At 70.8% G+C, this 55529-nt stretch carries 52 protein-coding genes and 1 pseudogene (2 of these 53 only partly in view); 9 read left to right on the top strand and 44 right to left on the bottom strand.

The annotated features are described in order from the left end of the window. The 17 genes from ACO2TI_RS05520 to ACO2TI_RS05440 form a co-directional block, all read right to left on the bottom strand. Positions 1 to 167: the 5' end (the start) of an energy transducer TonB gene (locus tag ACO2TI_RS05520; protein ID WP_423282555.1), read on the bottom strand. The gene continues 472 nt to the left of window position 1, outside the view; 167 of the gene's 639 nt are visible here — the first part of the coding sequence; its start codon is at positions 165 to 167; its stop codon lies off the left edge, out of view. A 7-nt stretch (positions 168 to 174) separates the two neighbouring features. Beyond that, positions 175 to 603, bottom strand: a complete 429-nt coding sequence (locus ACO2TI_RS05515) for an ExbD/TolR family protein (RefSeq protein WP_423282553.1) — start codon at positions 601 to 603, stop codon at positions 175 to 177. A 14-nt stretch (positions 604 to 617) separates the two neighbouring features. After that, entirely contained in the window at positions 618 to 1046 is a 429-nt protein-coding gene (locus tag ACO2TI_RS05510) for an ExbD/TolR family protein (RefSeq protein ID WP_423282551.1), read from the bottom strand. A gap of 23 nt (positions 1047 to 1069) precedes the next feature. Beyond that, positions 1070 to 1891 (bottom strand): MotA/TolQ/ExbB proton channel family protein, encoded by an 822-nt coding sequence (locus tag ACO2TI_RS05505; protein WP_423282549.1) that lies wholly within the window; start codon positions 1889 to 1891, stop codon positions 1070 to 1072. 47 nt (positions 1892 to 1938) lie between these two features. Further along, positions 1939 to 3150: a DUF1624 domain-containing protein gene (locus ACO2TI_RS05500; RefSeq protein ID WP_423282547.1), complete on the bottom strand. Its 1212-nt coding sequence runs from the start codon at positions 3148 to 3150 to the stop codon at positions 1939 to 1941. 313 nt (positions 3151 to 3463) lie between these two features. After that, a complete protein-coding gene (locus tag ACO2TI_RS05495; protein ID WP_423282545.1) occupies positions 3464 to 4252 on the bottom strand; it encodes a cobalt ABC transporter substrate-binding protein in 789 nt (262 codons plus the stop codon). 14 nt (positions 4253 to 4266) lie between these two features. After that, positions 4267 to 6489: a TonB-dependent siderophore receptor gene (locus ACO2TI_RS05490; RefSeq protein WP_423282543.1), complete on the bottom strand. Its 2223-nt coding sequence runs from the start codon at positions 6487 to 6489 to the stop codon at positions 4267 to 4269. A gap of 294 nt (positions 6490 to 6783) precedes the next feature. Next, positions 6784 to 7179 (bottom strand): hypothetical protein, encoded by a 396-nt coding sequence (locus ACO2TI_RS05485; RefSeq protein WP_423282541.1) that lies wholly within the window; start codon positions 7177 to 7179, stop codon positions 6784 to 6786. Positions 7180 to 7252: 73 nt separating this feature from the next. Further along, on the bottom strand, positions 7253 to 10462 hold the full coding sequence (locus ACO2TI_RS05480; protein WP_423282539.1) for an efflux RND transporter permease subunit: 3210 nt from the start codon (positions 10460 to 10462) through the stop codon (positions 7253 to 7255). 12 nt (positions 10463 to 10474) lie between these two features. Next, positions 10475 to 11617: an efflux RND transporter periplasmic adaptor subunit gene (locus tag ACO2TI_RS05475; RefSeq protein ID WP_423282537.1), complete on the bottom strand. Its 1143-nt coding sequence runs from the start codon at positions 11615 to 11617 to the stop codon at positions 10475 to 10477. Then, positions 11614 to 12204 carry a hypothetical protein gene (locus ACO2TI_RS05470; RefSeq protein WP_423282534.1) on the bottom strand — a complete coding sequence of 197 codons (591 nt, stop codon included), beginning with the start codon at positions 12202 to 12204 and terminating at the stop codon, positions 11614 to 11616. Before ACO2TI_RS05470 ends, ACO2TI_RS05475 begins: the two co-directional genes overlap by 4 nt. Further along, the gene (locus ACO2TI_RS05465) at positions 12201 to 13430 is read right to left on the bottom strand and encodes a TolC family protein (RefSeq protein ID WP_423282532.1); all 1230 of its coding nucleotides are present in this window, start codon (positions 13428 to 13430) and stop codon (positions 12201 to 12203) included. Before ACO2TI_RS05465 ends, ACO2TI_RS05470 begins: the two co-directional genes overlap by 4 nt. Before the next feature lie 97 nt (positions 13431 to 13527). Continuing rightward, positions 13528 to 13887, bottom strand: coding sequence for a hypothetical protein (locus ACO2TI_RS05460; RefSeq protein WP_423282530.1), 360 nt, complete (start codon positions 13885 to 13887; stop codon positions 13528 to 13530). A gap of 115 nt (positions 13888 to 14002) precedes the next feature. Next, positions 14003 to 14809, bottom strand: a complete 807-nt coding sequence (locus ACO2TI_RS05455; protein WP_423282528.1) for a ChaN family lipoprotein — start codon at positions 14807 to 14809, stop codon at positions 14003 to 14005. A gap of 37 nt (positions 14810 to 14846) precedes the next feature. Beyond that, on the bottom strand, positions 14847 to 15524 hold the full coding sequence (locus tag ACO2TI_RS05450; RefSeq protein WP_423282526.1) for a hypothetical protein: 678 nt from the start codon (positions 15522 to 15524) through the stop codon (positions 14847 to 14849). A 38-nt stretch (positions 15525 to 15562) separates the two neighbouring features. Then, positions 15563 to 16051, bottom strand: a complete 489-nt coding sequence (locus tag ACO2TI_RS05445; protein WP_423282524.1) for a hypothetical protein — start codon at positions 16049 to 16051, stop codon at positions 15563 to 15565. A gap of 37 nt (positions 16052 to 16088) precedes the next feature. Further along, entirely contained in the window at positions 16089 to 16625 is a 537-nt protein-coding gene (locus ACO2TI_RS05440) for an outer membrane beta-barrel protein (RefSeq protein ID WP_423282522.1), read from the bottom strand. Positions 16626 to 16840: 215 nt separating this feature from the next. On the opposite strand from ACO2TI_RS05440, the gene ACO2TI_RS05435 reads away from it, so the two are divergent. After that, entirely contained in the window at positions 16841 to 18313 is a 1473-nt protein-coding gene (locus ACO2TI_RS05435; RefSeq protein WP_423282520.1) for a Do family serine endopeptidase, read from the top strand. A 120-nt stretch (positions 18314 to 18433) separates the two neighbouring features. Beyond that, positions 18434 to 18760 carry a hypothetical protein gene (locus ACO2TI_RS05430; protein ID WP_423282518.1) on the top strand — a complete coding sequence of 109 codons (327 nt, stop codon included), beginning with the start codon at positions 18434 to 18436 and terminating at the stop codon, positions 18758 to 18760. An 81-nt stretch (positions 18761 to 18841) separates the two neighbouring features. Here ACO2TI_RS05430 and ACO2TI_RS05425 read toward each other — a convergent pair whose 3' ends face one another. The 3 genes from ACO2TI_RS05425 to ACO2TI_RS05415 all read right to left on the bottom strand — a co-directional run bounded on the left by ACO2TI_RS05425 (position 18842) and on the right by ACO2TI_RS05415 (position 23388). Further along, positions 18842 to 20140 (bottom strand): aspartyl/asparaginyl beta-hydroxylase domain-containing protein, encoded by a 1299-nt coding sequence (locus ACO2TI_RS05425; RefSeq protein WP_423282516.1) that lies wholly within the window; start codon positions 20138 to 20140, stop codon positions 18842 to 18844. 512 nt (positions 20141 to 20652) lie between these two features. Continuing rightward, positions 20653 to 22167: a P-loop ATPase, Sll1717 family gene (locus ACO2TI_RS05420; protein WP_423282514.1), complete on the bottom strand. Its 1515-nt coding sequence runs from the start codon at positions 22165 to 22167 to the stop codon at positions 20653 to 20655. Positions 22168 to 22656: 489 nt separating this feature from the next. Next, positions 22657 to 23388 carry a response regulator gene (locus ACO2TI_RS05415; protein ID WP_423282512.1) on the bottom strand — a complete coding sequence of 244 codons (732 nt, stop codon included), beginning with the start codon at positions 23386 to 23388 and terminating at the stop codon, positions 22657 to 22659. A gap of 23 nt (positions 23389 to 23411) precedes the next feature. On the opposite strand from ACO2TI_RS05415, the gene ACO2TI_RS05410 reads away from it, so the two are divergent. Beyond that, positions 23412 to 25487 carry an ATP-binding protein gene (locus ACO2TI_RS05410; protein WP_423282510.1) on the top strand — a complete coding sequence of 692 codons (2076 nt, stop codon included), beginning with the start codon at positions 23412 to 23414 and terminating at the stop codon, positions 25485 to 25487. Between the two features lie 106 nt (positions 25488 to 25593). Here ACO2TI_RS05410 and ACO2TI_RS05405 read toward each other — a convergent pair whose 3' ends face one another. After that, complete coding sequence (locus ACO2TI_RS05405; protein ID WP_423282508.1) at positions 25594 to 26076, bottom strand: MarR family winged helix-turn-helix transcriptional regulator; 483 nt, start codon at positions 26074 to 26076, stop codon at positions 25594 to 25596. A 36-nt stretch (positions 26077 to 26112) separates the two neighbouring features. On the opposite strand from ACO2TI_RS05405, the gene ACO2TI_RS05400 reads away from it, so the two are divergent. Continuing rightward, positions 26113 to 26856 carry a siderophore-interacting protein gene (locus ACO2TI_RS05400; protein WP_423282506.1) on the top strand — a complete coding sequence of 248 codons (744 nt, stop codon included), beginning with the start codon at positions 26113 to 26115 and terminating at the stop codon, positions 26854 to 26856. 18 nt (positions 26857 to 26874) lie between these two features. On the opposite strand, the gene ACO2TI_RS05395 is transcribed toward ACO2TI_RS05400, so the two are convergent. The 14 genes and pseudogenes from ACO2TI_RS05395 to ACO2TI_RS05330 all read right to left on the bottom strand — a co-directional run bounded on the left by ACO2TI_RS05395 (position 26875) and on the right by ACO2TI_RS05330 (position 37952). Beyond that, on the bottom strand, positions 26875 to 27537 hold the full coding sequence (locus tag ACO2TI_RS05395) for a methyl-accepting chemotaxis protein (protein ID WP_423282504.1): 663 nt from the start codon (positions 27535 to 27537) through the stop codon (positions 26875 to 26877). A 138-nt stretch (positions 27538 to 27675) separates the two neighbouring features. After that, the gene (gene maiA, locus ACO2TI_RS05390) at positions 27676 to 28314 is read right to left on the bottom strand and encodes a maleylacetoacetate isomerase (protein ID WP_423282502.1); all 639 of its coding nucleotides are present in this window, start codon (positions 28312 to 28314) and stop codon (positions 27676 to 27678) included. A gap of 4 nt (positions 28315 to 28318) precedes the next feature. Beyond that, entirely contained in the window at positions 28319 to 29035 is a 717-nt protein-coding gene (locus ACO2TI_RS05385) for an ABC transporter ATP-binding protein (protein ID WP_423282500.1), read from the bottom strand. Positions 29036 to 29042: 7 nt separating this feature from the next. Continuing rightward, positions 29043 to 29120: a hypothetical protein gene (locus ACO2TI_RS05380; RefSeq protein ID WP_423283318.1), complete on the bottom strand. Its 78-nt coding sequence runs from the start codon at positions 29118 to 29120 to the stop codon at positions 29043 to 29045. 204 nt (positions 29121 to 29324) lie between these two features. Continuing rightward, positions 29325 to 29723: pseudogene (locus ACO2TI_RS05375) on the bottom strand (ATP-binding cassette domain-containing protein); the annotation flags it as partial. 68 nt (positions 29724 to 29791) lie between these two features. Next, positions 29792 to 30799, bottom strand: a complete 1008-nt coding sequence (locus ACO2TI_RS05370; RefSeq protein WP_423282498.1) for a branched-chain amino acid ABC transporter permease — start codon at positions 30797 to 30799, stop codon at positions 29792 to 29794. Between the two features lie 11 nt (positions 30800 to 30810). Further along, positions 30811 to 31731, bottom strand: coding sequence for a branched-chain amino acid ABC transporter permease (locus tag ACO2TI_RS05365; RefSeq protein ID WP_423282496.1), 921 nt, complete (start codon positions 31729 to 31731; stop codon positions 30811 to 30813). A gap of 108 nt (positions 31732 to 31839) precedes the next feature. After that, positions 31840 to 33000: an ABC transporter substrate-binding protein gene (locus ACO2TI_RS05360; RefSeq protein ID WP_423282494.1), complete on the bottom strand. Its 1161-nt coding sequence runs from the start codon at positions 32998 to 33000 to the stop codon at positions 31840 to 31842. A gap of 70 nt (positions 33001 to 33070) precedes the next feature. Then, positions 33071 to 33388: a non-heme iron oxygenase ferredoxin subunit gene (locus ACO2TI_RS05355; protein WP_423282492.1), complete on the bottom strand. Its 318-nt coding sequence runs from the start codon at positions 33386 to 33388 to the stop codon at positions 33071 to 33073. A 10-nt stretch (positions 33389 to 33398) separates the two neighbouring features. Further along, the gene (locus ACO2TI_RS05350) at positions 33399 to 33881 is read right to left on the bottom strand and encodes an aromatic-ring-hydroxylating dioxygenase subunit beta (protein WP_423282490.1); all 483 of its coding nucleotides are present in this window, start codon (positions 33879 to 33881) and stop codon (positions 33399 to 33401) included. Positions 33882 to 33884: 3 nt separating this feature from the next. Further along, complete coding sequence (locus ACO2TI_RS05345; protein WP_423282488.1) at positions 33885 to 35144, bottom strand: aromatic ring-hydroxylating dioxygenase subunit alpha; 1260 nt, start codon at positions 35142 to 35144, stop codon at positions 33885 to 33887. Positions 35145 to 35177: 33 nt separating this feature from the next. After that, positions 35178 to 35870, bottom strand: a complete 693-nt coding sequence (locus ACO2TI_RS05340) for a fumarylacetoacetate hydrolase family protein (RefSeq protein WP_423282487.1) — start codon at positions 35868 to 35870, stop codon at positions 35178 to 35180. 23 nt (positions 35871 to 35893) lie between these two features. Further along, positions 35894 to 36952: a gentisate 1,2-dioxygenase gene (gene gtdA / locus ACO2TI_RS05335; RefSeq protein ID WP_423282486.1), complete on the bottom strand. Its 1059-nt coding sequence runs from the start codon at positions 36950 to 36952 to the stop codon at positions 35894 to 35896. Between the two features lie 13 nt (positions 36953 to 36965). Further along, entirely contained in the window at positions 36966 to 37952 is a 987-nt protein-coding gene (locus ACO2TI_RS05330) for a 2Fe-2S iron-sulfur cluster-binding protein (protein WP_423282484.1), read from the bottom strand. Positions 37953 to 38056: 104 nt separating this feature from the next. On the opposite strand from ACO2TI_RS05330, the gene ACO2TI_RS05325 reads away from it, so the two are divergent. Further along, a complete protein-coding gene (locus ACO2TI_RS05325) occupies positions 38057 to 38986 on the top strand; it encodes a LysR family transcriptional regulator (protein WP_423282482.1) in 930 nt (309 codons plus the stop codon). Positions 38987 to 39203: 217 nt separating this feature from the next. Here the strand turns inward: ACO2TI_RS05325 and ACO2TI_RS05320 are convergent, their stop codons facing one another. Further along, positions 39204 to 39746, bottom strand: a complete 543-nt coding sequence (locus ACO2TI_RS05320) for an RBBP9/YdeN family alpha/beta hydrolase (protein ID WP_423282481.1) — start codon at positions 39744 to 39746, stop codon at positions 39204 to 39206. A gap of 134 nt (positions 39747 to 39880) precedes the next feature. Here ACO2TI_RS05320 and ACO2TI_RS05315 point away from each other — a divergent pair, with 134 nt between their 5' ends. After that, positions 39881 to 40330, top strand: a complete 450-nt coding sequence (locus tag ACO2TI_RS05315) for an Lrp/AsnC family transcriptional regulator (protein ID WP_423282479.1) — start codon at positions 39881 to 39883, stop codon at positions 40328 to 40330. Between the two features lie 38 nt (positions 40331 to 40368). Here ACO2TI_RS05315 and ACO2TI_RS05310 read toward each other — a convergent pair whose 3' ends face one another. The 7 genes from ACO2TI_RS05310 to ACO2TI_RS05280 all read right to left on the bottom strand — a co-directional run bounded on the left by ACO2TI_RS05310 (position 40369) and on the right by ACO2TI_RS05280 (position 50238). Continuing rightward, complete coding sequence (locus tag ACO2TI_RS05310) at positions 40369 to 41319, bottom strand: alpha/beta hydrolase (RefSeq protein ID WP_423282477.1); 951 nt, start codon at positions 41317 to 41319, stop codon at positions 40369 to 40371. A 20-nt stretch (positions 41320 to 41339) separates the two neighbouring features. Beyond that, on the bottom strand, positions 41340 to 43760 hold the full coding sequence (locus ACO2TI_RS05305) for an efflux RND transporter permease subunit (RefSeq protein WP_423282476.1): 2421 nt from the start codon (positions 43758 to 43760) through the stop codon (positions 41340 to 41342). 7 nt (positions 43761 to 43767) lie between these two features. Continuing rightward, positions 43768 to 44796: a YCF48-related protein gene (locus tag ACO2TI_RS05300; protein ID WP_423282474.1), complete on the bottom strand. Its 1029-nt coding sequence runs from the start codon at positions 44794 to 44796 to the stop codon at positions 43768 to 43770. Then, positions 44793 to 46142 (bottom strand): DUF1329 domain-containing protein, encoded by a 1350-nt coding sequence (locus ACO2TI_RS05295; RefSeq protein ID WP_423282473.1) that lies wholly within the window; start codon positions 46140 to 46142, stop codon positions 44793 to 44795. Before ACO2TI_RS05295 ends, ACO2TI_RS05300 begins: the two co-directional genes overlap by 4 nt. A 25-nt stretch (positions 46143 to 46167) precedes the next feature. After that, on the bottom strand, positions 46168 to 47904 hold the full coding sequence (locus ACO2TI_RS05290; RefSeq protein ID WP_423282471.1) for a DUF1302 domain-containing protein: 1737 nt from the start codon (positions 47902 to 47904) through the stop codon (positions 46168 to 46170). Between the two features lie 71 nt (positions 47905 to 47975). Further along, entirely contained in the window at positions 47976 to 48743 is a 768-nt protein-coding gene (locus ACO2TI_RS05285) for a coniferyl-alcohol dehydrogenase (RefSeq protein ID WP_423282469.1), read from the bottom strand. A gap of 16 nt (positions 48744 to 48759) precedes the next feature. After that, positions 48760 to 50238 (bottom strand): benzaldehyde dehydrogenase, encoded by a 1479-nt coding sequence (locus ACO2TI_RS05280; RefSeq protein WP_423282468.1) that lies wholly within the window; start codon positions 50236 to 50238, stop codon positions 48760 to 48762. A 285-nt stretch (positions 50239 to 50523) separates the two neighbouring features. Between ACO2TI_RS05280 and ACO2TI_RS05275 the strand changes: the two genes are divergently transcribed. The 3 genes from ACO2TI_RS05275 to ACO2TI_RS05265 all read left to right on the top strand — a co-directional run bounded on the left by ACO2TI_RS05275 (position 50524) and on the right by ACO2TI_RS05265 (position 55030). Further along, positions 50524 to 52329 carry a sigma 54-interacting transcriptional regulator gene (locus tag ACO2TI_RS05275; RefSeq protein ID WP_423282466.1) on the top strand — a complete coding sequence of 602 codons (1806 nt, stop codon included), beginning with the start codon at positions 50524 to 50526 and terminating at the stop codon, positions 52327 to 52329. A 187-nt stretch (positions 52330 to 52516) separates the two neighbouring features. After that, positions 52517 to 54055: an FAD-dependent oxidoreductase gene (locus ACO2TI_RS05270; RefSeq protein WP_423282465.1), complete on the top strand. Its 1539-nt coding sequence runs from the start codon at positions 52517 to 52519 to the stop codon at positions 54053 to 54055. An 84-nt stretch (positions 54056 to 54139) separates the two neighbouring features. Beyond that, on the top strand, positions 54140 to 55030 hold the full coding sequence (locus tag ACO2TI_RS05265) for a LysR family transcriptional regulator (protein WP_423282464.1): 891 nt from the start codon (positions 54140 to 54142) through the stop codon (positions 55028 to 55030). A gap of 9 nt (positions 55031 to 55039) precedes the next feature. Here ACO2TI_RS05265 and ACO2TI_RS05260 read toward each other — a convergent pair whose 3' ends face one another. Further along, positions 55040 to 55529, bottom strand: the 3' end of a protein-coding gene (locus ACO2TI_RS05260; protein ID WP_423282463.1) for a D-amino acid dehydrogenase. It continues 791 nt past the right edge of the window; only the last 490 of its 1281 coding nucleotides appear in the window; its start codon lies off the right edge, out of view; the stop codon is at positions 55040 to 55042.

Raw genomic sequence — 55529 nt, 5'->3', positions numbered from 1 at the left:
ACCTCCTGCAGCACGACCGCCTCGAGCGGCTTCTTGATCGCCTTGACCATCTCGTTGCCGAGGCCGGACGCGAGCGCCCAGCCGATCACCACGTGCACGCCGGCGACGACGCCGATGCCGACCGAACGGCCGGAACCCTTGCCCGGCTCGAATGCAGCTTGCTTCATGCCGCGCTCACTCCACGAACTGTTCGCTGCCGATCACGGCGATCTTGGTGAGGCCCAGCCGCTTGGTGCTCGCGAGCACCGCCGCCACGACCTCGTACTTGGCGCGCTTGTGCGGGCGCAGGTGCAGGTCCGGCGCCGCCGGCAGCGCGGCCAGCGCCTGCAGGCGGGACTCCAGCTCGCCCAGGCCCGACAACGGTTCGCCCTGCCAGTACAGCGTGCTGCGCTCGTCGATATCGATCTTCGCGACCTCGGGCTTCACGTCGCTCGCCGGCGGCGCGCCGACCGGCAGGTTCAGGTTCACCGCGTGCAGCTGGATCGGGATCGTGATGATCAGCATGATCAAGAGCACCAGCATCACGTCGATCAGCGGCGTGGTGTTGATGTCGACCATCACCTCGGCGTCGGCGCTCGAGGGGCTGCCTACGTTCATGCCCATCGGGGACTCCTGCGTCAGCCGCCAGCCGGCGGCTCGGTGATGAACGAAACCTTGCCGATGCCCGCCAGCTGGCAGGCATACAGCACGCGGCCCACGCCCTCGTAGTCGCTGCGCGCATCGCCGCGGATGTGCACCTCGGGCTGCGGCTGCATCGTCGAGACCTTCTTCAGCCGCTCGGTCAGCGCGCGCGTGTCGGGCACGCGCGCGTCGTACCAGTAGATCGCGCCGGCGGCGTCGACCGAAAGCACGATGTTGTCGGGCTTGCTCTCGCGCATCTCGATCGTCTGCTTGGGCAGGTCGACCGGCACCGAGGTCGTGACCACCGGGATCGTGATCAGGAAGATGATCAGCATCACCAGCATCACGTCGACCAGCGGCGTGGTGTTGATGGTCGACATGACGACGTCTTCCTCGCCGTCGGCCGCGCCAACGTTCATGGCCATCGCCGGGCTCCTCGCTCGCTGGCTCAGGCGGCCTTGACGGACGCCAGGATCGCCGGGTGCAGCTCGTTGCCGAAGGCACGCACCTCGTCCATCACGCCCTTGTTGCGACGCACCAGCCAGTTGTAGCCCAGCACGGCCGGCACCGCGACCGCGAGGCCGATGGCGGTCATGATCAGCGCTTCGCCGACCGGCCCTGCGACCTTGTCGATCGAAGCCTGGCCCGCGACGCCGATCGCGGTGAGCGCGTGGTAGATGCCCCAGACCGTGCCGAACAGGCCGACGAAGGGCGACACCGAGCCCACCGTCGCGAGCAGCGCGAGGCCGTTCTGCATGCGGCTTTGCACGCGCTCGGTGGCGCGGTGCAGGCTCAGCGTGAGCCACTCGTTGAGATCCACGTGGGCCAGCAGGCCGCCGTGCTTGCGCGTCGCCTCGACGCCGATCTCGGCGATGTAGCGAAACGGGCTGCCGCGCTCGAGCTGCTCGGCACCGTGCGCGATCGTGGGCGCCTCCCACACGCGCTCGACCGCGCGCGCCTGGCGGTTCATGCGCGACTGCTCGAAGAGCTTGGTGATGATCACGTACCAGCTGCCCATGCTCATCGCGACGAGCATCAGCAGCACGGCCTTGGCGACCGCGTCGCTGGTCTTCCACAGGGCTTCGAGGCCATAGGGGTTGTCGGTCGCGGCCGCAGCCTTGGCGGCGCCCAGTCCGGGCGCGGCAACGGCCTGGATCTGCGGCTGGGCCGGCGCCGCCGGTTCGGCGTTTTGCGCCAGGCTGGGCGCGACCGCGGCCACGGCGAAGGAAAGCGTCAGCGCGACGCGGGCGAGAAGGCGCCTGAGGTTCATGGAAGGCTCCGTGGAACTTGATCGGTGAAGGAGGCCGCGAGCCGCGGTCAGAAGTAGCGCACCCACGCGCGCTTGGTGCGGCGCTTGTAGTTCGCGAAGGCGCGGCACGGCAGGTACAGCACCGGGATCAGCGCGGCGGTGACGAGCCACACGACCCAGAACTGGTCGGGCGAGACGCCGAAGCGCGTGCCCTGGTTGGGGCCGAAGACGGCCAGCAGGATCTTGTAGCTGACCAGCAGCAGGTACAGGTGCAGCAGGTAATAGAACATCGGCGCGCCGCCGAACGTGGAGAGCACGCGCGTGGCCGCGTTGTCGCTGAACTCGATCGCCGCGAGCACCAGGCAGCCCGCGCCCAGCGTCATCAGCAGGAAGTCGAGCGAGGGCGGGTACTTGGTGTAGTTGAGAAAGGACATCACGGTGTGGACCGTGTCCGCGCCGGCCACCCACGGCGCGTTCTCGCCGTAGATGTTGAAGCCGCGCAGCACCAGCAGCAGCGCCCAGCACCCGAGGCCCAGGGCCACGAGCCAGCGGCGGCGGCGATGGCCGTCGAGGGCCTGGCCGAACAGCGGCCCCGCGACCCAGCCGAGCAGGATCACGCCGACCCAGGGCAGCGCCGGATAGGTCAATCGCACCTTGACCGCCGCGTCCTCGATCAGCCAGCCGCGATGCAGCATCAGCGTCCAGATCTCGTACAGCGCATGCTCGCGCGGCAGGTTGATGCCGGCCAGCGCGTTGTGGCCGAACACGATCACCAGTCCCACCGCCGCGAGCAGCTTGGGCGAGAGACTGGACGCGAACGCGAGCACCACCATCGCAAAGCCGATCGCCCACATCACCTGGAGGTAGATCACCTTCAGCGGGAAGTCGCCGCTCCACGCAAAGCTCACCAGCGTCAGCTCGAGGCCGATGATCAGCAGGCCGCGCTTGAGCAGGAACTCGCGCGCCGGGCGCGGCGTGAGCCCGGGCGGATGCGCATACAGCCACGCCCCCAGGCCGGTGAGGAAGACGAACACCGGCGCGCAGAAATGCGCCGCCAGGCGCGAGAAGAACACCTGCGGCGGCGTGTTCGCCACGTCCATCGGGTCGGTGACCTGCAGGTGCAGGTACAGCGTCTCGCGCACGTGGTCGAGCAGCATGATCAGCATCACCAGGCCGCGCAGCGCGTCGACCGAAGTGATGCGCGAGCGGTGTGCGGCTGCCGCGGGCGTTTGCGCGAGGACGGCCGCGCCTGGCGATTGGAGGGGAATGGCTGACGACATGGGTCTCCTCAACGGGTCTGTCCGCTGTGATCGCGGATCGTTGTGCATGAGCGGTGCACCACGGACGTGACGGCGAAGGACATGCTCGTCATGACGCATCAAGCGTGCCGGTTCAGCGCGCGAGCGCGGCATTCACCGCAATGTCCCGCCAGTGAGCGATGTTCGAAACGAAATGCCGCGACGGCCGCCGGCGCCGGCATTTCGGTTCGCGGCTCGCTCGCAGCGCGGCTCGCAGGACGCGCTGCGAGCGTGGCCGCCATGGTGCACGTCGCCTGGAAATGGTGAGCGCGAGTCATGGCGACCTCTGCGAGCCTCAGTGCTTGACCGGCGGCAGGCCGCGCTCGGCGCGCACCGAAGCCGGCAGCGTCTCTTCGGTGACCGGCAGCGGCGCCAGTCCCTTGTCGAGCGTGAACGACAAGGACGTGTTGTAGCCCTCGAGCTGGTAGGCCTCGACCTTGCCGTCGATGTTGCGTTCGCCCGCGGCGTCGTCGACGAAGTACAGGCCGATCGCATAGGTGCCGCGCCACGGCAGCGACACCGCGAACTTGCCTTCGACGTCGCTCGTCACCGTGCGCACCCAGCCGGCCGGCGTGGCGATCTTGACCTTCTGGCCGGCCAGCGGCTCACCCAGGTAGACCACCTGGAACTGCTGCTTGCCGTCCTGCTTGACGCCGGTGGGCACGATGTCCAGCGTCAGCACCGGCTTGCGCGCCGAGAAGTCACCGATCCAGCGCGTGGCCGGCGTCCACCAGGTGCGCAGCGCCTTGCCGTCGCGCTGCGTGTCGAACATCGGGTACTGCTTGTCGACCGCGACCAGGCTGTCGCCCGGCGCGAGCCTGGTGCCCTTGGGCAGCTCGAAGCGATCGCGCTGCTTGAGCAGCGCGATCGGCTGTTCGCCGCGCGCGCTGATCCTGCTTGCCTGCAGCTGCACGAATCGGTCGAGACCGCCGGGCGAGACCTCGTGCATGTTCGCGTCGAGCTCGCCGTAGCGGGCCACGACGCCACCGGGGCCGCGCTCGAACCAGACCTGGTGAGACTGCGCGGCCAGCGGCGCGAGCCACGCCGTGAATCCCAGCGCGATGGCGGTGAAGCTTCTCTTCATCGTCGGTCCCCTCGTCAGAAGCGGTACAGCGCCGTGACCATGATCTTGCGCTCGGTGCCGGGGAACACCCACAGGTCGCTGTACGAGCTGGCGTAGTACTCCTTGTCGAACAGGTTCTCGATGTCCACCGACAGCTTGAGGTGCTTGGTCACGTCGTAGGCGCCGACCAGCTTGACGGTGGTGTACGAGGGCAGCTTGAAGTCGTTGGCGACGTCGACCGAGCCGAGCCGCTCGCCGACATAGCTCAGCCCGCCGCCGATGCTGGCGCGGCCGTCGGCCACCGGCAGCGAATAGATCGCGAACAGGCTGGCGCTGTTGCGCGGCACGTTCGGGAAGCGTCGGCCCTCGGCCATGCCGGTGCCCGCGGCTGCATCGGTGCTCTTGGTGACCTTGGAGTCGGTGTAGGCGTAGGCCGCGGTCAGGCGCAGGTTGGGCGCGATCTCTCCGGAGAAGTCGAGCTCGACGCCCTTGCTCTCGACTTCGCCGACGGCGATCGAGAACACCGTGTCGACCGGGTCGAAGGTCAGCACGTTCTCCTTGCGGATCTTGTAGAGCGCGATCGTGCCGCTGAACTTGCCGTCGGCGCTGTCGTACTTGGCGCCGGTCTCGACGGAGCGGCTCTCCTCGGGTGGGAAGGCCTCGCCGGTGCGACTGATGCCGCTGTTGGGACGGAAGCCCTTGGCCGCGCTGGCGTACAGCGACACCGTGCTGGTGGGCTGGTAGACCAGGCCGACGCGCGGGCTGTTGGCGCTGAGTTCCTGCGCGGTGGCCGCGTTCGGCGTGACGTTGCGGTTGAGCACGACCTGGCGGTACTGGTCGTGGCGCGTGCCGATGAGCGCCTTCCACTGCGGCGTGAACTCGATCTGGTCCTGCAGGTAGGCGGCGGTGGAGTACTGGCGCTCGACCGTGTTCTGGATCGTGGCCAGCGGCGCCGGCTGAGCGACGCCGTAGACCGGCGCGAAGATGTCGATCGAGTACGGGAACGCCGCGGAGCGGCCGCGCTGCTGCACGCGCGTGTCCTCGAAGCGGTAGCCGTCGACGCCGAACAGCAGGTTGTGCTTGATGCCGCCGGTGGCGACCTTGCCGAGCACCTCGAAGCGGCCCGAGATGTCGGTCGCGTCGTAGTCGCGCTGGCGCTGCTGGCGGTCAAGCGTGCGGCCGTCGTTGACCGGGTTCCAGCGCCAGGCCTCGGTGGCCAGGCCTTCGAGCGAGCTGTCGCGGTAGCTGACGCCCGTCTGCAGCGACCAGTCGTCGTTGAAGTAGTGCTGCACGAAGACCTGGTGGCCGAGCGACTTGATCGTGATCGGACCGTCGCCCGGCTCGCCGAGGAAGCGCGACACCGGCACGACGCCGAGCTGGTTGTTGACCGCGACCACGCCGCGGTCGAGCGGTGCCTTCTGCTCGAGCGCCTCGATCTCGTACGACAGCGTCGTGTCGTCGGTGATCATCCACAGCACCGAGGGCGCAACCAGCGTGTGCTTCTTCTCGACCGTGTCGCGGAAGCTGTCGCCGTCCTCGTGCGCGACGTTGAGCCGGTAGGCGACGCGCTCGCCGATCGGGCCGGTGAGGTCGGCCGCGGTGCGCCAGGTCGAGAAGCTGCCGGCGCCGAGCTCGACCGAGTAGGCCGGCTGGAACAGCGGCTTCTTGGTCGTGATGTTGACCGTGCCGCCGGGCTCGCCGCGGCCGTACAGTGCCGACGACGGGCCCTTGAGGATCTCGACCGAGGCGGTGTTCGCGCCGTCGCGCAGCCCGTTGTAGCCGCGGCTCGAGTTGAAGCCGTTGACCATGTAGTCGGAGCCGAAGTCGGGGCTGCCGGTGAAGCCGCGCATCGCGTAGCTGTCCCACATGCCGCCGAAGTTGTTGGCCTTGGAGATGCCGCTGCCGAACTCGAGCGCGCCGGCGAGATCGGTCACGCCGGCGTCTTGCAGCACCTCGGCGTTGATCACGCGCACGCTCATCGGCAGGTCCTTGATCAGCGCGTCGTTCTTCGTCGCGCCGGTCGCCGAGAGGTTGCGGTAGGGCTGCTTGCTGCCCTTGACCGACACGGTGCCCAGCGAGGTCGCCGAGCTCGATGCTGCAGCGGTGGGCGCGGGCGCGGTCTGCGCGGCTGCGGATGCCGCGCTCTCGGGTGCCGCGGCGGCAGCGGGCTCGGCCTGCTGTGCCCAGGCAAGTGAGCTGCAAAGCAGGCTGGCGGCCGCCGGGATCAGGGCCTGGCGAAATCGTTGGGTCGTGAACATGGCGTGCTGCGTGTGGGGTGAAGTGGAAGGGCGAGGTGGCGAAAGCCTTCGTATCGGTGCCAAGAATCCACCAGGCATCGGCATGGGGTCTTGTACGAATCGAGTCGGTGTTGACACGGTGATGACATCCGCGCAACACGCGGCAAGGCCGCGCCGCGCCTCGCACGAACGGTCGTGCGCGGACGAGCTCATCCGCGCGAGGCCTTCCGGCTCGCGGATCACGGGTGCGGCCCGCAGGGCGCGCGAACGAGGCGCCGGCGCAGGCTCTTCGGGCCCGCGCCGAAGGCGCGGCGGTCAGGGCATCGCGAAGCGCACCGAGACGACCTGCTTCTGCGGCGTCGTCAGCACGACGACCGCGCGGTCACCCGAGGCGAGCTGCAGGCCCGCGGCCACCAGCTCGTTGGCCTTGCCGGGCTGCAGCACCCCCTCGAGCTTCTGGCCGCCGCGCAGCACGGTGAGCTTGCCGCTGAAGCCGGCCGCGGCCAGCGGCTCGCCGTGGTCTTCGATGTAGACGGTCGCGCCCGCCGCGCTGCCGGCGAGCTCGAAGCTCAGGTCGTTGGCCGACTTGACGATGCCGCCGTGCTTGGCCGCGCCGTCGCCGTGCGCCTGCGCGACGCCGGCGAGGCAAGAGACCAGTGCGAGACCCAGCAGGGCGCGCGCGGCGAGGGGCTTGAAGTGACTGAAATTCATCTCGAGTTCTCCGTTGATGGCATGCGGCGCGAACGCAGCACGGTTCTCCCTGTTGTTGGATCGGTGCACGGGTTCAGAAGGCTTCGTCGCCGCCGCCTTGCAGCAGGCGCTCCGTCGCGGCGCGTCCGACCAGCGCATAAGCAAGAGGCGTGAGCAGCGTGTCGAGCAGCGTCGAGCTGATCAGCCCGCCGAAGATCACCACCGCCACCGGATGCAGGATCTCCTTGCCCGGCGCCTGCGGCGACAGCAGCAATGGCGTCAGCGCGAAGGCCGCCACCAGCGCGGTCATCAGCACCGGCGTCAGGCGCTCGAGCGAGCCGCGCACGATCATGGCCTCGCCGAACACCTCGCCCTCGAAGCGGCACAGGTTGACGTAGTGGCTGATCTTGAGGATGCCGTTGCGCGTCGCGATGCCGGCCAGCGTGATGAAGCCCACCATCGACGCCACCGACAGGCTCACGCCGGCGATCCACATCGCGACCACCGAGCCGATCAGCGCGAGCGGGATGTTGGCCATGATCAGGCCGGCCAGCACCGCCGAGCGGTAGCGCGAATAGAGCACCAGGAACATCAGCGCCAGCGAGACCAGCGACAGTCCCGCGATCAGGCGCGCGGCCTGCTCCTGGGCCTGGAACTGGCCCTCGAGGCTGACGAAGTAGCCCGGGGGCAGCTTCTCGGCGGCGATCGCGGCGCGGATGTCGGCCACGATGCGGCCCATGTCCGAGCCGTCGGTGTTGGCGTAGACGACGATGCGCCGGCGCGAGTTCTCGCGGCCGATCTGGTTCGGCCCGTCGGTCTCTTCCACCGAGGCGATGGCCGAAACCGGCAGCCGGCCCGCGGGCGTGTCGATCAGCGTGTTGGCGAGGTCGCGCGGGCTGCGGCGCGCATCGGGCAGGCGCAGCACCAGGTCGTAGCGGCGCTGCCCCTCGACGATCTGCGCGCTGTGCGAGCCGTCGCTGAGCGTTTGCAGCAGGCGCACCGCCTCGCCCGGCGCGAGGCCGGCCTGCGCGGCCTTGCGATGGTCGAGCCGCACGGTGATCTGCGGCACCAGCACCTGCTTCTCGACCGTCAGGTCGACCAGGCCGTGGATGCCCGCGAGCCGGCCGCGCATCTGCTCGGCCAGGCCGCGCAGCGCGTCGACGTCGTCGCCGTAGATCTTGAGCGCGATCTGCGCGCGCACGCCCGACAGCAGGTGGTCGAGCCGGTGCGCGATCGGCTGGCCGATCGCCACCTGCGCCGGCAGCACCTCGAGGCGCTTGCGGATGTCGGCCATCACCGCCTCGCGGCCGCGCTCAGAAGGTTGGAGCGCGACCTCGATCTCCGACGAGTGCACGCCCTCGGCATGCTCGTCGAGCTCGGCGCGGCCGGTGCGCCGCCCGACGTGCACGACCTCGGGCACCTGCGCGATCAGCTGCTCGGCCGCGCTGCCGATGCGGTTGGCCTCCTCGAGCGAGGTGCCGGGGTTCATCAGCATGCCCAGCACCAGCGCGCCCTCATTGAATGGCGGCAGGAAGGCGCGCGGAAAGAACGGCACGCTGGCCGCCGCCGCGACGACCGTCAGCGCGGCCGCCGCGATCAGCTGCCTGGCGCGCGGGAACGACCAGCGCAGCAGCTTCTCGTCCCAGCGCTTGAGCCAGGCGACGAGCGGGCTGTCGCCGTGGTCGAGCTGCTTCATGCGCGGCAGCAGGTAGCTGCCCAGCACCGGCGTGACCGTCATCGACACCGCCATCGACGCCAGGATCGAGACGATGTAGGCCACGCCCAGCGGCGAGAACAGCCGTCCCTCGATGCCCGGCAGCGCGAACAGCGGCACGAACACCAGCACCACGATCACGGTCGCATAGACGATGCCCGAGCGCACCTCGACGCTGGCGCGCCGCACGATCTCCAGCACCGGCAGCGGCTCGGCGGCGCTGCGGTTCTGCTTGAGCCGTCGCAGGATGTTCTCGACATCGACCACCGCGTCGTCGACCAGCTCGCCGATCGCGATCGCGAGGCCGCCCATCGTCATCACGTTGATCGACTGGCCGAGCAGGCGAAAGACCAGAAAGGCCGCCGCCAGCGACAGCGGGATCGCGATCAGCGAGATCAGCGTCGTGCGTGCGGAGAGCAGGAAGGCGAACAGCACGATCGCCACCATCACCGCGCCGTCGCGCAGCGCCTCGAAGACGTTGCCGATCGACGCCTCGATGAACTCCGACTGCCGAAACAGCACCTCGGGTGCGCCCATGCCGGCGGGCAGGCCCTGGCGCAGCTCGGCGAGCGCCGCGTCGACCGCGCGCGTGACGCGCACGGTGTCGGCATCGGGCTGCTTCTGCACGTTGACGATCACCGCCGGGTGGCCGCCGAAGCTGGCGTCGCCGCGCTTCATCGCCGGCGCATGGCGCACCTCGGCGACCTGCTCCAGCAGCACCGGGCGGCCGTCCTTCCAGGCGACGGCGATGCCACGCAAGTCCTCGACATGGCGCGTGCGCGCGAGGTGGCGGATCAGGAACTCGCGGCCGTTGAGGTCGATGAAGCCGCCGCCGGCATTGGAGGCATAGCCCGACAGCGCCGCCTCGATCTGCGACAGCGTGACGCCGACCTGGGCCATGCGCTGCGTGTCGGGCTCGACGCGCAGCGTGCGCACCTCGCCGCCGATCGGGATCACCTGCGAGACGCCGGGCACCGCGAGCAGGCGCGGTCTTAAGACGTAGTCCGCGTACTCCCGCACCTCCATCGGTGTCACTGTCCGCCCCTCGCCCGCCGGGTACGGCGGTCGGTCCCCCGAGGGGACCGCAGCCGCCTTGGGGCGGCCCGGCGGCGGCTGCGTGACGGTCTTCCCGCTGGCGGCCTTTCCCGCCTCGAGCGGCAGCGCGATCAGCATGATCTCGCCCATGATCGACGAGACCGGCCCCATCACCGGCGCGATGCCGGGTGGCAGCTGTTCGCGCACCAGCGCCAGGCGCTCGGAGACCAGTTGGCGGTTGCGGTAGACGTCGGTGCCCCAGTCGAACTCGGCATAGACGATCGACAGGCCCACGCCCGAGGTCGAGCGCACGCGCGTGACGCCGGGCATGCCGTTCAGGCCGGTCTCGATCGGGAAGGTGACGAACTGCTCCACCTCTTCGGGCGCCATGCCGCCGGCCTCAGTCAGCACGGTGACCAGCGGCTTGTCCAGCGCCGGAAACACGTCGACCGGCGTGCGCGACGCGGTCACCGCGCCCCACACCAGCAGCAGCACCGCGAAGGCGAGCACGAACAGGCGGTTCGCGAGGCTGGCGCGAACGATGCGATCAAACATCGGTGCGCCTCCTCAGCGGATCTGCGCGAGCAGCGCAGCGCCTTGCACGACGACGCGGTTGCCCTCGCCGAGGCCTTGCGTGACGACGACGCGGGTGGCGTCCAGCGCCCTCGCCTGCACCGGCTGCGCGACATAGCGCTCGGCGCCCGCCTTGATCCACACCACCGGCTCGTTGGCCGTGTTGCGCACCAGCGCCTCGGCCGGCAGCACGAAGCCCCTGACCTTGTCGGACAGCGCGGCAATCACGGTCACCGGCTGGCCGACGGCCAGCGGCAGCGGCGCATCGGCCGCGGCGCGCGCGCGAAAACTCAGCGGGATCATGCCGTCGCGCAGGCTGCGCGACGCGCCGAGCCATTGCAGCGACAGCTGCGGCAGCCCCTGCAACTGCGCCGACGCCACGCGCCCCGGCAGCGCCGCGTCCGCGGTCACCGCCTCGACGACGACGCGCGCCGGATCGACGACCTCGAACAGCGTCGTGCCCGCTGCGACGACCTGGCCGTGCGCCGCTTCGGCGCGCGCGATCACGCCATCGAGCGGCGCGCGCAGCGCCTCGCGCGCGTCGAGGCTGCCGGCGATGCTGTGCTCGCGCGCGGCCAGGCTCTCGGCCTCGGCGCGCGCCGCCTCGATCTCCTTGCGCGGCACGCTGCCCTCCAGGCCCGACAGGCGCTGCACGCGCTGCTCGGCGAGCTGGCGCGCGGCGCGCAGCTCCGCCAGCTGCGCGCGCTGGCCGGCCTGCGCATAGGGCTCGGCCTGGAAGCGCACCCAGGCCAGCACCTCGCCGCGCCGCACCGCCTGGCCGGCCACCGGCAGGCCGCGCGGTCCGGGCTCGATGCGCCCGCCTTGCGCCGGCTGCACCAGCCCGCCGGCGGCCGGGTCCATCAGCACGCGACCGGCGAGCTCGACACTGGCGGCCGCTTCGGTCGGCGACGGCATCACGGTGCGTATGCCCATGCGCCGCTGGGCGGCCATCGGCACGCTGACGCTGCCGTCGGGCAGTCGGCCGAGGCCGTTGCGTACGTTGACGGTCGGCGCATCGAGGTGTTCGCCGTTGGGGCCGTGCGCCCCCGGCGAGGCCACGCTCGACATGACATGCGAAGCCAGCGCCAGCAGCCCGAAGGCGCGGCCCAGCGACAAGCGGCAGGCGATCGGCTTCATGCCCGGCCTCCCGTGCGTTGCGCCGAGCGGCGGCGCCAGCCGAACCACGCGACGCCGCCGACGAACAGCGCCGACGCCGCGAGCGGCCAGGCCGACGCGACCCCCAGGCCGCCGTGAACGGCGTCGCCGTGCTCATGGGCGGCCACCTCGAGCGAGCCCTCGAGCAGGTCGGCGTCGCCGCCGGCGGCGATCGTGAACATCAGCGCATGCTTGCCGGCACCGTGCAGCGCGGCGAGCAGGGCCGCATCGGTGACGCGGTAGCTGCCGCTGGCCGCGTCGAACGCGGCGGCGGCCTTGGCCGCGCCGCTTTCGACCTCGAGCGTCGCGGCAACGACCGGCTCGTTGCTCGCGTAGCGGCCGAGGTCGATCACCAGCGCGTCGTCGTGCAGCCGCGCGACAAGCTCGAACGCCTCGGAGAAGCTCTCCAGGCGCGGCGTGCTGTCGGCCGCGGCGGCAGCGCCGGAAGGCGCGTCGAGATGCTCGCCATTCGGGCCGTGCGCGCCGGGGCCGGCCACGGCCGCGCAGGCAGCGGCCAGCAGCGAGGCGGCCAGGCCGCGCCGCGCCGCAAGAAGAATCGTTGAGGTCATGGAAGCAGTCCCAGAGCTTGGTGAAGTCGGGCGCGGGCGAGGCCCAGCGCGGCTTGTTGCTGGTTCAGTGCGGCGGCGGCCTGCGCCTGCGCGCTGCGTGCACGCAGCAGCGCGGGCAGGTCCTGCTCGCCGGCTCGAAAGGCCGCCTCGACGAGGCCGAGCCGCTCGGCGAGCAGCGCCTGGCGCTCGCGCGCGGCGGCAAGCTGCGCCTGCGCGGCCCGCAGCGCGGCGGCGGCCGCAGCGCGGTCACCGGCGAGCTGCTGTCGCAACAGCATCGCCTCGACGCGCGCCGCGTTGCGCTGGCCCATCGCCTCGGCCTTCAGCGGCTCGTTGCGCGCGTCGTTGCCGAAGCTCCAGCGCAGCGACACCGCGACCGTGCGCTCGAGTGCCGCACCGCGTTCGCCGCGCTCCTGGCGCAAGCCGATGCCGAGTTCGGGCGCCTCGCGCGACGAACGGCGCGCCACCTCGAGCGCGCGCTCGCTGCGCTGCGCGGCCAACTCGGCGATGCGCAGTGCCGGATGCGCGTCCTCGTCGACGGCCGCGCTGCCGCGCTCGGCCTCGGCGGGATCGGGCAGCGCCTCGAGCCCGGTCAGCGCGCGCCATTGCGCGCGCAGCGCGGCGAGCCGGGCGCGCGTCTCCTCGACCTGGGCATCGGCGCTCAGCGCCTCGGCGCGCGCGTCGAGCAGATCCGAGCGCGCGAGTTCGCCAGCGGCCAGGCGCCGCGCGACGTCGGCGGCCAGCGACTCGAGCGAGCGCGCCTGCGCCTCGGCCTGCGCGAGCTGGGCCTGGGCCGCGACGGCTTCCCAGGCGCGCTCGCGCACCTCGCCGGCCAGCTTGAGCCGGTCGGCCGCTTCGGTGGCCTCGGCCCACGCCAGTTCGGCATCGGCGGCCGCGAGGTGGGCGTCGCGCTGGCCCGGCAGCCAGATCGGCAGCGCGACGCCGGCCTCGTGCTCGACCGCACCGCCGTCGGCATGGAAGCGGTCGCTGCGCGTCGACAACTCGAGCGCCGGCGCGCCCGCCAGCCAGCTGCGCGCCGCCACGCCGCTGGCCTGCGCCTGCCGCACGCGGTCCTGCGACGCAAGCGAGGATTGCCGGTGCCGCCACGCGGCATCGACCGCCTGCGCGAGCGACGGCGCAGGCGGGGGAGCGTCCTGCGCCAGTGCGGCGCAGCACGACAGGCAGACCACGGTCATCACCGCGGCCCACCGCTTGGGAAATCTCGACAAGGGAAACCTCGAACCGTCACGGCGGGCGGCCCATCGCCGCACGCCAGGTGGCTGACAGCCGCAGTCACGCGATCAGCGTGGCTGCGGCGCTTGGGCGTCAGCTCAGGCGGCGGGGAGGTCGTTCGGGCAGTTCGAGAAAGGCCGTGCTCGGCTGCGCATCGGTGCGCGGCACCAGCGGCGCCCTGGCCGGTGCGGGCAGGGCCGCGGCCGGCAGCACGGCGATCAGCGCCGGGCAGTGCAGCGTGCAGTCGACCTGCAGGTGCTGGTTGGACTGCGGCCCGGCGTGCTCATGCACGCTGCCGTCGTCGTGATGGTGGTGCGCCTGCTGCTGCCAGTGCATCACCGCATGCTCGCCGTCCTGCTCGGGCGCCACGCCGCCTTGCCACGTGCCGGGCAGCGCCACGCCGTGGTGGAACACGGCGAGCAGGAGCAGCATCCGGAGCAAGTAGCGCAGCATGGCTTCGGCGTCGCGATCGATGGGGGTCTGGCGGAGGGGACGGTCCGAGTATCCATGACGCAGCGCCACGGTCTTGGACGAACTTGTCGGCCAGGCGCGTCGCTCGCGGCATGCGTCACAGCCCCGCGCACGGGTCGGCGCGCTCGCGCTTCGGCAGCGCGACCTCGCGGTCGAAGGCCCCGGCCGGCGCCGGCTCCTCGACGAACCCGATGCTCGCCACGCCGGCCAGGCCGTCGAGCCAGCGCGGCACGCCGAGGTCGCGGCGCACATGGCCGTTGCCGGCCAGCAGCACGACGCCCCGGTGAGCATGCGCGCGCAGCGCGGCGGCCATCCAGATGTCGCGCGCGACCTGCGCCCGCACCATGGCGGGCAGCATCGCGGCCGGCAGCTTGCCGCAGTGGCCGGCGTCGATCTCGCGCGATTGCGCGGCTTCGAGTTCGCGCGGCAGCGGCGCGTCGAGCCGGTACTCGGCGACCAGCGCGGCATCGAACACCGCGCCGAAACCCTCGCGCATCGCGCGGGCCGCGTCGGCGCGCGAGACGTTCGCGGCGATCAGCGGCAAGCGATGGCGCAGCGCGAGCGCGATCGCCGGGCGGTACTGCGGCCAGTCCCAGCGCGCCTGCGGCGACGCGGCGGCGGCGATCACGCAGTCGGCGTCGGCGCAGCTTGCCATCGCGCGGTCGAGGTCGGCCTGGCGCTCGCGGTCGAACTGCTCCATCGCGATCGCCGGGCGCCAGCCGGCGGCAACGCGGCGCTCGAGCAGCGCGTTGCGCCACTGCAGGCCGGTGGCGTTGTCGTGCACCTCGCCGAGCAGCAGCACCGGGTGATCGGCGAGCGGGTCGGCCAGGCGCTCGGGCGACGGCGCGATCGCGCAGCCCGCGAGCGTCGCGCACAGCGCCATCACGCGGACAGCTCGTCGCATCGATGTCACCTCGTCATGGCCTCCATGCCCGCCATCATCACCGTTTTGCAGCCAACGGCCGTCGTTCGACATCACCCGTCGCGTGCAGGCCTGCCGCATCGCGGTCGCGCGCATCGACAAAGGCCGCAAAGTCGTCGCGCGGCGCGGCATCGAAGGTGATGCGCAGGCCGGCGCCCTCGCGCCGCAGGTGCGCACGCTGGCCGCCCAGCACCGTGACGCGCGTGCCGAAGCCTTCGAAGCGCAGGCCGCCACGCAGCGCGGTCGCGTCGATGCCGTCATGCCGCAGGTCGACGCGCCAGGCGCCGGACTGCTGCGGCACGAAGCGGCCCAGCGCGGTCTCGATCGCGCTGCGATGCGCATCGGCATCGTCGTCGACGCGCAGCGCGAGGCTGCCGGCATCGAGCGCGAACGCGCGCCGCGTGTCGTCGAGCGCGCTGACGCGCAGCGTGCTGGCGGCGTCGAGCCGCAGCGCGGTGCTGCCGATCCAGACCTCGGCGCGCGCGTAGCCGTCGGTGACCAGCGTGTCGCCGGCGGCAACCGGCAGGTTGGGCCGCGCGGGCTCGCGCACGCCGTCGGCCGCCTGCAGCGTCGTGCGCCCGGCGAGCCACGACACGCGCCCGGCGACCGCGGGCGGCGCAGCGCCGGCGTGCAGCGCGCCGCTCAAGCCCCACGCCGCCAGCAGCGCCAGGCCGCGAAGCGCGCATCGTCTGTCCATGCCGGCCATCCGCTGTGGGGTTGCGCGTGGCGGCTTGGTCAGCCGCGCTGCAGCACGCCGTCGCCGCGCAGGCGCACGCGCTCGCCGCTGCGCAGGCCCGCGAGGTCGCGGTAGTCGAACTCGCGGTGCTCGCCGTCGTCGAAGCGCACGAACACGCGCCAGTAGCGGCTGCTGGCCGCGGCGGCCTGGTTGCGCTCGATCGTGTCGCCGGCGACCGCGCCGCCGAACACGCCCAGGATCGTCATCGCCGCACGCCCGCCGCCACGGCCGAACTGGTTGCCGACGGCGCCGCCGACCAGCGCGCCGAGCACGCCGCCGCCGCCGGTCGGCTGCGCACTGGTCTCGACCTCCTCGATGCGCGTCACGGTGCCCAGGCGGTCCCAGGCCGGCGCCTGGGCCATCATCGGCGGCTCGTCGACGACGCGCGTGACGCGCGTCACCGGCACCGCGCAGCCGGCGGCGAGCAGCGCCGAAGCGGCGGCCGCCAGCGCGGCGGCGCGCAGACCCTCGCGGACGAACAGGTCCATCGCGTTCTCCTTGGTTCGGTCAGCGCGTCGCGATCGGTCAGAAGCCGATCTTCATGCCGATGGTCGGCATGCCGACCGTGGGCTTGCCGTCGAAGGCGTTGCTGAAGCGGTAGTAGTCGTAGCCGGCGCTCAGCGAGACCTTCTGCGTCAGCGCGTAGTCGACGCCCACGCCCAGCTTCAGCGCCGGGCTGTGGTCGTCGCCGCGGCTGGTGTCGAAATGGCCCTCGGCGACGCCGACGCTGCCGCGCAGCGACCACTGCGGCGCGATCGGGTACTTGCCCACGGCGTCGAGGTAGGCGCCGCGCAGGTCGGCCTTGCCGTTGGCGTTGTCGATGTGGCCGGCGTCGAACCAGCCGCCTTCGATCGCGAAGTTGGGCGTGAGCTCGTAGCCGCCGTAGATCTTGCCGCCGACGCCGCTGCCCGAGCCGTCGATGCCGGCGACGGCGTCGCCGCCGTAGTGCGGCGAGCCGAGCGCCGCGCCGGCGTACAGGCCTTCGGCGTGGGCTGCGATGGTGCCGCCGGCGATCAGCGCGGCGGCGGCGGCAAGACTCCTCAGCGAGTTGCGGGTGTTCATGGTCCGGTTCCTTTCGTTCGAGTTCATCGAAGCGGCGCCGCATGCATCGCGGCGCCTGGAACCACTGTCGAGCGCCGCATCGCCGCCGACATTGCAGGCGCGCGAGGCCGTGTGACAGATGCAATGTCGGCTGCAACGCGGCATTCAAGTCGCGCACCCACAGTGCGCCGCAGGGGCCGCTGCACGGCCCCGACGACGCAAAAGGAGCATCGATCATGACGACCTACGTTCCCCTGCAGCGCAGCGTGCTCGCGGTCGCGGCCGCGGTGGCCTTGACCTCCGGCGGCACGCTGTGGTGGCAGCACGCACATGCCTACGCCCCGCCGCCGGCCGCCGCCGCGCCCGCGCCGCTCGCCGCGCCCGGCGGCCCCAACGGCTCGGTCGACATGGCCTCGATCGTCGATCGCTACGGCCCGGCGGTCGTCAACATCAGCGTCAGCGGCGAACGCAAGGTCAGCACCGACGGCGATGACGAAGAAGACGAAGGCGGCGGCGAGCTGCGCGACTTCCTGCGCCAGTTCCAGCGCCGCTTCGGCGGCATGCCGCCCTCGCTGCGCCTGCCGGTGCGCGGCGAGGGCTCGGGCTTCATCGTGCGCGACGACGGCGTGATCCTGACCAACGCGCACGTCGTGGCCGACGCGCAGGAGGTGCTGGTCAAGCTGACCGACCGGCGCGAGTTCCGCGCCAAGGTGGTGGGCAGCGACCGCGTCACCGACATCGCGGTGCTCAAGATCGACGCGAAGCATCTGCCGACCGTGCGGCTCGCGTCAGGCACGCCGCCGCGCGTGGGCGAATGGGTGATGGCGATCGGCTCGCCGTTCGGCTTTGAGAACACGGTCACCGCCGGCGTGGTCAGCGCCACCGGCCGCTCGCTGCCCGGCGACGGCTTCGTGCCCTTCATCCAGACCGACGTCGCGGTCAACCCGGGCAACTCGGGCGGGCCGCTGCTGAACATGCGCGGCGAGGTGATCGGCATCAACTCGCAGATCTACTCGCGCTCGGGCGGCTACCAGGGCATCTCGTTCGCGATCCCGGTCGACGTGGCCCAGCACGTCGAGCAGCAGCTGCTCGCGCACGGCAAGGTGCAGCACGCGCGGCTGGGCGTGACGGTGCAGGACGTGAACCAGGCGCTGGCCGAGTCGTTCCGCCTGCCCAAGCCGGCCGGTGCGCTGGTCGCCGAGGTCAACAAGGGCAGCGCCGGCGACAAGGCCGGCCTGCGCAGCGGCGACGTGGTGCTGGCCGTCGACGGCAAGCCGGTGAGCGTGTCAGGCGACCTGCCGGCGGCGATCGGCCTCGCACAGCCCGGCGACACCGTCAAGCTCGACGTCTGGCGCGACGGCGCGCACCGCGACGTGAGCGTGCGGCTCGGCGCGGCCAACGACAAGCAGGTCGCGCAAGCCGACGAGCGCCCTTCCGCCGAAGGCGGCCGGCTCGGCCTCGCGCTGCGCCCGCTGTCGCCCGGCGAGCGACGCGAACTCAGCGTGCCGCAGGGCCTGCTGGTCGAAGGCGTCAGCGGCGCGGCCGAACGCGCCGGCGTGCAGCCCGGCGACGTGCTGCTGGCGATCGACGGCAAGCCGGTGGCCAACGTCGGCGAGGCGCGCACCGCGGCGAGCACCTCGCGCTCGGCAGCGGCGCTGCTGGTGCTGCGCGACGGCGAGCGGATCTATGTGCCGCTGAGACTGGGCTAAGCCGCGCTGCGCCAAGCCGGACCGGCGCAGCCCGAACCGGCACCGGCCGTGGCCGTGGCCGAGAATGCGCCTTGGGTCTCCATCACCGGAAGTCACGTGTACGACGAGAACCAGACATTCGTGCCCGACTCTTTCGTCGAGCTCTACCAGGACGAACGCCAGCGCCTGACGATCGGCAAGCAGGCGCTGGCCTCGCTGTACGAGTTCAGCGAGGACATGGCCAACCTCCTCGTCGAGCAGTGCCAGACCCTCCATCACCGCGACGGGATCGACGAAGACCAGATCCTGTCGCGCTGCTTCAACGGCCTCGTGGCGGCGCCCACGAGCCTGCCGGCCGCGCAGGCGCAATGGATCGTGCGGCGCACGGCCGAGCTGCTGCAGTGGCACTGGGACTCGCGCCAGGCGGTCTATGAGCGGGCCGTGGAGCAACGGGCCCCGCAGCGCTGAGGCGCGGGCGCGAGCGTTCCCGGTCTCACGAGCAAGCGAACCTGTCCGGGTTACCAGGCCGGCACGTGCCGAACCCCGGCTTCAGAGGGCGAGCTCGTCGATGGCCTCGATGACATGGCGCACCGCCTCCTTCTCACTCTGAGTGAGGTGGGGGTTCCAGCAGTCCATCAACAGGATCAAGCGCGGCTGGTCCGAACGGTTCCAGGCCTCGTGTTCATAGGTGTCGTCGAAGAGGATCGGTTCGCCCTCGCGCCAGTGGTGCTCGATCCCGGCCACGTTGAGTGCGCAATCAGGCGGAACGACGAGCGGCAGGTGGAACACGAGCCGCACGTTCGTCACGCCGTAGTGAGGCAGGATCGATGACTGCGGGCGGATCAGCGAGAAGCAGATCTCCGGTGCCTGGCGCGGTATGCGGCACAGCTCGATCGACTCGAGCAGCGCGCTGGTGCGCGGGCTGCGTTCGTGGTTCGCGTCGTAGCGGACCCCATGGTTGTAGAAGAAGAACGCGTCCCAGGCAGGGTTCTCTGCCGCGCCGCCAATGGACCCCGGCGCCTTCTGGCCTGGCTTGAGGCCGAGGAAGCTCTCGAAGTCGCGGTCCTCGCGCAGCAGTTCGACGGCTTCGTCGCGGATGTCCTGCCACGCGTCACGCAGTGTCGCGGCCCACGGTTGCAGCATCGGGTCGTGGTAGGGCCCTGGCGGCAGATCGGGAAACCAGAAGAACTTGGGACGCTGGCGGGCGTCGGGCGGGGTCGCATCCCATTCGCGCAGATACCCGGTCAGCGCGCGTTCGAAGCGGCGCAGCGAGTCGGCGCCGTGTCGTTCGCGAACTTCAGCGAATGCCGCGAACAGCCGCTCGCGCTTGTCGCGCCGGTAGGCTTCGATGTTGCGGCGCACAGCCTGCTGCCACTGCGGCTCGGTCGTCTCGTGGCTGGTCCAGCGACCCTGGGCGTTCGCTTCGGCGAAGAGGCGGGTGCGTGCCCGCAATGCCGCGTGCGCATCGCCCAGAACATCGCAAACCTCGGCGAGCATCAACCATGCTTCCAGGAAACGGGGCTGGCGACCCAGGGCGGCTTCGAGCGCCGCACGCGCCGCCGCCGGGTCTCCACGGGCAACCTGCACTCGCGCGACCGCGAAGCCCAAATTGCCATCGGAGTCATCGGCCCGCGGGGTGAGAAGAAGTTGCAGGGCACCATCGAGGTCCCCGCGTTCGGCCATGTAGTCGGCGACCGTCAAGCGTGCCGGCGTGCAATCACGGTGCTCGGCGAGCAGGCCGCGCAGCAGCATCTCCGCCTGCAGCACCTCGCCGCGCAGTGCATGTTCTCTGGCGCGCGTCCAGCGTGGATCGCTTGCCCAAATGGCCTGGCGATTTGTCGAGTTCATTCCGTTGGGTTGCTCGGCTGCGTGAGTGCTCGCTCGTCAAAGCTCATGTCGAGTCATGACGAATGCGCCGCATGCGATCGTTGATCGCGTTTTCGACGTCACGCTCGATCATCTTCTCACGGCTTGCGGGCGTCTCGACATTCGCAGGGCTGACCGATGGGAGTCATGCCGCCGTTCCAGCCGGAAGGGTCAACAGGCTCCACTCGAATTCCCTTGAACGCCAGGCCTGTCGTCCGGGTGGCGGACTTCTGCTTCAGACTGGGTGCTGCCGGTCAGGATCGGCAGTTGCGCGGCGGCCGAGGCTGAAACCAGTCGCACGCGGGTCAACCGGGCGGACGACCGCTGCACCCTCCTGACCGGTCACTGGTCCAATGCGGCGCGCGTGACGGCCCGCGAACGATTCCTTCTGCTCAAGACGACAGGCCGAACCCGACCCAAAGATGCCGGTCAAATTCAGTCGTAACGTCGTCCGCGAGCCATCGCGCGCTCGCCGCTACGCGAAGAGAACTTCCTTACTCTTCAGGATCTGGCGTCTGATCCGGGGCAAAGGCCTTGCCTTGACGAATGTCGAGCCCATCACGGTAAAGCATTGGTACCTTCCAGGTCGACCTAACACCCTCTAGAAATCCAATCTCGATGAGTTGGCGAATCGCCGCCTGCAGTTCTTCCTCCTTTACTCCAAGAGTAGAGGCTAGAGTTTCGAGGTTGTGCTCGGACTTCGATTTCCGGAAACGTTCAATGAGCCGCGCAGTATCCGCCGCGCTCTCTGCTAGTAGGGTGTCCTCTACTCTTTGTATGCTCAATCGCTCGTGTGCGCCCCTTAGCGAATCCGGCGTGATCAAAGGGCCATCTAGAGTCATGACCGTTGGACTACGTGATTCCGCGCGAATCTGTTCTTCGCGCGCCAAGTTGGCTAGGTCAATCAAGTTCCGGGGAGGCTTGACGTCGTTGCCGTCGCGGATCCTGGACATGATCCAGTTCCATGATGTTGGTTTGCGTTCGGCTTGATCGACCTTGCCTGGGAACAAGCGATAGAAAAGCTCCTCGTCCGCGAGGTCGATCGCTCCGATTGCCGCAACGAACTCCTTGTTATCCCGAATGCGAATCGCAAGTAGATTCAACAGATCGGCTTCACCCCAAACGATCTCCCGCTTTCTAGCGTTGATGTGGGTTAGGTTCACAAAGCCGCCACCCACAATCTTGCGGAACAAGTCCCGTCGGACGAACAGTTTCAGGCGCAGTTTGTCGAATTCGAGCAAATCCAGGTACGTCCGCAGGAGTGCGCGAAGCGCTGGTACTTCGACAGCTGGGAAGCCCTGAAATGCCTCGTCGAGTCGGTCGAGCGCAAGCCAAACAGAGAAGCCGAAGTCCGTAAGACACGAGTTCAGCAACCTAAGTGCCTCCTCGTGCGGGACCTCCTTTGGCGTCCTCGATGCGTCACCTGCCCCGAACTCCACTCGTGGTGTAACGATGGGAACGCCTGTTTCGGACAACGTCATCTCAACCTCGGCAGCCTTTGGGGTGAGAACGCGTTGTATGGAATTGATGAGCTTGCTGAATATCGTCTCGGGCTTATCGTCTCTCGATCGAAGTCCAGTTTCCGTCAGGAGGACGTGCAACGATTTGAAGTTCTTAGAATAGCCCTCGCCGGCGATCTCGATGGCCCAGTTCCCAACGAGAGACAGGATGTAGGCCTTCCAGACGCTAACGTACTGCCCCTCTGTCAAGACTTGCTGCTGGACCAGCTTTTGGAAGATTGGGTTTCCAGCCGGGTTGAATGCAGCAAGCACTTCGACCCCCTTCAATTCGGCAATATGACCGAACCGTTTTTGAAGGATGCGGTAGACAGCTGTCTTCCCCGTTCCCTTGTCTCCTGCGATGACATCTGCCTCGTCCCGAATTAGGGCGTGGAAGGCCTCGTTCTCAACAAAGTACTTCTCCAGCGACTTATCGAACTCGGCCACTGAACTGCCAAGGTCCAGCATTCGGAGTGCATCCTTGACTTGAAGAGGAGTGTGCTCGGGCATGCGTTTTCCCTTCGAAGAGCAAATTGGAGTGTAGTGCGGAGGCTACCTCTCGAGCCAACTCCAAGCTCCAGGTTACCAACGTCTGCTTATGGCCGGATCCTGGAGGCCACGAACGGCTGCTTCATGGACGCGCAGTGAGTTGAGCCGATGCTTGGCCGTCGGGCAGGTTCGGAGAACCGCGAACGGCAGCTGAGGGTCGAATCCGCCGATTCGCTCCGGTGACGAGCGGTCATTGGGTCGGTCCTGACCACGACTGCCTGGGCCTACGACCGCTGCGCGTCGCATAGCAGACCGTCGCTGGGTTCATGGTCGTCAGGACCGGTGACTGCTTGCTGGCGGTCAGCACGCGCTCTGGATGCGCCATCGAAGGGCTGCAACCGCTGCATCGCAGTCACCCGACGCGCTGCCCCCGACTGCCCTCACAAACTCGGGAAGACCTCAACACCCATCTTGCGAACGTCAGTCGCATCCGCCGGATAAGGACCGCCCTCAGTACAACGTCTCCACCTCGCAAGCAAACCGATACCCTGCCCCGCGCTCCGTCACCAGCAGCGCCGGCTGCCCCGGATCGGCCTCGAGCTTCAGCCGCAAGCGCCTCACCTGCACGTCAACCGTGCGGTCATAGACTTCCGCCTCATGCAGGCGCGACATCGACAGCAGTTGGTCCCGCGACAGCACGCGCTGCGGCGCGCGGCACAGGGCCACGAGCAGGCTGAACTCGCCGTTGGACAGCTCCACGTCAGCCCCGTCGGGCGAGCGCAGGCGGCGCGTGCGCAGGTTCAGCTCCCAGCCCGCAAAGCGGAACGCGCGGCGCGCGTTGTCGCGCTCCGGCAGCGTGGCCTGCACCTGATACCGCCGCAGCACCGCGCGCACGCGCGCCAGCAGCTCGCGCGGGCTGAAGGGCTTGGTGACGTAGTCGTCGGCGCCGAGCTCGAGGCCCATCACGCGGTCGGCCTCTTCGTTGCGGCCGGTGAGCAGGATGATGGGCACGGTGGCGCGCTCGCGCACGCCGCGTGCGAGCTGCATGCCGTCTTCGCCGGGCAGCTTGAGGTCGAGGATCACCAGGTCGATCGCCTCGCGGTCGATCGTCGCGAACAGGTCGCGGCCCGAGGCCAGCGCGGTGACGCGCATCTCGTTGTCGGCCAGGTAGTCGCTCACGAGTTCGCGCATCGACTCGTCGTCGTCGACGATCAGGACATGAGTCTGGGCCGTCGCATTCATGGCCGCGATGGTACGGTGGGCACGTGAACGAAGCGTCGCCAAACCCGGCCGCGCCGGCACGCTCGCCATGGGTCTGGACCCTGCTGGCCTGGCTGGCCGGCGCGCTGCTGGCCGCGGGCGTCCTGTGGCACCACCGCACGCAGACGCTGGCCGCGCAGTCGCGCGAGGTGACCCTGCTGGCCACCGCGCTGGCCGACGCGATCGAGCGCGGCCTGCAGGGCGCCGAAGGCGGGCTGCGCGCGCTGGCCGCGCAGCGCAGCCGGTATGCCGCCGAGGCCGACGACAGCGCGGCGCTGCGCCGCGGCGCCGACCTGATCCACCTGGTGCGCACGCTGTGGATCTTTGACGCCGAGGGCCAGGCGCGCGCCGGCTCCGACCTCACGCCGGCGCCGGACTTCCGCACCTTTGCGCCGGCGCTGGCGCGGCTGGCGCCCGACGGCGCCGCGGTGAGCCGGCCCTATGCCGACCCGGTGACGCGCGAAAACCTGGTCGCGCTGGCCGTGCCCGCAGCGGCGCCGCACCAGGGCCGCGCGGCCGCCGGCTGGATCGTCGGCGCGGTCGGCGAGCCGCAGCTGCTGGGCGCGTTCAACGCGCGCATGCTGGACGCGCACGACCGCGTGGGCATCTACCGCGACGACGGCGTGCGGCTCGCGCAGGTCCACATCGACGAGCCGGTGGGCGACGAAGCCGCGATGGCGCTGCGCCTCGCGCGCGACGCCGGCGCCGCAGCGCGCTCGGCGCTCGACGACGGCGAGCGCCTCGTCGCGCAGCGCCGGCTCGCGCGCTACGGCATCACGGTGCGCGTCTCGCGCGACCGCGCGAGCGCGCTGGCCGACTGGCGCAGCGCCGCCACCGTGGCCGGCGCGACGCTGGCGCTGCTGCTCGCGGTGATGCTCGGCGCGCTGGCGCTGGCGCAGCGCGCCGAGCAACGGCGCGCGCAGGCGCAGCAGGCCTTGCAGGCGCGGCTGGCGCGCGCCGGCCGGCTGGAGGCGCTGGGCACGCTGGCCGGCGGCGTGGCGCACGACTTCAACAACGTGCTGGGCGCGATCGTCGGCTTCGGCGAGCTGGCGCAGGAGGCCGCCGAGCCCGGCAGCCGCCAGCGCAAGCACCTCGACAAGCTGATGCACGCCGCCGAACGCGGCAGTGCGCTGGTCGAGCGCATCCTCGCGTTCAGCCGCGGCGGCGCGCAGGCCGCGGTGGCCTTCGAGCTCGAGCCGCTGGTGCGCGAGGCGCTGCAGGCCAGCGGCGCGTCGCTGGGGCATGCGCTGCACTTCGAGCTCGACGCGCGCGACAGTGGCCTGCGCGTGCGCGGCGACCCGACCCAGCTCTACGAGGCGCTGATGAACCTGTGCCGCAACGCCGCGCAGGCCTCGCCGCCGCAGGGCCGCGTCCAGGTCACGATCGCGCGCCGCGCGCTGCCCGCCGACACGGTGCTCTCGCACGGCAGGCTGGCAGCCGGCCGCTACGCGACGGTGGCCGTGGCCGACCAGGGGCCCGGCGTGCCGGCCGACGCCATGGAGCACCTGTTCGAGCCCTTCTTCACCACCCGCTCGCGCGAAGGCGGCACCGGCCTCGGCCTCGCGATGGTGCACGGCATCGCCGGCGAGGCGGACGGCGGCATCGACGTGCAGAACCTGCCCGAAGGCGGCGCCTGCTTCACGCTCTACCTGCCCGAGACAACGCAGCCGCTCGCGGCCGCCGAGCCCGCGCCGCACGCGCTGCCGCGCGGCCAGGGCCAGCGCATCGCCGTGATCGACGACGAACCGGCGCTCGCGCAGCTGGCGCTCGAATCGCTGGAAGCGCTGGGCTACCGCGTCGAGACCTTTACCGACCCGCTGGCCGCGCTCGACGCGCTGCGCGCCGCGCAGCCGCCCTTCGATGCCGTGGTGACCGACGAGGTCATGCCGGGCCTGAGCGGCACGCAGCTGATCGAGACGCTGCGCCGCGAGCAGCCGTCGCTGCCGGTGCTGCTGCTCAGCGGCTACGGCGGCGCGATGCTGGCCGCGCGCGCGGCAGCGGCCGGTGCGGCGAGCGTGCTGTCCAAGCCGGCGCGGCGCGCGGAGCTGGCGGCGGCGCTGCGGGCGGCGTTGCCGGCCTGATTTCGCTCCCTCGCCCCGCCGGCGGGGAGAGGGCGGGGGTGAGGGGTGCGCCCTGCCCTCACCCCCAACCCTCTCCCGCAAGCGGGAGAGGGAGCTCCTGGCGCCGTCACCCCACCTGCTCGAGCTGCGCCAGCACCTTGCCCAGCAGCGCGACGAGCTGCTCGCGCTCCGTCGCGCTGAGTCCTGCGACCGCCGCCGCCGAAAGCCGCCGGCCCTGCCGCTGCAGCGCCTGGTGCACCGCCGCGCCGTCGGCGGTGAGCTGCAGATGCACCGCGCGGCGATCGTTCTCGTCAACCGTGGCTTCGAGCAGCCCGCGCTCGCGCAGGCTGCCGACCAGGCGCGCGAGCTGGCCCTTGTCGCGCCCGGAGTGCGCGGCCAGCTCGCTTTGCGTTGCGCCCGGATGGCGCGCAAAGAAGCCGAGCAGCTTGCCTTCCATGTGCGTGAGGTCGTGCGGCCCGTCGCGCAGCACGCGGTACTGGCGCGCGCGCCAGGCGTGCATCACCGCGTGCACGGCCTCCAGCACGTCGTCCGGCGCGGCCGCGGCCGGGCCGGCACCCACATGTTTGACATGGTCAACTGATTTGCGCATGATGGATGACATTATCAACCAATTGACGATCGACCCATGCAAGCTCCCGAATCCGGCCGCCGCGTGCTGCGCGTGCGCCACGAGCTCGTGCGCCGCGACGTGACGGTGGCCGCCGTGCAGCCGCTCGGCCCGCACTTCACGAGCATCACCTTCGCCGGCGAGGCGCTCGGCGGCTTCGTCTCCGCCTCGTTCGACGACCACGTCAAGTTCGTGTTCCAGGGCGCCGATGGCGAGCCGGTGCTGCGCGACTACACGCCGCGCCGCTTCGACCGCGAGCGCCGCGAGCTGACGATCGAGTTCGTCCTCCACGACTCGCACGGCCAAGACGGCGCCTCCGAATGGGCGCGCAACGCACGCGCGGGCCAGCGCGCCGTGATCGCCGGCCCGCGCGGTTCGATGATCGTGCCGACCGACTACGACTGGCACCTGCTGGCCGGCGACGCCAGCGCGCTGCCGGCGATCCACCGCCGCCTCGAGGAACTGCCGGCATCGACGCGCGCGATCGTGCTGATGCAGGTGGCCGACGTGGCCGACCGTCGCGCGATCGCCAGCCGCGCCGGGCTCGAGGTGCAATGGGTCGCCAGCCCCGACGAATGGATCGCCACGCTGCGTGCGCTGCCGCTGCCCGAGGGCTCAGGCTACGTGTGGTGTGCCGCCGAGGCCTCGATGATCGCCAAGGCGCGCGAGATCGTGCTGGTCGACAAGGGTCACCCGCGCGAGGACGCCAAGCTCGCCGCGTACTGGAAGCAAGGCGCCGCGGATTACCACGAGGACCATTGACCTCACCGGGTCAGGCGCTCACGCCACCGACGTTCTCATCGCCTCGCGCACCAGCTCGTCGATGCGCGTGGTGATCTGCGACATCTCCGACGCCACGACCGCGAACTCGCGCCCCGAGGCATTGCTGCGCGAGGCCACGATCTGCGCGTTGAAGGCGACGATGCGCGCCTGCTTGGCGATCGACTCGATGTCGCTCATCACGCCGCGCAGCTGCTTGCGGGCCAGCCCGGCCTGGCGTCGCGCCAGGTCTTCGTAGACCTGGGTGATGCGGTTGAGCATCGCCAGCAGCGGCGTTGCGCTGTCCACGAGCTCGTCGAGGCAGCGCTTTGCGTAGCGGTGACCGCCCGCGATGCCCTCGTGCGTGCGCTGCGCGAGGTCGATGAAGCCGCGGATCACGGCGTCGCCGCCTTCGTCGCCGAAGTAGGCTTCGTGCAGCTCGTCGCAGAAGACCCCCGGCAGCTCGTCCGTGCCGTCGACCAGCGCGCGATGCGCCTGGCAAAACGTCGCCAGCGCGTCCTTCGACAGCTGCAGCGCGCCGTCGCGGCCCTGCGCGGCCAGCACCGCGTAGAGCACGACGCGCTGCGAGGTGAAGCGCCGGCGGCCCGAGAGATTGATCAGCGTGCCGAAGGCTTCGCCGCTGAGCGCTGCGCGCGCGCTCGATGCCCTGCCCGTGTGCAACATGGGATCGCTTTCATGAGCTTGTTCACGGCCGCGCGCACCACGAAAGGGATCGCGCGGCCCCGAGGCTCGTTTGTGCAGAAATCATGCCGCAGCGGCCGGTCTCGGATCACGCCTCTGGCGGAACCGGCCTGCCGGGCCTCAGGACGCGTCGGGCTGCACGGCCGGCGCGGCGCGCTGGAAGGCCTCGATCCGCGCGCAGGCGGCGTCGATCGCCATCAGCCGCGGCCAGCGCGCGAGCTCCACCTTGAAGCGCCGCGCGCTCTCGATCTGCGGCACGAGGTAGACGTCGGCCAGCGTCGGCTGGTGGCCGAACGCGAATTCGCCGCCGCGGCCGTGCGCCTTGACCAGGGCCTCGAAGGCGTCGAAGCCGGCGGCGATCCAGGTGCCGCACCAGTCGTTGATCGCGGCCTCGTCGGCGCCGAAGCGGTGGCGCAGCGCCTCGAGGATGCGGCGGTTGTTGACCGGGTGGATGTCGCAGCCGACGATGGCCGCGAGCGCGCGCACCTGCGCGCGTTCGTCTGGGCCGGGCGGCAGCAGCGGCGGGTCGGGATAGCGCTCCTCGAGCCACTCGATGATGGCCGGCGACTGCGTCAGCACGCGCCCGCCGAACTCCAGCGCCGGCACCAGCTGCTGCGGGTTGATCGCCTTGAACTCGGCGCGCAGGTGCTCTTCGCGGCGCAGGTCGATCGCGACCTGCTCGTAGGCCAGGCGCTTGAGATTGAGCGCGATGCGCAGGCGGTGCGAGGTGCCGCTGCGAAAGAAGCCGTAGAGCTGCATGGCGTCAGACTCCCAGGTATTGGTGGATGATGGCCGGCTGGGCGCGCAGGGCCTGCGAGTCGCCCTGCCAGACCACGCGGCCCTTCTCGATCACGACGTGCCGGTCGGCCAGATTCAACAACCGGTTCACGTTCTTGTCGATCACGATCTGCGCCAGGCCCTCGCGCTTGAGTTCGGCCAGCGTGCGCCAGATCTCGTCGCGCACCACCGGCGCGAGGCCCTCGGTGGCCTCGTCGAGCACGATCAGCCTGGGGTTGGTCATCAGCGCGCGGCCGATCGCCAGCATCTGCTGCTCGCCGCCCGAGAGCTGCCAGCCGAGGTTGGTTCGGCGCTCCTTCAGGCGCGGGAAGAAGCCGTAGACGCGTTCGAGCGTCCAGGCGCGCGCGCCCTTGCCTTCATTGACGCGCGAGGTCGCGACCAGGTTCTCCTCGACCGTGAGCTCGGTGAAGATCTGCCGCCCCTCGGGCACGATCGCGAGCCCCTGGCGCGCGATGCGGTGCGGGGGCTGGCCCTGCGTCGCGCAGCCGTCGACGAGGATCTCGCCGCCCAGGCAGGGCAGCATGCCGAACAGGCACTTGATCGTCGTCGAGCGGCCCATGCCGTTGCGCCCGAGCAGGGTCACGACCTCGCCGGGCCGCACGTCGAAGGAGATGTCGAACAGCACCTGCGCGCGGCCGTAGCCGGCCTGCAGGCCGCGCACCGAAAGATAGGGTGGGTTCATGCGCGCCTCAAACGCTCTCTTCGCCGAGGTAGACGGCGCGCACCTCGGGATGCTCGCGCACCTCGGCGGGCGTGCCGGTGAACATCACGCGGCCGTAGACCAGCACCGTGATGCGGTCGGCCAGCGCGAACACGGCGTCCATGTCGTGCTCGACGAGCACGATGGTGTAGCGGCCCTTCAAGCCGCGCAGCAGCGCGGTCACGGCGGCCGACTCCTGCACGCTCATGCCGGCCATCGGCTCGTCGAGCAGCAGGAGCTTGGGCTGCGCGGCCAGCGTCATCGCCAGCTCGAGCTGGCGGCGCTGTCCGTAGGCGAGCTCGCCGGCCGCCACCGCGGCCTGCGCGGCCAGGCCCGCGGCGGCCACGGCCTCCTCGGCGGCGCGGCGCGCAGGCGCATCGGCCAGCATCGGCTGCCAGAAGCCGAAGGCGTGACGGCGCGCCGCCAGCGCGGCGAGCACGGCGTTCTCGAGCACCGTGAACTCCTCAAAGATCGAGGTGATCTGGTAGGAGCGCAGCAGGCCGTCGCGCGAGCGGCGATGCACCGGCTGCGCGGTCACGTCACGGCCGTCGAAGTCGATGCGGCCTTGCTGCGAATGCAGCTCGCCGCTGAGCTGGTTGATCAGCGTCGTCTTGCCGGCGCCGTTGGGGCCGATCACCGCGTGCAGTTCGCCCGGGCGGATGTCGAGGCTGACGTGGTCGGTGACCAGCAACGCGCCGTAGCGCATCACGAGGTCCTGGGTGCGAAGCGCGGCGGCCATCACGCGCCTCCTTGCTGAAGCGCGGCCTCGGGGGCCGCAGCGCGAGGCTCGCGGCGCGCCGCGGGTGCGAGCTTCTCGAGCAGGCCGACGATGCCGCGCCGCCCGACCAGGGCCATCACCACGATCAGCGGCCCGAAGATCGCCATCCAGTGATCGGTCCAGCCCTTGAGCACTTCCTCGAGGCCGAGGAAGACCAGCGCACCGAGTAGCGGGCCGAACACCGTGCCCATGCCGCCGAGCACCACCATCACGATCAGCTCGCCGGAGACCGTCCACGACATCGTGCTCGGCGAGGCGTAGGCGTTCAGGTTGGCGAGCAGCAGGCCGGCCAGGCCGCACACCACGCCCGAGATCACGAAGGCCGCGAGCTGCACGCGCCGCGGCTGCAGGCCGATCGCCTGCACGCGGCGCGCGTTCTGGCGCGCGCCGCGCAGCGCCATGCCGAAGGGCGCGACGCGCAGCCGCGCCATCCACCACGTGAGCAGCACCAGCACCGCGAGCGCGGCGCCGTAGAGCGTCGTCGTCGAGCCGAGGTCCAGGCCGGCGAAGCGGCTGGTCGCCGACACCGCGAGCCCGTCGTCGCCGCCGTACTGCTTGAGGCTCACGAACAGGAAGTAGCCCATCTGCGCGAAGGCCAGCGTGATCATGATGAAGGACATGCCCGAGGTGCGCAGGCTGATCGCCCCGACCGCCAGCGCCACCAGCGCGCAGGCACCGACGCACCAGGCCAGGTGCACCCAGCCGCTGTCGACGCCGTGGAAGGCCGGCAGCGCGACCGCATAGCTGCCCAGGCCCATGAACAGCGCGTGGCCGAAGCTCACGAGCCCGCCGTAGCCGAGCGCGAGGTTGAGCGCCGAGGCCGCGATCGCGTAGATCAGGATGCGCGCGAAGAACGAGGTCCAGAACGGCTGGCCGATCGCCTGCGCGATGAAGGGCACGGCGGCCAGCGCGAGCAGCACGGCCAGCGGCACGGCCGTCGCCGGCCGCCATGGATGGAGCTTGGACATGGCGGACTCCCTCAGCCGCGACGGACCGGGAACAGGCCCTGCGGTCGCAGCGCGAGCACCAGGGCCATCAGCAGGTAGACGCTCATCGAGGCCAGCGCGGGCCCGGCGGCATCGGCGATCGAACGCTCGGCGATCTGGCGCAGCAGCAGCGGCAGCATCACGCGGCCGAAGGTGTCGACCAGGCCGACGATGATGGCGCCGTAGAGCGCGCCCTTCACCGAGCCGATGCCGCCGATCACGATCACCACGAGGGTCGTGATCAGCACCGGCTCGCCCATGCCCGACTGCACCGACAGCACCGGCCCCGCCATCGCGCCGGCCACGCCAGCCAGCATTGCGCCGACGCCGAACAGCATCGCGTTGAGCAGGCCGATGTTGACGCCCAGCGCCGCAACCAGCTGCGGGTTCTGCGCGCCGGCGCGGATCAGCATGCCCACCCGCGTCTTGTGGATCAGCAAGTAGGAACCCACCGCGACCACGAGGCCGGCGACGATGATCGCGAAGCGGTACGAGGGGTAGTTGAAGCCGAACAGGCTGACGGTGCCGCTGAGCACTTCGGGCACCTGCACGAACAGCGGCTGCGGCCCCCAGACGATGCGCACCAGCTCGTTGAAGAACATCACCAGGCCGAAGGTCGCGAGCACGTGGTCGAGGTGGTCGCGCCGGTACAGGCGCGAGACGATGCTCACCTCGAGCAGCAGGCCGATCGCCAGCGCCGCGGCCATCGCGCCCAGGATGCTGAGCGCGAACGAGCCGGTCGCCGCGTAGGCCAGCGCGCCCGCGTAGGCGCCCAGCATGTACAGCGAGCCGTGCGCCAGGTTCACGAAGCTCATGATCCCGAACACCAGGGTCAGGCCGGCGGCCAGCAGGAACAGCAGCACGCCGTACTGCAGGCCGTTGAGCAGCTGTGCGAGCAGCAGTGTCGCGCTCATGGCAGCCCCTCGTCCGACGGGTACGTCGGCCGATCCCCCGAGGGGATGCGGGCCGGCTTGGGAGCGGCCCGGCGCTCGGCCCGCGCGAAGTACCTCATGACGTACTCCTCAGGGCAGATTGCACTGCGCCGCGTACGGATCGGCGTGCGACGCCAGCGGCGTGCCGATCAGCCTGGTCGCGAGCTTGCCGCCGTCGCGAACGGTCTCGAAGGCGTAGTAGTTCTGCACCGGCATGTTGTTCTTGCCGAAGCGAAACGGCCCGCGCACCGACTTGAACTCGCCGCCGGCCGCCTTGACCGCCGCGGCGAGCTTCTTCGCGTCGCCGCCGGACTTGCGCAGCGCCGCGTCGAGCAGCTGGGCGGCGTCGTAGCCGGTGGCGGCGTAGAGGCTGGGCGTGCGCTTGTACTTGGCCTCGAAGGCGGCGACGAACTTCCTGTTCTCCGGCGTGTCGAGCGCGGCGTCGTACATCGCGCCGCTGACGGTGCCGACCGCCGATTCGCGCAGCGAGGGCAGCGTGGTGCCGTCGACCGTGAACACCGAGTACAGCGGCAGCTTGCCCATCAGGCCCGCCTGGCTCATCTGCTTGACGAAGTTGATGCCCATGCCGCCCGGGTAGAACACGAACACCGCTTCGGGCGAGGCGGCCTGCAGCTGCGCGATCTCGGCCGAGTAGTCGGGCTGGTTGACCTGGGTGTAGACCTCGTCGATGACCTGGCCCTTGTAGAAGCGCTTGAAGCCGGCCAGCATGTCCTTGCCGGCCTGGTAGTTGGGCGCCATCAGGTACACGCGCTTGAGGCCGCGGTCCTGCGCGAACTTGCCCATCGCCTCGGCCGCGCCGTCGTTCTGCCACGCGAGCGAGAACACGTTGGCCTTGCACTGCGCGCCGGCGATCGGCGACGGCCCGGCGTTGGTGGCGAGCGCGACCACGCCCGACTCGGCCAGGCGCGGCAGGCTGCCCATCAGCACGTTCGAGAACGAGAGCCCGACGATCGCGTCGGCCTTGTCCTTGTCGATCAGCTTGCGCACGATCTGCTGGCCGATCTCGGGCTTGAGCTGGTCGTCTTCCTTCAAGAGCGTCAGCGGCTGGCCGCCGAGCTTGCCGCCGAGCTGCTCGACGGCGAGCGAGAAGCCGTCGACCTGGTCCTGTCCTACGAGCGCCTGCGGACCCGAGAGCGGGGCCATCAGGCCGACGGTGACGGCTTGGGCGGCGAGCGCCGAACCTGCCAGAGCGGTGCCGAGCGCGGCGGCGCGCCATGCGTTGAACTTCATGCTTGTCTCCTTGTGTGGATGCGAGCCTGCGTGGCTCGCGGTGGCCGTGCGTGGCGGCCAGGAAAAGATGTCAGTCGATCTGCAGGAAGACGCGCTGGCCTTCGATCCTCACCGGGTAGCTGCGCAGCGACTCGGTGACCGGGTCGCAGGTCGGGCGGCCGTTGCGCACGTCGAACTTGCCCTGGTGCAGCGGGCACTCGATCTCGTGGCCGTCGAGAAAACCGTCGCACAGCCGCGCCTGGCCGTGGGTGCAGACGTTGTCGGTCGCGAAGATGTCGTCGCCGACGGTGTAGATGGCAATGTCGCGGCCGGCCACGACGACGCCCTTGACGTCGTCGCTCGGCAGTTCGTCGACCGCGATGGCGTCGACCCAGTTGTCTTGGCTCATCGTGCGGCCCTCAGATGGGATAGATGATGGAGTTGGGGATCATTTCGCTGTCGTAGATGCATTCGCGCGACGCGAACTTGAGCCCTTGCGGTGTGCTCACGACCACGTCGAGGTAGCGGCCGACGTTGAACACCGTCGACGCCTCCGACAGCTTGGTGCGCACGACCGCGTAGTTCGCCTCGCACTCGAAGCGCCCCGGCTCGGCCTTGCGGATCACCGGCGCGCCGACGACGTGGCGCTGGTAGTACGGGTCGTGGAAGAGCGTTTCCTTGATGCCGTAGACGCGGTCCTTCAGCATGCCCTTGCTGGTGAACGACAGCGTCGCGAGCGGGAAGCCGCGCTCGTGGTTCTCGCGCGGCTGCAGGCGGTAGACGCAGTCGTCGGTGAAGAACTCGGGCCACAGGTCCCAGTGGCCCGAGTCGACGGCGCTCGCGTAGTCGGCGTAGAGCTGGGTCAGCGCGAGCCAGTCTTCGAAGCGGATGTTCGCGGCCATCGCTCAGTCCTCCATGACCTTGCGCCAGTACTCGTACATGCCGCGGATCAGCGTCTCCGTCACCATGTGCTCGGTGTCCTCGACCTCGCGGCCGCCCAGCTCGGCGAGCGTGCGATGGAAGGGCTTGCTCTCGAAAGCCTGTTGCGAGAACTCGATCACCTCGCCGTCGTCGGCCGAGACGAAGCCGGCCGGGCCGAACAGGTTGGCCTGGCGCAGGCGGCGCTGCGTCATCTCGTCGCTGTCGTCTTCGAAGCCGAAGTGGGTCCAGACGAAATCGAAGCTGCCATGGCCGTTGGGCTGGATGTGGCGCGTCGAGACGCTGTTGACCTGCTGCTGCAGGATCACGCTCGGGAAGATGGTGGTCATCACCGCGGTGGGGCCGTTCCACCAGGGCTCGGGCACGATGTCGAGGAAGCTCGCGTCATGGAGCTGCATCGTCTCCTTGAAGCTGGAGACCTGGGTCACCTGCTCGGCCTTGCCGCCACTGCCGCGCGTGGAAATCATCGCGGCGTGGCGGTGGCGCTCGTCCATGCGCAGCTGCGACTTGTTGTCGGCGCGCCAGAGCCCGAAGGTCACGAACCAGGTGTGCAAGAGGCCCGGGTGGTACGGGTCCTTGATGTTCTCCTGCATCAGCTTCCAGTTGCCCGGAATGCGCTGGCGGTTGTAGCCGAGGATCTTGAGCTGGCGGCCGTTGAACAGGCGATCGAAGTAGCCGAGGATCGTCGGACCCAGGTAGTCCTCGAGCGACTCGACCTCGTGGTCGAACGACGCGAACACGACGCCGCCGCGCGTGGCGACCTTCAGCTTCGTGAGCCCGTGGTCCGAGGTCTTGAAGTCCGCTGGCATGCCGCCGTGGACCTGGCCGTCCTGCTTGACGCCGCGCCGAAACGGCACGCCCTGCAGGTCACCCTTGAGCGTGTAGCTCCACTGGTGGTACGGGCAGACGAAGTCCTTGCGGTTGCCGTGGCGCTCGCGACAGAAGCGCATGCCGCGGTGCGCGCAGACGTTCTCGATCACGTTGATCGAGCCGTCGGCGTCACGCACCATGATCACCGAGCGCTCGCCGACCACGGTGCGCTTGAAGTCGCCGGCGTTCGGCACCTCGGCCTCGAGGCCGACGTAGCACCAGTGGCCCCGGTAGAAGAAGCGCTCCAGCTCGCGACGGTAGATCTCGTCGTCGGTGTAGGTGAGGAAGGGGATGCGCGAAGTGCCTTCGCTTTCCCACTGCGGCTTGATCGGGAACACGGTCGAGGGCTGGGTCATGCTGGTCTCCTTGCTCGTTGCGCGCCAATCGGGTCAGCCGACGCGCACCTCGATCTCGCCCAGTCCGGCGATCGCGCCGCGCATCACGTCACCGGCGACCACCGCGTTCACGCCCTCGGGCGTGCCGGTCATGACCAGGTCGCCCGGCGCCAGCGCGTCGAACTGCGACAGCACCGCGATCGACTCGGCCACCGACCAGATCAGCTTGGCGATGTCGGACGACTGGCGCGGCTGGCCGTTGACCGTCAGCGTGATCGCCGCGGCGGCCGGATGGCCCACCTCCTGCACGCGGTGCAGCGCGCCGATCGGCGCCGACTGCGCGAAGGACTTGCCGAACTCCCACGGCCGGCCCTTGTCGCGCGCCTCGAGCTGCAGGTCGCGGCGCGTCATGTCCAGGCCCACGGCGTAGCCGTAGACGTGCTCGAGCGCCTTGTCCACCGCGATGTCACGCCCGCCCTTGCCGATCGCGACCACCAGCTCGATCTCGTGGTGGTAGTTCTTCGTCTGCGGCGGGTACGGCACGCGCACCGGATCGGCCGCATCGACGACCGCCGCGGCCGGCTTCATGAAGAAGAACGGCGGCTCGCGGTCCGGGTCCTTGCCCATCTCGCGCGCATGCGCGGCGTAGTTGCGGCCGACGCAGAACACGCGGTTGACCGGAAAGCGCTCTTCGCGGCCGGCGACGGCGAGCGTGAACAGCGGGGGAGCCTCGACGGCGAGCTTCATGGTTCTTCCTTCGATCGATGGGTTCAAAGACGCTCGTCGCGCCACAGGCCGAGCGCCTGCTGCACCGGGCGGTCGGAGAAGCTGAACAGCAGGCTGTCGCGGTCGGCGCGCAGCTGCAGGGCGTGCCACGAGGGCACGACGAAGATGTCGTTCTCCTGGAAGCGCCAGGTCTGCCCGCCGACCTTCGCCTCGCCTTCGCCTTCGAGGCACACGACCACCGTGCCGTCGGTGCAGCGATAAGGCCGGGTCTCGAAGCCGCGCGGCAGCCACTGCGCGAACGCGCCGATCGTGGGCATCGGCGAGGCGCCGGTGGCCGGGTTCACGTAGCGCAGCTTGTGGCCGTGGTGCGCATCGGGCGTGCCGCCGGCAATGGCCTTCAGCGAGGCACGCGTGCGCTCGAACGGGTAGACGAACACGCGCGTCGGCTCGGCGGGCCGCGGCTGGTAGTCGACCGGCACCATGTTGGCGCCGTAGCGTGCCAGCGCGTCGCCCTCGGGTCGCTGCGTGACCTGCGAGTGCTGCTCGCTCTTCTCGGCGAAGCCGGCATCGAGGAAGCGCACGATGGGGATGTCGAGCCCGTCGAGCCAGACCACCGGCTGGTCGCCGAGGTTGCCGTGGTCGTGCCAGGTCCAGGCCGGCGTGATGATGAAGTCGCCGCGGCGCATCGTCGTGCGCTCGCCGTCGACCGCGGTGTAGGCGCCCTCGCCGTCGAGCACCAGGCGCAGCGCCGACTGGCTGTGGCGGTGCGCGGGCGCGACCTCGCCGGGCAGGATCAGCTGCAGGCCGGCGTAGAGCGACTGCGTGATGCTCGACTGCCCGCGCAAGGCCGGGTTCTCGAGGATCAGCACGCGGCGCTCGGCCTCCTCGGCGGTGATCAGGCGGCCGGCTTCGATGACCTGCTCGCGCAGCTCGGCATAGCGCCACAGCGCGGCCTGCACCGGCGAGCGCGGCTGCGTCGGCACCAGCGCGCCCAGCACCTCCCACAGCGGCGTCATGTGGCGCGTGCCGATGCGCTCGTAGTAGTTGGCGCGCTGGGCTGCGCGTTCGCGCAGCGCGTCGGGCGGCAGGTTGGCGGCGTGCATGTTCTCGTGCTCCTCAGGTGCCCTGCGTGTAGAACGCGTCGGCGTAGATGCGCTCGGGCGCGATGCCCTTCTTGCGCGCGACCAGCGTGGTCGCCTCCACCATCGGCGGCGAGCCGCACAGGTAGGCGCGCCAGCCGGCCAGGTCGCCGAGGTCCTGCTCGATCGCATCGGTGACCAGGCCGCAGCGCTGCGTCGCTGCATCGCCGCCCGAGCTGACGACGACGTTGAGCTTCAGCCCCGGGTGGTCGCGCGCGAGCTCTTCGAGCCATGCGAGGCCGTAGACATCGCGCGGCGTGCGCACGCCGAAGTACAGGTGGATGGGATTGCGCATGCCGCCCGCCACCGCGGCGCGCAGGATCGAGAGCACCGGCGCCAGCCCGGTGCCGCCAGCCACGCACAGCATCGGCCCCTCGTGCTTGCGGCGCAGGTAGGCCGAACCCAGCGGGCCGCTGACGCGCACCGCGTCGCCGGGCTTGAGATCGCGCGCGATGTAGCCGGTGACGCGGCCGTCGGGCACCAGGCGCACGTGGAACTCGAGCAGGCCGTCGTCGCAAAGGCCGGCCATCGAGTAAGGCCGCACGTGCTCGGGCGTGAACTGCAGCTGCGCGTACTGGCCGGGCGAAAAGTCCAGCGGCTTGGCCGGCTTGAGCAGCAGCCTCTTGATGTCGTGCGTCAGGTCCTCGACCGCGACCACCGTGGCCTTCACGATGCGCGCCGGGTGGACGACGATCTCGTCCGGCTCGGGAATCTCGATCGTGCAGGGCTCGGTGACATAGGTCTGGCAGGCCAGGACGACGCCGTCGCGCGCGTCGAGCGGACGCTGCTGCTCCTTGCTGCCTTCGAGCACCTCGCCTTCGATGACCTTGCAGCGGCAGGTGCCGCAGCGCCCGGCCATGCACGAGTAGGACATCGGCACCTGCGCGGCCTGCAACGCCTCGAGCAGCGTCGCGCCGGGCTCGACCCGGATGACGCGGTTCAGGGGTTGGACGAGGACTTCCATGTCGCAGGCTTCTTTCGATGGCCTGCATCTTGGCGAGCGATCGATGCTCAGCCAATAGAATTACCTGAATAACGAACATCACTGCCGGTGATGAGGAGACGCTTGTGGAGCTCGGCGACATCGACCTGAACCAGCTCGTGCTGTTTCATCACCTGATGGTCGAGCGGCGCGTCTCCAAGGTGGCCGACGTGCTGGGCCTCACCCAGCCGGCGGTGAGCAACTCGCTGGCCCGGCTGCGCAAGCTGTTCGGCGACGAGCTGTTCATCCGCACGCCCTCGGGCATGGTGCCCACGCCGTTCGCCGAGCAGCTGGCCGAGCCGGTGGGCTATGCGCTGGCGATGATCCACAGCGGCCTGAACCAGCGCGCGCTGTTCGACCCGGCCCAGGTGAAGCGCTCGATGACGATCGGCATGACCGACATCGGCGAGATCGTCTTCCTGCCGCGGCTGGTCGAGCGCCTGAGCCGCGAGGCGCCGGGCATCACGCTCAGCACCGTGCGCAACACCGCCGTCAACCTGCGCGACGACATGGAGGCCGGCCGCGTCGACCTCGCGATCGGCCTCTTGCCGCAGCTCAAGGCCGGCTTCTTCCAGCGCCGGCTGTTCAGGCAGCGCTACGTGTGCCTCTTTCGCCGCGGCCACGCGCTCGACAAGAAGAAGCTGTCGATCGCGGACATCCGCGCCGCCGAGCACCTGGTGGTGGTGGCCGCCGGCACCGGCCACGGCAAGGTCGACGAGCTGCTGCGCCGCTCGGGCGTGGAGCGCATGGTGCGTCTCACGGTGCCGCACTTCGTCGGCGTGGGCCACATCCTGCAGGGCACCGACCTGGTCGCGACGGTGCCCGAACGGCTGGCCGCGCAGCTGGCCGGGCCGTTCGGCCTGGCCTGGCTGCCGCATCCGGTCAAGCTGCCGGATGTCGCGATCAACGTGTTCTGGCACGCCAAGGCGCACCGCTCGCCGGCGAACCAGTGGCTGCGCGGCGTGGTGTGCGAGCTGTTCGCGGACGACGCCCCGGCGGGCGGCAGACAGGCATGACAGGCAAGGGCGCGGGCGCTCAGGCGGCTGCGCTTCGGTGCTTGCCCTCGCTGCGCGAGGGTGCCCTGCGCTCCTCGGTCTCGTGGCCCGCCGCTCAACTCGCTTCGTTCGCTACGCTCACTGCGCTCGAACAATCGCGACGCGCCCCACGCCGGGGACCGCCTGCCGCGAGCGCGCTGCCCAGCCCAAACCAGGCCTCAAACAGACCGGCGAGCGTTCAACTCCCCACGTGGCGGCGCAATTGATCGAGCAGCGCCCTACCCTGCGGCCAATCGCCCAGGCCGCTGGCGGCATTGACGTGGCCCGCGGGCCCGATCTCGACCAGCCGGCTGCCCCAGGCCTGCGCGCAGCCGCGCGCGTGGTCGACGCTGCCGTAGGGGTCGTCACTGCTGGCGACCACGATGCTCGGGAACGCGAAGCGCTGCATCGGCAGCGGCGCGAAGCCGGTCGCCTCGGCCGGAAACGACGCACCGCTCGGGTCGGGCACCGCGACCAGCAGCGCAGCGCGGATGCGGCGAGCCGTTTGCGCCGCCCAGTGCGCGACCTGCAGGCACGCCAGGCTGTGCGCGACCAGTACCGTGTGCGGTCCGCTGCGCTGCACCGCGGCGTCGAGCGCCGCGACCCACTCGGTGCGGTCCGGGCGGTCCCAGTCGCGCGCCTGCACGCGCTGCATCGAGGCATCGCCGGCTTCCCACCGCGTCTGCCAGTGCGCGGGGCCGGAGTTGCCGATGCCGGGAAGGATGAGGATCGTCGGGCTCATGTTCGTCGCGTGCCGTGTCGAGGTTCGAGGTGCAGGCGACGTTATCGAGCGAGGCCGCGCCTGCGAATGGCAAGCCATCGAAAATGCCGACCCGGCGCCGATGAGTCATCGGCGCGCCCATGGCGAAGGACGCGATGAACCTCGACCGCAAGGACTTCCAGATCCTCGACGCGCTCCAGCAGGACGCCCGCCAGAGCCTGGCCGCTTTAGGCAAGCGCATCGGCCTGTCGCAGCCGGCGATGAGCGAGCGCGTGCGCAAGCTCGAGGCGGCCGGCGTGATCGAGGGCTACGGCGCGCGCATCAGCCTGCGCTCGCTCGGGCTCGGCCTGCAGGCCATCATCCGCGTGCGCACCACCCACGCCCACATCAAGAGCTACCTGAAGCTGTTCGAGGAGATGCCCGAGGTCCTGGAGGCCGACCGCGTCTCTGGCGAGGACTGCTTCGTCGTGCGCTGCGCGTTCGCCGAGCCGCTCGACCTCGAGCGCGTGGTGGACGCGCTCGCGGTGAACGGCTCGGTGACGACCTCGCTGGTGCTGTCGACAGCGGTGCGCAAGCGCGTGCCGATGCCGGGGCAGCGCGGCTGAGATGGCGCGCACGGCCTTGCGGGGAATGTGCAGCGCGGCTACTTGTCCCGCGTCGACGCCATCGCCCGCAGGAACTGCCCCAGCTGCTGCTGCGCCAGCCGCGCCGCGTCGACGCTGCCGGCCATGCTGATGAAGCCGTGCGCGAGCCCGTGGTACTCGACCACGATGGCCGGCGTGCCGGCTTCGAGCAGGCGCGTGCCGTAGGCGATCACCTCGTCGCGCAGCGGGTCGTGCCGGGCCACGAGCAACAACGCGGGCGGCAGGTCGGCCAGGCTCTCGGCCAGGATGGGCGCGCCGCGCAGGTCCGGCGCGCGCCCGCTCGGGCCGAAGTAGTGGCGCGTGAAGTAGTCCATGCTGCGGGCGGTCAGCGTCGGGCCCGCGGCGTAGGTGCTGCGCGAGTCGTAAGGCCCGTCGCGGCCGGCCGCGGTGGCCGGGTAGACCAGGGCCTGCCGCGCGATGCGCGGTGCGCCGCGCTCGCGCGCGAGCAGCGTCATCGCCGCGGCCAGCGTGCCGCCGGCGCTGTCGCCGGCGACCGCGAGGCGGTTCGCGTCGGCGCCGAGTTCGCCGGCATGCTGCGCGGCCCACGCGAGCGCGGTCCATGCATCGTCGACCGCGGCCGGGAACGGATGCTCGGGCGCGAGCCGGTAGTCCACCGAGACGATCACGGCCGCGCTGTCCTCGCACAGCCGGCGGCAGACGCGGTCATAGCCGTCGAGGTCGCCCAGCACGAAGCCGCCGCCGTGGTAGTAGACGACCAGCGGATGCGGACCCTGGCCTCGCGGCGTGTAGATGCGCAGGCCGAGCGTGCCGTCCGCGTCGGGCCGCTCGATGCGCCGGTCGGCGACCGCCACGTCGGCCGGCGGCACGTCGGCCGCGGCGAGGATCTGGCGGTACAGGCCGCGGCACGCGGCGGGCGGCAGGTCGCACAGGTCGGGAACGCCGGCGGCCTGCGATTGCGCCACCAGCGCGGCGAGTTGCTTGTCGAGCATGCGAACGCTCCGTGAGGTGTTCAGGCGGGCTGCGCCTGCGGTTCGGGGGAAGACGCGGCCGGCGCGGGCCGCAGCAGGAACACCGCGAGCGCCGGCAGCAGCACCAGCGCGCCGGCCATGTTCCAGAGGAACATGAAGGCCAGCAGGATGCCCATGTCGGCCTGGAACTTGATCGGCGAGAGCGCCCAGGTGCCGACCGCCAGCGCGAGCGTGATGCCGGTCAGCAGCACCACGCGGCCGGTGAACTTGAGCGCGTGGTGATACGCCGCCGACAGCGTGGCGCCGGCGCGCAGCTGCGCGAGCATCACGCTGAGCACGTAGAGCGCGTAGTCGACGCCGATGCCCACGCCGAGCGCGATCACCGGCAGCGTCGCGACCTTGACGCCCATGTCCAGCGCCACCATCAGCGCCTCGCACAGGATCGAGGTCAGCACCAGCGGCAGCACCGCGACCAGCACCGCGCGCCACGAGCGGAAGGTCACCCAGCACAGCAGCAGCACCGCGCCGTAGACCCACAGCAGCATCTCTCGCATGGCCTGCTGCACGACGATGTTGGTCGCCGCGGCGATGCCGGCGCTGCCGGCGGCGAGCATGAAGCGCTCGTCGCCGCGCGGCTGGGCGGCGATGAAACGCTCGACCTCGTCGACCACGCTGGTCAAGGTCTCGGCGCGGTGGTCCTTCAGGTAGACGTAGAGCGAGAGGAACGAGCAGCCCTGGTTGAACAGCTCGCGCGGCGCGCGCGTCTGCACGCCGCCCAGCGCGCTGTCGTTGGGGATCAGCTCGTACCACTTCAGGTTGCCCTCGTTGTAGCCCACCATCGCGAGCTTGGAGAGCGCGGCCATCGACTGCGTGGACTCCACGCCCGGCAGCTGCTGCAGCCGCCACGACAGCTGGTCGACCTTGGCCAGCGTCGCGTAGCGCGTGCACTGGTCTTCGGGCGTGGCCACCATCACGACCAGGATGTCGGAGCCGGCGGCGTAGTGGCTCACGATGTAGTCGTTGTCGCGGTTGTAGCGCGAGTCGGCACGCAGCTCGGGCGCGCCGGGGTCGAGGTCGCCGATCTGCAGGTGCCGGCTCACCGCATAGCCGCCGAGCGCGAGCAGCAGCGCCGCGCCGATCGCCGCCAGCGCCGGGCCGCGCTGCGTGAAGCGGTCGAGCCGGCGCCACAGCCGCGGCTGGGCGCCGCCGCCTTCGGTCGCCTCCAGGCGCAGGCTGCGCTGCGCGGCCGCGGGGCTCACGCCGACGTAGCTCAAGAGCACCGGCAGCAGCACGAGGTTGGTGAACACCAGCGCCGCGACGCCGATGCTGGCCACCACCGCGAGATCCTGGATCGCCGGGATGCGGATCAGCGCCAGCACCGCAAAGCCCACCGCGTCGCACAGCAGCGCCGTGAGGCCGGCGACGAACAGGCGTCGGAAGGTGTAGCGCGCGGCCACGACGCGATGCGTGCCGCGGCCGATGTCCTGCATGATGCCGTTCATCTTCTGCGCGCCGTGGCTCATGCCGATCGCGAACACGAGGAACGGCACCAGCACCGAGTACGGATCGAGCGCGTAGCCGGCCAGTGCCAGCAGGCCGAACTGCCACACCACGGCCACCAGCGAGCAGGCCACCACCAGCAGCATGCTGCGCGCGCAGCGCGTGTAGCCATAGAGCACCGCCGCGCAGATCAGCAGCGCGAGGCCGAAGAACAGCAGCACCTGCTGCAGCCCTTCGATCAGGTCGCCGGCGACCTTGGCGAAGCCGGTGACGTGGATGCGGATCGCATCGCCCTCGTACCTGGCGCGCAAGGCCTCGACCTGGCGCGACAGCGCGCCGTAGTCGAGCGCCTCGCCGGTGCGCGGGTCGCGTTCGAGCAGCGGCACGAAGACGATGCTGGACTTGAAGTCGGCCGCGACGAGCTGGCCGATCTCGCCCGAGCGCTCGACGTTGGCGCGCACCTCGGCCAGCGCGGCGGCACTGCCGTCGTAGCTGTCGCCCATCACGGTGTTGCCGTCCAGGCCGTCCTCGGTCACCGCGACCCAGCGCGTGTTCGCGGTCCACAGCGATTTCATGAACGGCCGGTCCACGCCCGGCAGCAGGAAGACCTCGTCGCTGATCTTCTGCAGCACCTCGAGGTAGTGCGCATCGAAGATGTCGCCCTTCGTGTGCTCGACGGCGATGCGCATCGCGTTGCCCTGGCCGGCCAGGTCGGCCTTGTGGGCCAGGTAGTTGGCGATGTAGGGGTGCGCCGACGGCAGGCTCTTCTCGAAGCTGGCGTTGAGCTGCAGCCGCGTCGCCTGCCAGCCCAGCAGCAGCGTGAGCACGAGGCACAGCGCCAGCACCCAGGGGCGGTGGTTGAAGAAGGCGCGCTCGGCCCAGGTGCCGGAGCGATGGTCGAAGTGAGCCAGGTCGGCGACCACGGGCTGGTCGTCGAGCGTGGCGGTGGAGGCGGTGTTCATCGTCGGATCAGCGCGCGGCAAGGCGCGTCATGCCGCGCAGGCTGGCCAGCACGAGGTCCGTGCTGGTGCCGGAGGCGGGTGCAAAGCCGGTGGCGGGCAAGGACTCGGTGGCGGCGCGGCGCTCGAAGCTGCGGCCGTCGTCGCGGCTTTCGAAGCGCTCGCCGGTCTGCGCCAGCAGCACGAGCGTGCCGTCGGGAAGCTCGCCACCGGCCGCAAGGCTCGCGGCGCCGAGGGCGAGCTTGTCCCAGTGCGCGCCCTGGTCGCTCGAGCGCACGGCGTTGCCGCGCAGGCCGTACGCGATCAGCGTGCCCGAGCGCGCGGCCAGCAGGCCGAAGAAGCTGCCCTTGTAGGGCACCTCGAGCGCTCGGAAGGCCGTGCCGGCGTCGTCGGACCTCAGCAGCAGGCCTTGCTCGCCTGCCACGTAGACCGCGCCGCCGACGATGCGCACGCCGTACAGGTGCAGGCTCTTCGGATTGGGCAGGCGCGTGGCGATCGGCTGCCAGCTCGCGCCACCGTCGCGCGTGGCGAACGCGAGGTTGTAGGCGCCGACCGCGAAGCCGCTGCGGCCGTCGGGCGCGAAGTCGAGGTCGAAGAAGGGCTTGTCCGGCCCTTCTTCGAGCATGCGCTGCGCGAGCCGCGCGTTGCCGGCCTCGCGCAGCGACGCGGCGAGCCGCTCGGCGGCGCGCATGCCGTCGAGCTGCAGCGCCCAGCTCGCGCCGCCGTCGGCCGTCTTCAGGATCACGCCGAGGTGGCCGGCGGCCCAGCCGTTGCGCGCATCGACGAAGCGCACGGCGGTCAGCGTGCTGCGCACCGGCACCTGCGCCTGGCGCCAGTGCGCGCCGTCGTCGTCCGACAGCAGCACGATGCCGCGCTCGCCCACGGCCACCAGCCGCGAGCCCGCGCGCGTGACGGCGAGCATCGCCGCGCCGAGTGCCCTGGGCGTCTGCAGCGCAGGTTCGGCGAGCACGGCCGGCGGCTGTGCGGTCGCTGCCGCGACCCACAGTGCCAGGCCGGCGAGCATGGCTGCGCGGATCACCGCGCGCCCTCGTTAGCCAGCTCTTCGGGGCTGAAGAACGAGCGCGAGATCGGCGCCACCGGCTTGTATTGCGCCGGCAGCTCGTTCGAGGCCATGTTGAGGTAGTAGGCGCCGGTCTGCAGGTCGTAGCCGCCCCACAGCATGTTGCCCACCAGCGCCGGGATGTCGGGCGCGAGCAGGGTCAGCGTGAAGTTGGTGCGCCAGAGCTCGCCCTTGGCGTCCCAGCCGTCGAACAGCACGATCTGCCAGCTGTCCTCGTCGATGTAGTACTTGCGCTTGGGCACGACGTGGCGCTTGCCGGCGGCGAGCGTGGCCTCCACCTCCCACACGCGGTGCAGCTCCCAGCGCACCTGCGCCGGGTTCAGCGTGTTGGGCGTCACCAGGTCGGCGACCTTGGCCGCCGCCGCGCGGTTGTTGTTGTAGGGGATGTAGAGCTCCTTCTTGCCGACGAGCTTGAGCTCGTGCTTGTCGATCGGGCCGAACAGCATGAAGGCCTCGTCGAACAGGCCGATGCCCGAGGTCACCGAATCGGGCGTGTCGTAGGCCACCGAGGGCGCCTTGCGCACGCGGCGCTGGCCCACCAGGTACTGCCACAGCCCGCGCGGCAGCGAGGCGTTGAGCGGGTCGTGCGCGAGGATGGCCTCGCCGGCCTTGGAGCCGGGCTCGGTGACGGCGAACTTGCCGAGCGAGTAGTAGCCGTCGAACTTCTCGAGGCTGCCCTCGGGGTCGTAGTACTGCTTGCGAAAGGTCTGCACGCCGCCCGAGGCCATCGCGCGGCGCCCGTCGGCGGTGACCACCCACACGCGCACCGGCGCTTGCACGTAGGTGCCGGTCCAGGCGAGGCGGTGGTTCTGGAACACCTCGTAGCCGTCCTTGGGGATCGGGAAGGGAATGCCGCCGTAGGCGTTCTCGCTGCCGTGGCCGCCGTCGGCCAGCCTGGCGCGCGTGGCGTTTTTGAAGGTGTTGTCGTAGACCCATTGCGGCGCGGCGGCCGTGCGGTGCGTCGGGTAGACGTCGATGCGGAAGTCGGGGTACTTCTTCATCAGCGCCTTCACGCCGTCGCTCAGCTTGGCGGCGTGCTGGTCCATGTTCTTGGCGCTGATCGACAGCACCGGCTTCTCGGCGGCGAACAGGTCGGGGCGCGGATCGCCGGGCTTGTAGCCGGCCGGCGCCTTGGTGGCGCCGCCGTCCCACGCGGGGATCGTGCCGTCCTTGTTGCCGGCCCGTTCGGCGCCCAGCGGCGTGAGCGTGGTCTTGAGCGCGGCCGCCTCGTCGGCGGACACGGCGGCTTGCGCGAACGGTGCGGCGGCGATCAGCAAGGCCGGCAGGATGTGCTTGTGATGCATGGCGAAGACTCCGTGGGGGATGCGTTCAGAACGTGCGCGACGCGGTGAAGCTCACGTAGGCGCGGTCCTTGAGCGACTGGCCGAACGTGAGCTGGCGCGGCGATCCGGCGCCCGCGACGAGCGTCTCGGTGAAGGTCTTGGCCTTGCCGAAGTAGTCGGTGTAGGTCAGGCCGAAATTCCAGGCGTTGAGGTATTTGCCCTTGACGCCGATGCTGTAGTCGCCGGCATCGGAGGCGCCGCCCGCGTAGTTGAAGATCGCGGACGAGCGCCCGCCGAAGTTGACGCCCAGGCCGATCGGCAGCGAGAGGTCGAGACCCGGCAGCACCTGGAAGTACTGCGGCTCGAACAGCATGCGAAACGCCCACGCGCCCTTGGTCGTGTTCGGGTCCAGCCCGCCCAGGCCGGCGCTGCTGCCGTCGGGGCCGATCGCGAAGATGTCCTTCGTGACCTTGAGGCGGCGGTTGTAGGCCAGCTCGCCGAGCACCGCGCCGCCGCCCCACAGCGCGCCGGGCTGCAGCACGTAGATGCCCGAGAGCTGCAGGTGCGCGGTGCGGCCGACCGCGAAGCACGGCTCGCTGTCCGAGTTGCCGCAGCTCAGGATCGGCCCGAGGCCCAGCACCGCCGGGTCGCTGGTGAGCGGCGCATTGCTGCGCACCGAGCCCTCGAGCGCCCAGTTCAACTGGCCGACCGACGAGGTGACGCTGGCGCCGAAGGTGCGGATGTTCTTCGCGTACGCCAGGTGCACGTTGCCGTTGACGAAGTCGAACACCGGCACCGCGGGCGTCTTGTCGTGGTACTGCGCGGCGTAGAAGCCGAACTCGTAGTCGCTGCCGGTGGGGCTCCAGCGCAGCTGCACGCCGCCTTGGCCGGAGTCCTTGGGACGCAGGTCCTTGCTCGCGTCGTAGGCCAGCAGGATCGGGTTGCCGCTGCCGTCGACGCCGAAGTTGACGACGCCGGTGCCGACGTAGTCCTGGTTCGAGAAGTAGCTGCCGACGCCGGGGATCTTGCTCGGGCGCCACTTGAACTGGTAGTACGCGCCGAGCGAGAGGCCCTCGGCGAGTTGCAGCGATCCCGAGACCTGCTCGACCGGCAGCAGCACTTCCTTGAACTGCCAGCCCGGCACCGAGAGGATCTTGGCCACGTCGACCGGGCCTTGCGCATGGGCGATGCCGTTCTGGCCGAAGAACAGGCTCTCGCCCCATTGCAGCGTGTGCTTGCCCAGGCGCAAGGTGCCCGGCATGCCGCCGACCTCGCCCTTCACGTAGACGAAGGCGTCGAGCAGCTCGCTGTCGCGCCCGTGCTGGCGCCGCGTGTCGGGCAGGAACTCGTCGAGCGCCTGGCCGGGGCGGTTGTTGGCGGTGGAGACGATGGTGCCGGTGGGTGCGCCGGCGGCGTAGATCTCGGTGCCGCGGTAGTCGTTGCGGCGCAGGTAGACCGCGTCGCGCCAGGCGTTGGCGCTGATGCGCGCGCCGAAGTTCGGCGCGGTGAGGTCCATCTCGGCCAGCAGGTCGAAGCGGCTCGAGATCAGGCCCTTGTTGAAGTTGTGGTCGCCGTCGTCCTCGTTGACGGTGCCGGGATCGGCGGCCACGTCCAGCCGCGTGAGCGCGGCCGACGGGTTCTTCAGGCGATAGCCGGCGCTGTACTTGGGCGTCAGGTCGAGCCGCAGCCTCCAGTCCGGGTCGGGCGTGTCGATGTCGATCGCGTGGGCGGCGGGCAGCGCGAGCGCGACCGCCCACGCCACGATGTGGCGCTGGTGAACCATGTTTGTCTCCTCGAGTGGTGGTGTCGTCAGGCCGGCCTTCGGTGGGCCGGCTCAAGAGCGCAAGGGCGGCGTCAGACGTAGGTCGATGCGAGCCCTCCGTCGACCGGCAGGTTGACGCCGCTGATCCAGCGCGACGCGTCGCTGCACAGGAAGGCGATGACCGGCGCGACCTCGTCGCTGAAGGCCGGCCGCTTCATGCGCACCGCGTCCTTCTGCACGCGCTCCTCGCCGAGCATCGAGACGAAGTCGCCGAGGATGGGCGTGAACACCGGCCCCGGCGCGACGCAGTTCATGCGCACGCCGCGCGCCATGAAGAGCTTCTGCGACTGCGTCAGCGTCCAGACGATCAGCGCTTCCTTGAAGTACTGGTAGCAGCTCGCCTGCGGCACCGGGAAGTCGCGCAGCCATTGCTCGCCTTCGGCGAAGCCCTCGATCGCGGCCAGCGCCTTGTGTCGATCGAGCCGCTGCGGCCATTCGGCGCCGAGGATGGACGAGACGTTGACGATCGCGCCGCCCGCCGGCATGCGCGGCAGCACGCGCTGCGTGAGGTGGCGCAGGCCGAGGTAGTTGACGCGCGCGACGGCGGCCACCGGCGCGGTGCCCGGCACGCCGGCGATGTTGGCCAGCGCGTCGATGCGCTCGGGCAGCGCGGCGAGCGCGGCGTCGATCGACGCCGGGTCGGCGAGGTCGGCCTTCACGAAGCCGTCCAGCGTGAGCGTCGCGTCGGCGCGGTCGAGGCCGATCACGCGCGCGCCCTGCAGGCGCGCGAGCTTGGCGAAGTCGCTGCCGATGCCGGAGCAGCAGCCGGTGACGACGATGGTCTTGTCGGCGAGGTTCATCGATGGCTTTCCTGGATCAGAACGGGAACTGCGGCGGCGTGTCCTTCACGGTCAGCCACTGCCACTGCGTGTACTCCTCGATGTCGGCCGGCCCGCCGACGCTGCCTCCGTTGCCGCCGATGCCGGGCCCGCCGAAGGGGTTGGTGCACTCGTCGTTGACGGTCTGGTCGTTGATGTGGACCATGCCCGCGCGCAGCCGCTGGCCGATCGCCATCGCGCGGCCGACCGAGGCGCCGATCACCGCGGCGGCGAGGCCGCCCTCGCTGTCGTTGGCGAGCGCGACCGCCTCGTCGTCGCTGCGAAAGCTGATGAGGTTGGCCACCGGGCCGAAGCACTCTTCGTCGAAGCAGCGCATGCCCGGCTTCACGCCCGACAGCACGGTCGGCTGGTAGAAGAGCTTCTCGTGGCTGCCGCCGGCCTCGAGCGTGGCGCCGGCGGCGATGCTGTCTTGCACGATGGCGTGCAGGCGCTGCAGCTGCTTCGCGTCGATCATCGGGCCGAGCGCGACCTGGCCGCTCGCGCCATCACCCACCGGCAGCTGCCGGGCCTTGGCAACCAGGCGCTGCTTGATGGCCGGCATCAGCGACTCGTGCACCAGGATGCGGTTCGCGGCCATGCAGATCTGGCCCTGGTGCAGCCACGCGCCCCAGGCCGCGTTGCTGGCGGCGAGGTCGGGGTCGGCGTCGTCGAGGATGATCAGCGAGTTCGCGCCGCCCAGCTCGAGCGAGACCTTCTTCAAGTGCCGGCCCGCGAGCTCGCCGATGCGCCGGCCCACGGCCGGCGAACCGGTGAAGGCGATCATCGGCACGCGCACGTCGCTGACGAGCGCCTCGCCGGCCGGCGCATCGCCCGGCAGCACCTGCAGCACGCCGGCCGGCAGGCCCGCGGCCTCGAACAGGCGCGCCATCAGGAAGCCGCCGCTGACCGGCGTGCGCGTGTCGGGCTTGAGCACCACCGCGTTGCCCAGCGCCAGCGCCGGCGCCACCGAGCGCAGCCCGAGGATGAGCGGAAAGTTGAACGGCGAGATCACGCCGACCACGCCGTGCGGCACGCGCCGCGCGATGCTCAGCCGCCCCGGCACGCTGGGCAGCACCTGGCCTTGCGCCTGCATCGGCAGCGCGGCAGCAAGCTGGCACAGCGTGATCGCCTCGCGCACCTCGTGCTGGCCCTTGGGTAGGATGCCGCCGGTCTCGCGCGTGACGGCGAGCGCCAGCTCGTCGAACTGCTGCTGCAGCAAGGCCGCGGCGCGATGGAACACCGCCGCGCGCTCGCGCGGGCCGAGCGCGGCCCAGGCCGGCTGCGCGGCGGCCGCGCGGCCGATCGCGCCGCGCATGTCCTCGGCATCGGCCACGCCGGTGCGCGTGAGCACGTTGCCGGTGGCCGGCTCGATCACGTCGCGGCTGCCGCCGGCCGGCACGCGCCATTCGCCGCCGTCGTGGATGCGCCCCTGCCACAGGGCAGGCTGCAGGAGCTTCGTGTTCTCGGGTGCGCCCATCGGGTCTCCTCTCGGTCTGATGCGCTTGCTCAAATCGGCAGTTCTGCGGCCGATGCCCACCAGTGATCTCAACCGCCGTGCCGGCCGTGCGCACGGCTCGCTCGAAGCGCGGCCCGAGGGCCGGTTTTTCATGGAGGCCTTCGGTGTTTTCCCGGGGCCGCGCGGCGTGCGCTGTGCGCCCATGCGGCCCTGGTGTTTTCCAGAGGAGGGACTTGATGAATTGATCAAGCGCTCGCCACACTGCGCGCCTGTTGCCTCATCAAATCAGCACCTGGGCCGTCGCCGATGAAGTCCGCTCCCGCTTCCCGCATCTCGCTGGCCGAGGTTTCGCGCACCACCGGCGCGCTGATGCGCCGCGGCGAGCCCTCGCCGCTCGCGCAGACCGACCACCCGCGGCTCGCCGACCTCACCGAGTGCCTGTTCTTCTCGCCCGGCGACGGCCGCATCTGGCTCAACGACCAGCGCATGGTGCTGATGCACACCTCGGCGCTCGGAACGCTGCGCCGCGAGCTGATCGACAGCGTCGGGCTCGAGCGCGCGCGCGGCCTGCTCACGCGCTCGGGCTACAAGTCGGGCGCGCGCGACGCGCAGCTGGTGCGCCAGCGCTGGCCCGACGCCGACCCGCTGTCGACCTTCATGGCCGGCCCGCGGCTGCACGCGCTCGAAGGCGTGGTGAAGGTCGAGCCGGTGGAGTTCGAGTTCGACGTCGAGCGCGGCACCTACCACGGCGAGTTCCTGTGGCACCACTCCAGCGAGGACGACGAGCACATCGAGGCCTACGGCATCGGCACCGAGCCGGCCTGCTGGACCCAGCTCGGCTACGCGATGGGCTATGTGACCGGCATGCTCGGCATGCCGGTGATCTTTCGCGAGGTCGAGTGCCGCTCGACGGGCGCGTCGATCTGCCGCGTGATCGGCAAGACCGCCGACGCCTGGGGCGACGTCAGCGAGGACCTGCGCTACCTCAACGCGCAGGAGTTCCTGAGCCCGCAGGCCTTCGGCGCCGCGAAGACCGTCAGCATCCCCGCGGTGCTGGGCGGCGCGGCATCGCCCAGCGATGAAGACGCGGCGAGCGAGCACGGCATGGTCGGCGTCTCGTCGGCCTTCAAGTCGGCCTGCCACATGCTCTCGCGCGTGGCGCCCACGCGCGCGACGGTGCTGTTCACCGGCGAGTCCGGCGTCGGCAAGGAGCTGTTCGCGTCGATGCTTCACCGCATCAGCGCACGCAAGGAGCAGCCCTTCGTCGCGCTCAACTGCGCGGCGATGCCCGAGACGCTGATGGAGACCGAGCTGTTCGGCGTGGAGCGCGGCGCCTACACCGGCGCAGTGGCGTCGCGCGCGGGGCGCTTCGAGCGCGCCCACGGCGGCACGCTGTTCCTCGACGAGATCGGCACGCTGAGCCTGGTGGGCCAGGGCAAGCTGCTGCGCGCCTTGCAGGAAGGCGAGATCGAGCGCGTGGGCGGCAGCCGACCGATCAAGGTCGACGTGCGCGTGGTCGCGGCCACCAACGTGGACCTGCAGGCCGAGGTGCAGGCGGGGCGCTTTCGCGAGGACCTGTACTTTCGCCTCGCGGTGTTCCCGATCCACCTGCCGCCGCTGCGCGAGCGCCGCGAGGACATCCCGCTGCTGATGAATTTCTTCATGCACCGCTACGCGCGCCTGCACGGCCGGCAGGTGCGCGGCTACACCGCGCGCGCGGTGAAGACGCTCTTGAACTACGACTTCCCCGGCAACATCCGCGAGCTGCAGAACCTGGTCGAGCGCGGCGTGATCAGCGCCGACGACGACGGCGTGATCGACGTGGCCCACCTGCTGCGCCGCGAGCAGGTCCAAGGCGCGACGTACTCGCTCGACGCGGCCGGCGCGCTGGCCGACGGCGAGGCCCAGGTCGAAGCGCCCGCGCCGCCCGCGTCCGATGCCTTGCTGGACCGCCTGTGCGAGCCGGGCGAGCGTTCGCTGTCGCTGGCGGCGATCGAGCGCCGGCTGATGGACGAGGCAGTGGCGCGCGCCGGCGGCAACCTGTCGGCCGCGGCGCGCATGCTCGGCCTCACGCGCGCGCAGCTGGCCTATCGGCTCAAGGCGGGGTCGTAGCCTCGAGCAGTCACAGGGAACGACCCGGCCTCGTCGCACCCGGCCGGCGCGAGCGGGCCCGCCCGCCCGCAGGGAACCTGCATGGGCACCAGGGGCAAGCCGCATCGCTGCGCGGCGCCGCGCGCACACTGCACGAAACCCGCCTGTCACGGCAGGCCCGTGACGGACGTACGCAGCGGAGGTCGACATGAGCGATGCCTCGTCCCACGACGCCCCGGTCCCTGATCTCGCGCAGGGCATCGCCGTCGACGCGCTTGCCGACGGCGCGATGCTGGCCGGCCGGGTGGGCGAGGAGCCCGTGCTGCTGGCGCGCCGCGGCGACGAGTTCCTCGCGATCGGCGCCCAGTGCAGCCACTACCACGGCCCGCTCGCCGAAGGCCTGCTGGTCGGCGACACGGTGCGCTGCCCATGGCACCACGCCTGCTTCAGCCTGCGCACCGGCGAGGCCTTGCGCGCGCCGGCGCTGGCACCGGTGGACTGCTGGTCCACCGCGGTGCGCGACGGCAAGGTCGTCGTGCTCGGCAAGCGGACCGCGCCATCGACACAACGCGCCATCCCCTCGGCCGGCTTGCCGCGCAATGTGGTGATCGTCGGCGGCGGCGCGGCCGGTTTTGCCGCGGCCGAGATGCTGCGGCGCATGCGCTACCAAGGCAGCATCGTGATGCTCAGCGACGACGAGGCCGCGCCCGTCGACCGGCCCAATCTCTCCAAGGACTATCTGGCCGGCAACGCGTCCGAGGACTGGATCCCGCTGCGCGAGGACGGCTACTACGCCGAGCAAGGCATCGATCTGCGGCTGAAGACCGCCGCCGACCGTATCGACGTGGGCGCGCGCGAGCTCGTGCTCGCCGACGGCAGCCGGCTGGGCTACGACCGGCTGCTGCTGGCCACCGGTGCGCAAGCCGTGCGCCTGCCGATCCCCGGCATGGACCTGCCGCACGTGCACACGCTGCGCAGCCTGGCCGACAGCCGGGCCATCATTGCGCGCGCGGCCGCTGCGCGCCGCGCCGTCGTGATGGGCGCGAGCTTCATCGGACTCGAAGTCGCCGCATCGCTGCGCGCGCGCGGCCTCGAGGTGCATGTCGTGGCGCCGGAGCAGCGGCCGATGGAGCGCGTGCTGGGCCCGGAGATGGGCGACTTCGTGCGCCGGCTGCACGTGGAGCACGGCGTGGTCTTCCATCTCGGCGACACCGCCAGCGCGATCGACGCCACGCAAGTCGTGCTCAAGAGCGGCACCCGCCTGCCGGCCGAGCTGGTGGTGGTCGGCGTCGGCGTGCGCCCGCGCCTGGCGCTGGCCGAGCAGGCCGGGCTCGCGGTCGATCGCGGCGTCGTGGTCGATGCCTGCCTGCAGACCAGCGCGCCGGGCGTCTTCGCCGCCGGCGACATCGCGCGCTGGCCCGACCCGCACAGCGGCGCGGCGATCCGCGTCGAGCACTGGGTCGTCGCGCAGCGCCAGGGCCAGACCGCCGCGCTCAACATGCTCGGCGGGCAAGAGCGGTTCGACGCCGTGCCCTTCTTCTGGAGCCAGCACTACGACGTGTCGATCAACGTCGTGGGCCACGCCGAGCAGTGGGATGAGATCGCGATCGAAGGCGACATCGCCGCGCGCGCCTGCACGCTGCGCTACAAGCAGGCGGGGCGCGTCCTGGCGGTCGCGTCGATCTGGCGCGACATCGAGAGCCTGAAGGCCGAGGTGGCGATGGAGCAGGCCGCGGCGTCGCGCTGAGGGCCGTGCCGCAGAACGCGGCGGCCGCCCGTTCCCGCCCGTTCCCACTAGCATCGCCCCCGACCCACCAGGATCGGATGGACGATGCGGCTCAAGCACATCGAGGTGTTCAACGCGGTGATGCTCACCGGCACGGTGAGCGGCGCAGCGCGGCTGCTGCACGTGACGCAGCCGGCGGTGACGCAGGCGCTGCAGCATGCCGAGCTGCAGCTCGGCTACGCGCTCTTCACGCGGCAGCGCAACCGGCTCGTGCCCACGCACGAGGGCCAGGCCCTCTATCCCGAGGTGCAGCGGCTGATGTCGCAGCTCGAGTCGGTGCGGCGCATCGCCGCGGCGCTGGGCCACGGCGAAGGCAGCGAGCTGCGCGTGCTCGTGGTGCCCTCGCTGGCCGTCAGCACGCTACCCGACGCGCTGCAGCTGTTTCGCAAGCGCTACCCCGATTTGCCGGTGTCGATCCGCAGCCTGCATTCGGCCGAGATCGCGCGCGCGATCGCGCTGCAGGAAGGCGACGTTGGCATCGTCTACGGCAGCCTGCTGCATCCGGCGCTGCACGAGGAGCGCGTGGCGGTCGGGCGGCTGGTGTGCGTCTCGCGCGCCGGCGACGGCGCGGCCGACCGCCGCGCAACGGTGGCGCTCGACGACGTGCTGCGCGAGCCCTTCATCCGCATCGACGAGCGCGACCCGCTCGGCGCGATGGTGGCCGACCAGTGGACGCGCCTGGGCATCGCGCCGCCGCCCGGCATCACCGTGCAGACCCACCACATCGCGATGGTCCTGGCCGAACGCGGCTTCGGCCCGGCGATCATCGATTCGTTCACCGCGCAGGCCGGGCGGCGCGAGGCGCTGCATGTGCGCGCGCTGCTGCCGGAGGTGCCGGTGGAGGTGAAGGCGCTGCTGCCGCAAGGGCTGCGGTCGCCGAAGCCGGTGGCGGATTTCATTGCGGCGTTTCGGAAGGTGACCGGCGGCGCGACCTGAGCGAGGGACTCAGGGGCGGAACAGCTCGGCGTCCACCGCCGCCGGCGCCCCCGCCATCAACTGCGCCAGCAGCGCCGCACTGCCCGGTGCGAGCGTGAGCCCCAGCGCGCCATGCCCCGCATGCACCCACAGGTTGTCGAAGCCGAGTGCGCCGACCAGCGGGCGCCCGCTCGGCGTGGCCGGGCGCAGGCCCGCCCAGGGCTGCGGCTGCGCGGTATCGCAGGCCTCGGGAAAGAGCGCGCGCGCCGCCTCGCACAGCGCCTCGATGCGCTGGCCGTCGACGCGCAGGTCCTGCCCCACCAGTTCGGCGAAGCCGGCCACGCGCAGCTTCTCGCCCAGCCGCGCGAACACCATCTTGCGCGACTGGTCGGTGATGCTGGCGCGCGGCGCGGCGCTCGCGTTCACGATCGGCAGCGTGACGCTGTAGCCCTTGATCGGTTCGATCGGCAGCGCGAGGCGCAGCGGCGCGAGCAGTGCGGTCATCGCGCTGCCGGCGGCC

The sequence above is a fragment of the Caldimonas sp. KR1-144 genome, from assembly GCF_049446155.1.
Classification (GTDB): domain Bacteria; phylum Pseudomonadota; class Gammaproteobacteria; order Burkholderiales; family Burkholderiaceae_C; genus Rivibacter.
This window is presented reverse-complemented; position numbering and strand designations above follow the sequence as displayed.

Coding starts and splice junctions, on each gene's coding strand:
- ACO2TI_RS05515 (WP_423282553.1), bottom strand. CDS start 603: ATGGGCATGAACGTAGGCAGCCCCTCGAGCGCCGACGCCGAGGTGATG.
- ACO2TI_RS05510 (WP_423282551.1), bottom strand. CDS start 1,046: ATGGCCATGAACGTTGGCGCGGCCGACGGCGAGGAAGACGTCGTCATG.
- ACO2TI_RS05505 (WP_423282549.1), bottom strand. CDS start 1,891: ATGAACCTCAGGCGCCTTCTCGCCCGCGTCGCGCTGACGCTTTCCTTC.
- ACO2TI_RS05500 (WP_423282547.1), bottom strand. CDS start 3,150: ATGTCGTCAGCCATTCCCCTCCAATCGCCAGGCGCGGCCGTCCTCGCG.
- ACO2TI_RS05495 (WP_423282545.1), bottom strand. CDS start 4,252: ATGAAGAGAAGCTTCACCGCCATCGCGCTGGGATTCACGGCGTGGCTC.
- ACO2TI_RS05490 (WP_423282543.1), bottom strand. CDS start 6,489: ATGTTCACGACCCAACGATTTCGCCAGGCCCTGATCCCGGCGGCCGCC.
- ACO2TI_RS05485 (WP_423282541.1), bottom strand. CDS start 7,179: ATGAATTTCAGTCACTTCAAGCCCCTCGCCGCGCGCGCCCTGCTGGGT.
- ACO2TI_RS05480 (WP_423282539.1), bottom strand. CDS start 10,462: ATGTTTGATCGCATCGTTCGCGCCAGCCTCGCGAACCGCCTGTTCGTG.
- ACO2TI_RS05475 (WP_423282537.1), bottom strand. CDS start 11,617: ATGAAGCCGATCGCCTGCCGCTTGTCGCTGGGCCGCGCCTTCGGGCTG.
- ACO2TI_RS05470 (WP_423282534.1), bottom strand. CDS start 12,204: ATGACCTCAACGATTCTTCTTGCGGCGCGGCGCGGCCTGGCCGCCTCG.
- ACO2TI_RS05460 (WP_423282530.1), bottom strand. CDS start 13,887: ATGCTGCGCTACTTGCTCCGGATGCTGCTCCTGCTCGCCGTGTTCCAC.
- ACO2TI_RS05455 (WP_423282528.1), bottom strand. CDS start 14,809: ATGCGACGAGCTGTCCGCGTGATGGCGCTGTGCGCGACGCTCGCGGGC.
- ACO2TI_RS05450 (WP_423282526.1), bottom strand. CDS start 15,524: ATGGACAGACGATGCGCGCTTCGCGGCCTGGCGCTGCTGGCGGCGTGG.
- ACO2TI_RS05445 (WP_423282524.1), bottom strand. CDS start 16,051: ATGGACCTGTTCGTCCGCGAGGGTCTGCGCGCCGCCGCGCTGGCGGCC.
- ACO2TI_RS05440 (WP_423282522.1), bottom strand. CDS start 16,625: ATGAACACCCGCAACTCGCTGAGGAGTCTTGCCGCCGCCGCCGCGCTG.
- ACO2TI_RS05435 (WP_423282520.1), top strand. CDS start 16,841: ATGACGACCTACGTTCCCCTGCAGCGCAGCGTGCTCGCGGTCGCGGCC.
- ACO2TI_RS05425 (WP_423282516.1), bottom strand. CDS start 20,140: ATGAACTCGACAAATCGCCAGGCCATTTGGGCAAGCGATCCACGCTGG.
- ACO2TI_RS05420 (WP_423282514.1), bottom strand. CDS start 22,167: ATGCCCGAGCACACTCCTCTTCAAGTCAAGGATGCACTCCGAATGCTG.
- ACO2TI_RS05415 (WP_423282512.1), bottom strand. CDS start 23,388: ATGAATGCGACGGCCCAGACTCATGTCCTGATCGTCGACGACGACGAG.
- ACO2TI_RS05405 (WP_423282508.1), bottom strand. CDS start 26,076: ATGCGCAAATCAGTTGACCATGTCAAACATGTGGGTGCCGGCCCGGCC.
- ACO2TI_RS05400 (WP_423282506.1), top strand. CDS start 26,113: ATGCAAGCTCCCGAATCCGGCCGCCGCGTGCTGCGCGTGCGCCACGAG.
- ACO2TI_RS05395 (WP_423282504.1), bottom strand. CDS start 27,537: ATGTTGCACACGGGCAGGGCATCGAGCGCGCGCGCAGCGCTCAGCGGC.
- maiA (WP_423282502.1), bottom strand. CDS start 28,314: ATGCAGCTCTACGGCTTCTTTCGCAGCGGCACCTCGCACCGCCTGCGC.
- ACO2TI_RS05385 (WP_423282500.1), bottom strand. CDS start 29,035: ATGAACCCACCCTATCTTTCGGTGCGCGGCCTGCAGGCCGGCTACGGC.
- ACO2TI_RS05380 (WP_423283318.1), bottom strand. CDS start 29,120: ATGTTCACCGGCACGCCCGCCGAGGTGCGCGAGCATCCCGAGGTGCGC.
- ACO2TI_RS05370 (WP_423282498.1), bottom strand. CDS start 30,799: ATGTCCAAGCTCCATCCATGGCGGCCGGCGACGGCCGTGCCGCTGGCC.
- ACO2TI_RS05365 (WP_423282496.1), bottom strand. CDS start 31,731: ATGAGCGCGACACTGCTGCTCGCACAGCTGCTCAACGGCCTGCAGTAC.
- ACO2TI_RS05360 (WP_423282494.1), bottom strand. CDS start 33,000: ATGAAGTTCAACGCATGGCGCGCCGCCGCGCTCGGCACCGCTCTGGCA.
- ACO2TI_RS05355 (WP_423282492.1), bottom strand. CDS start 33,388: ATGAGCCAAGACAACTGGGTCGACGCCATCGCGGTCGACGAACTGCCG.
- ACO2TI_RS05350 (WP_423282490.1), bottom strand. CDS start 33,881: ATGGCCGCGAACATCCGCTTCGAAGACTGGCTCGCGCTGACCCAGCTC.
- ACO2TI_RS05345 (WP_423282488.1), bottom strand. CDS start 35,144: ATGACCCAGCCCTCGACCGTGTTCCCGATCAAGCCGCAGTGGGAAAGC.
- ACO2TI_RS05340 (WP_423282487.1), bottom strand. CDS start 35,870: ATGAAGCTCGCCGTCGAGGCTCCCCCGCTGTTCACGCTCGCCGTCGCC.
- gtdA (WP_423282486.1), bottom strand. CDS start 36,952: ATGCACGCCGCCAACCTGCCGCCCGACGCGCTGCGCGAACGCGCAGCC.
- ACO2TI_RS05330 (WP_423282484.1), bottom strand. CDS start 37,952: ATGGAAGTCCTCGTCCAACCCCTGAACCGCGTCATCCGGGTCGAGCCC.
- ACO2TI_RS05320 (WP_423282481.1), bottom strand. CDS start 39,746: ATGAGCCCGACGATCCTCATCCTTCCCGGCATCGGCAACTCCGGCCCC.
- ACO2TI_RS05315 (WP_423282479.1), top strand. CDS start 39,881: ATGAACCTCGACCGCAAGGACTTCCAGATCCTCGACGCGCTCCAGCAG.
- ACO2TI_RS05310 (WP_423282477.1), bottom strand. CDS start 41,319: ATGCTCGACAAGCAACTCGCCGCGCTGGTGGCGCAATCGCAGGCCGCC.
- ACO2TI_RS05305 (WP_423282476.1), bottom strand. CDS start 43,760: ATGAACACCGCCTCCACCGCCACGCTCGACGACCAGCCCGTGGTCGCC.
- ACO2TI_RS05295 (WP_423282473.1), bottom strand. CDS start 46,142: ATGCATCACAAGCACATCCTGCCGGCCTTGCTGATCGCCGCCGCACCG.
- ACO2TI_RS05290 (WP_423282471.1), bottom strand. CDS start 47,904: ATGGTTCACCAGCGCCACATCGTGGCGTGGGCGGTCGCGCTCGCGCTG.
- ACO2TI_RS05285 (WP_423282469.1), bottom strand. CDS start 48,743: ATGAACCTCGCCGACAAGACCATCGTCGTCACCGGCTGCTGCTCCGGC.
- ACO2TI_RS05280 (WP_423282468.1), bottom strand. CDS start 50,238: ATGGGCGCACCCGAGAACACGAAGCTCCTGCAGCCTGCCCTGTGGCAG.
- ACO2TI_RS05275 (WP_423282466.1), top strand. CDS start 50,524: ATGAAGTCCGCTCCCGCTTCCCGCATCTCGCTGGCCGAGGTTTCGCGC.
- ACO2TI_RS05270 (WP_423282465.1), top strand. CDS start 52,517: ATGAGCGATGCCTCGTCCCACGACGCCCCGGTCCCTGATCTCGCGCAG.
- ACO2TI_RS05265 (WP_423282464.1), top strand. CDS start 54,140: ATGCGGCTCAAGCACATCGAGGTGTTCAACGCGGTGATGCTCACCGGC.